46 protein-coding genes and 2 rRNA genes (1 of these 48 only partly in view) are annotated in these 57,396 nt (G+C 73.2%); 38 read left to right on the plus strand and 10 right to left on the minus strand.

Annotated features, from left to right (window positions below):
* The 6 genes from ACIF6L_RS05685 to ACIF6L_RS05710 all read left to right on the plus strand — a co-directional run.
* Positions 1–1,501 (plus strand): 23S ribosomal RNA (locus tag ACIF6L_RS05685); the annotation flags it as partial.
* An 85-nt stretch (positions 1,502–1,586) separates the two neighbouring features.
* Positions 1,587–1,703, plus strand: a 5S ribosomal RNA gene (gene rrf / locus ACIF6L_RS05690).
* Positions 1,704–2,009: 306 nt separating this feature from the next.
* A complete protein-coding gene (locus tag ACIF6L_RS05695; RefSeq protein ID WP_396487097.1) occupies positions 2,010–4,694 on the plus strand; it encodes an ATP-binding protein in 2,685 nt (894 codons plus the stop codon).
* 38 nt (positions 4,695–4,732) lie between these two features.
* The gene (locus tag ACIF6L_RS05700) at positions 4,733–5,413 is read left to right on the plus strand and encodes a response regulator (protein ID WP_329487688.1); all 681 of its coding nucleotides are present in this window, start codon (positions 4,733–4,735) and stop codon (positions 5,411–5,413) included.
* 74 nt (positions 5,414–5,487) lie between these two features.
* Entirely contained in the window at positions 5,488–5,895 is a 408-nt protein-coding gene (locus ACIF6L_RS05705; RefSeq protein ID WP_329487687.1) for an OB-fold nucleic acid binding domain-containing protein, read from the plus strand.
* Between the two features lie 2 nt (positions 5,896–5,897).
* Complete coding sequence (locus ACIF6L_RS05710) at positions 5,898–6,677, plus strand: DUF3159 domain-containing protein (protein ID WP_396487094.1); 780 nt, start codon at positions 5,898–5,900, stop codon at positions 6,675–6,677.
* A gap of 107 nt (positions 6,678–6,784) precedes the next feature.
* Here ACIF6L_RS05710 and ACIF6L_RS05715 read toward each other — a convergent pair whose 3' ends face one another.
* Both ACIF6L_RS05715 and ACIF6L_RS05720 read right to left on the minus strand, forming a co-directional pair.
* Entirely contained in the window at positions 6,785–7,456 is a 672-nt protein-coding gene (locus tag ACIF6L_RS05715) for a TrkA family potassium uptake protein (protein WP_329487685.1), read from the minus strand.
* Positions 7,456–8,124 (minus strand): TrkA family potassium uptake protein, encoded by a 669-nt coding sequence (locus ACIF6L_RS05720; RefSeq protein ID WP_329487684.1) that lies wholly within the window; start codon positions 8,122–8,124, stop codon positions 7,456–7,458. The genes ACIF6L_RS05715 and ACIF6L_RS05720 overlap by 1 nt, the downstream gene beginning before the upstream one ends.
* Before the next feature lie 229 nt (positions 8,125–8,353).
* Between ACIF6L_RS05720 and ACIF6L_RS05725 the strand changes: the two genes are divergently transcribed.
* Entirely contained in the window at positions 8,354–10,423 is a 2,070-nt protein-coding gene (locus tag ACIF6L_RS05725) for an APC family permease (protein ID WP_329487683.1), read from the plus strand.
* Between the two features lie 314 nt (positions 10,424–10,737).
* Positions 10,738–12,093, plus strand: a complete 1,356-nt coding sequence (locus tag ACIF6L_RS05730) for a class I SAM-dependent RNA methyltransferase (RefSeq protein WP_329492100.1) — start codon at positions 10,738–10,740, stop codon at positions 12,091–12,093.
* 150 nt (positions 12,094–12,243) lie between these two features.
* Here ACIF6L_RS05730 and ACIF6L_RS05735 read toward each other — a convergent pair whose 3' ends face one another.
* The gene (locus ACIF6L_RS05735) at positions 12,244–13,326 is read right to left on the minus strand and encodes a LysR substrate-binding domain-containing protein (protein ID WP_396487091.1); all 1,083 of its coding nucleotides are present in this window, start codon (positions 13,324–13,326) and stop codon (positions 12,244–12,246) included.
* A gap of 412 nt (positions 13,327–13,738) precedes the next feature.
* On the opposite strand from ACIF6L_RS05735, the gene ACIF6L_RS05740 reads away from it, so the two are divergent.
* The 13 genes from ACIF6L_RS05740 (at position 13,739) to ssuE (ending at position 28,122) form a co-directional block, all read left to right on the plus strand.
* Positions 13,739–14,755 (plus strand): isocyanide synthase family protein, encoded by a 1,017-nt coding sequence (locus ACIF6L_RS05740; protein WP_329487681.1) that lies wholly within the window; start codon positions 13,739–13,741, stop codon positions 14,753–14,755.
* A 34-nt stretch (positions 14,756–14,789) separates the two neighbouring features.
* Positions 14,790–15,599 carry a TauD/TfdA family dioxygenase gene (locus ACIF6L_RS05745; RefSeq protein WP_359809404.1) on the plus strand — a complete coding sequence of 270 codons (810 nt, stop codon included), beginning with the start codon at positions 14,790–14,792 and terminating at the stop codon, positions 15,597–15,599.
* Positions 15,600–15,730: 131 nt separating this feature from the next.
* Entirely contained in the window at positions 15,731–16,969 is a 1,239-nt protein-coding gene (locus ACIF6L_RS05750; RefSeq protein WP_396487090.1) for a styrene monooxygenase/indole monooxygenase family protein, read from the plus strand.
* Complete coding sequence (locus ACIF6L_RS05755) at positions 16,966–18,141, plus strand: LLM class flavin-dependent oxidoreductase (RefSeq protein ID WP_329487678.1); 1,176 nt, start codon at positions 16,966–16,968, stop codon at positions 18,139–18,141. Before ACIF6L_RS05750 ends, ACIF6L_RS05755 begins: the two co-directional genes overlap by 4 nt.
* Positions 18,138–19,409, plus strand: a complete 1,272-nt coding sequence (locus ACIF6L_RS05760) for a styrene monooxygenase/indole monooxygenase family protein (protein ID WP_396487088.1) — start codon at positions 18,138–18,140, stop codon at positions 19,407–19,409. The genes ACIF6L_RS05755 and ACIF6L_RS05760 overlap by 4 nt, the downstream gene beginning before the upstream one ends.
* Positions 19,406–19,927: a cupin domain-containing protein gene (locus tag ACIF6L_RS05765; RefSeq protein ID WP_329487676.1), complete on the plus strand. Its 522-nt coding sequence runs from the start codon at positions 19,406–19,408 to the stop codon at positions 19,925–19,927. Before ACIF6L_RS05760 ends, ACIF6L_RS05765 begins: the two co-directional genes overlap by 4 nt.
* Before the next feature lie 59 nt (positions 19,928–19,986).
* A complete protein-coding gene (locus ACIF6L_RS05770; RefSeq protein WP_329487675.1) occupies positions 19,987–21,183 on the plus strand; it encodes an MFS transporter in 1,197 nt (398 codons plus the stop codon).
* A gap of 126 nt (positions 21,184–21,309) precedes the next feature.
* The gene (locus ACIF6L_RS05775; RefSeq protein ID WP_396487086.1) at positions 21,310–22,170 is read left to right on the plus strand and encodes a sulfurtransferase; all 861 of its coding nucleotides are present in this window, start codon (positions 21,310–21,312) and stop codon (positions 22,168–22,170) included.
* Between the two features lie 117 nt (positions 22,171–22,287).
* A complete protein-coding gene (locus tag ACIF6L_RS05780) occupies positions 22,288–23,094 on the plus strand; it encodes an SDR family oxidoreductase (RefSeq protein WP_359809392.1) in 807 nt (268 codons plus the stop codon).
* Entirely contained in the window at positions 23,094–24,455 is a 1,362-nt protein-coding gene (locus ACIF6L_RS05785) for an aminotransferase class V-fold PLP-dependent enzyme (RefSeq protein WP_396487136.1), read from the plus strand. The genes ACIF6L_RS05780 and ACIF6L_RS05785 overlap by 1 nt, the downstream gene beginning before the upstream one ends.
* Positions 24,456–24,597: 142 nt before the next feature.
* Positions 24,598–25,446 carry an LLM class flavin-dependent oxidoreductase gene (locus ACIF6L_RS05790; RefSeq protein WP_396487083.1) on the plus strand — a complete coding sequence of 283 codons (849 nt, stop codon included), beginning with the start codon at positions 24,598–24,600 and terminating at the stop codon, positions 25,444–25,446.
* Between the two features lie 384 nt (positions 25,447–25,830).
* Entirely contained in the window at positions 25,831–27,363 is a 1,533-nt protein-coding gene (locus tag ACIF6L_RS05795; protein WP_396487081.1) for an FAD-binding oxidoreductase, read from the plus strand.
* Between the two features lie 168 nt (positions 27,364–27,531).
* Positions 27,532–28,122: an NADPH-dependent FMN reductase gene (gene ssuE / locus ACIF6L_RS05800; RefSeq protein ID WP_352289250.1), complete on the plus strand. Its 591-nt coding sequence runs from the start codon at positions 27,532–27,534 to the stop codon at positions 28,120–28,122.
* Between the two features lie 93 nt (positions 28,123–28,215).
* Here ssuE and ACIF6L_RS05805 read toward each other — a convergent pair whose 3' ends face one another.
* Positions 28,216–28,404, minus strand: coding sequence for a hypothetical protein (locus tag ACIF6L_RS05805; RefSeq protein WP_329487668.1), 189 nt, complete (start codon positions 28,402–28,404; stop codon positions 28,216–28,218).
* A gap of 233 nt (positions 28,405–28,637) precedes the next feature.
* On the opposite strand from ACIF6L_RS05805, the gene ACIF6L_RS05810 reads away from it, so the two are divergent.
* Both ACIF6L_RS05810 and ACIF6L_RS05815 read left to right on the plus strand, forming a co-directional pair.
* Entirely contained in the window at positions 28,638–28,874 is a 237-nt protein-coding gene (locus tag ACIF6L_RS05810) for a toxin-antitoxin system HicB family antitoxin (protein WP_329487667.1), read from the plus strand.
* A 29-nt stretch (positions 28,875–28,903) separates the two neighbouring features.
* On the plus strand, positions 28,904–29,293 hold the full coding sequence (locus ACIF6L_RS05815) for a fic family toxin-antitoxin system, toxin component (protein ID WP_359809388.1): 390 nt from the start codon (positions 28,904–28,906) through the stop codon (positions 29,291–29,293).
* Positions 29,294–29,396: 103 nt separating this feature from the next.
* Here ACIF6L_RS05815 and ACIF6L_RS05820 read toward each other — a convergent pair whose 3' ends face one another.
* The gene (locus ACIF6L_RS05820; RefSeq protein ID WP_396487078.1) at positions 29,397–30,308 is read right to left on the minus strand and encodes a GNAT family N-acetyltransferase; all 912 of its coding nucleotides are present in this window, start codon (positions 30,306–30,308) and stop codon (positions 29,397–29,399) included.
* A gap of 274 nt (positions 30,309–30,582) precedes the next feature.
* Between ACIF6L_RS05820 and ACIF6L_RS05825 the strand changes: the two genes are divergently transcribed.
* From ACIF6L_RS05825 to ACIF6L_RS05850, 6 genes are all read left to right on the plus strand, one after another.
* Positions 30,583–31,563: a hypothetical protein gene (locus tag ACIF6L_RS05825; RefSeq protein WP_329487664.1), complete on the plus strand. Its 981-nt coding sequence runs from the start codon at positions 30,583–30,585 to the stop codon at positions 31,561–31,563.
* A complete protein-coding gene (locus tag ACIF6L_RS05830; protein ID WP_396487076.1) occupies positions 31,560–32,420 on the plus strand; it encodes a RimK family alpha-L-glutamate ligase in 861 nt (286 codons plus the stop codon). Before ACIF6L_RS05825 ends, ACIF6L_RS05830 begins: the two co-directional genes overlap by 4 nt.
* A 52-nt stretch (positions 32,421–32,472) precedes the next feature.
* Entirely contained in the window at positions 32,473–33,303 is an 831-nt protein-coding gene (locus ACIF6L_RS05835; protein WP_329487662.1) for a putative RNA methyltransferase, read from the plus strand.
* Positions 33,304–33,578: 275 nt separating this feature from the next.
* On the plus strand, positions 33,579–34,910 hold the full coding sequence (locus tag ACIF6L_RS05840) for an AAA family ATPase (RefSeq protein ID WP_396487074.1): 1,332 nt from the start codon (positions 33,579–33,581) through the stop codon (positions 34,908–34,910).
* Positions 34,907–35,287, plus strand: coding sequence for a nucleotide pyrophosphohydrolase (locus ACIF6L_RS05845; protein ID WP_396487072.1), 381 nt, complete (start codon positions 34,907–34,909; stop codon positions 35,285–35,287). Before ACIF6L_RS05840 ends, ACIF6L_RS05845 begins: the two co-directional genes overlap by 4 nt.
* A 374-nt stretch (positions 35,288–35,661) precedes the next feature.
* Positions 35,662–36,333 carry a DUF6099 family protein gene (locus tag ACIF6L_RS05850; protein ID WP_359809378.1) on the plus strand — a complete coding sequence of 224 codons (672 nt, stop codon included), beginning with the start codon at positions 35,662–35,664 and terminating at the stop codon, positions 36,331–36,333.
* Here ACIF6L_RS05850 and ACIF6L_RS05855 read toward each other — a convergent pair.
* Both ACIF6L_RS05855 and dapD read right to left on the minus strand, forming a co-directional pair.
* Positions 36,279–36,527 (minus strand): hypothetical protein, encoded by a 249-nt coding sequence (locus tag ACIF6L_RS05855; protein ID WP_329487658.1) that lies wholly within the window; start codon positions 36,525–36,527, stop codon positions 36,279–36,281. The genes ACIF6L_RS05850 and ACIF6L_RS05855 overlap by 55 nt on opposite strands.
* 587 nt (positions 36,528–37,114) lie before the next feature.
* Complete coding sequence (gene dapD / locus ACIF6L_RS05860; protein ID WP_396487071.1) at positions 37,115–38,104, minus strand: 2,3,4,5-tetrahydropyridine-2,6-dicarboxylate N-succinyltransferase; 990 nt, start codon at positions 38,102–38,104, stop codon at positions 37,115–37,117.
* A gap of 258 nt (positions 38,105–38,362) precedes the next feature.
* On the opposite strand from dapD, the gene ACIF6L_RS05865 reads away from it, so the two are divergent.
* The 3 genes from ACIF6L_RS05865 to argF all read left to right on the plus strand — a co-directional run bounded on the left by ACIF6L_RS05865 (position 38,363) and on the right by argF (position 43,982).
* A complete protein-coding gene (locus ACIF6L_RS05865) occupies positions 38,363–40,018 on the plus strand; it encodes a 3' terminal RNA ribose 2'-O-methyltransferase Hen1 (RefSeq protein ID WP_396487069.1) in 1,656 nt (551 codons plus the stop codon).
* Positions 40,015–42,666 carry a polynucleotide kinase-phosphatase gene (locus tag ACIF6L_RS05870; protein WP_396487067.1) on the plus strand — a complete coding sequence of 884 codons (2,652 nt, stop codon included), beginning with the start codon at positions 40,015–40,017 and terminating at the stop codon, positions 42,664–42,666. The genes ACIF6L_RS05865 and ACIF6L_RS05870 overlap by 4 nt, the downstream gene beginning before the upstream one ends.
* Before the next feature lie 314 nt (positions 42,667–42,980).
* Complete coding sequence (gene argF / locus ACIF6L_RS05875; protein WP_396487065.1) at positions 42,981–43,982, plus strand: ornithine carbamoyltransferase; 1,002 nt, start codon at positions 42,981–42,983, stop codon at positions 43,980–43,982.
* A gap of 27 nt (positions 43,983–44,009) precedes the next feature.
* Here the strand turns inward: argF and ACIF6L_RS05880 are convergent, their stop codons facing one another.
* Positions 44,010–44,663: a superoxide dismutase family protein gene (locus ACIF6L_RS05880; protein ID WP_396487064.1), complete on the minus strand. Its 654-nt coding sequence runs from the start codon at positions 44,661–44,663 to the stop codon at positions 44,010–44,012.
* 477 nt (positions 44,664–45,140) lie between these two features.
* On the opposite strand from ACIF6L_RS05880, the gene acnA reads away from it, so the two are divergent.
* Both acnA and ACIF6L_RS05890 read left to right on the plus strand, forming a co-directional pair.
* On the plus strand, positions 45,141–47,801 hold the full coding sequence (gene acnA, locus ACIF6L_RS05885) for an aconitate hydratase AcnA (RefSeq protein ID WP_396487062.1): 2,661 nt from the start codon (positions 45,141–45,143) through the stop codon (positions 47,799–47,801).
* A 185-nt stretch (positions 47,802–47,986) separates the two neighbouring features.
* On the plus strand, positions 47,987–49,294 hold the full coding sequence (locus ACIF6L_RS05890) for a glycoside hydrolase family 18 protein (protein ID WP_396487060.1): 1,308 nt from the start codon (positions 47,987–47,989) through the stop codon (positions 49,292–49,294).
* Positions 49,295–49,480: 186 nt separating this feature from the next.
* On the opposite strand, the gene pepN is transcribed toward ACIF6L_RS05890, so the two are convergent.
* Entirely contained in the window at positions 49,481–52,054 is a 2,574-nt protein-coding gene (gene pepN / locus ACIF6L_RS05895; RefSeq protein WP_396487058.1) for an aminopeptidase N, read from the minus strand.
* Positions 52,055–52,274: 220 nt separating this feature from the next.
* On the opposite strand from pepN, the gene ACIF6L_RS05900 reads away from it, so the two are divergent.
* The gene (locus ACIF6L_RS05900) at positions 52,275–52,907 is read left to right on the plus strand and encodes a disulfide bond formation protein DsbA (protein ID WP_380393711.1); all 633 of its coding nucleotides are present in this window, start codon (positions 52,275–52,277) and stop codon (positions 52,905–52,907) included.
* A 103-nt stretch (positions 52,908–53,010) separates the two neighbouring features.
* Here ACIF6L_RS05900 and ACIF6L_RS05905 read toward each other — a convergent pair whose 3' ends face one another.
* On the minus strand, positions 53,011–54,426 hold the full coding sequence (locus tag ACIF6L_RS05905) for an amino acid permease (protein ID WP_359809360.1): 1,416 nt from the start codon (positions 54,424–54,426) through the stop codon (positions 53,011–53,013).
* A 292-nt stretch (positions 54,427–54,718) separates the two neighbouring features.
* Between ACIF6L_RS05905 and ACIF6L_RS05910 the strand changes: the two genes are divergently transcribed.
* The 3 genes from ACIF6L_RS05910 to ACIF6L_RS05920 all read left to right on the plus strand — a co-directional run.
* Entirely contained in the window at positions 54,719–55,333 is a 615-nt protein-coding gene (locus tag ACIF6L_RS05910) for a biotin transporter BioY (RefSeq protein ID WP_396487056.1), read from the plus strand.
* Positions 55,334–55,420: 87 nt separating this feature from the next.
* Complete coding sequence (locus tag ACIF6L_RS05915) at positions 55,421–55,906, plus strand: ribose-5-phosphate isomerase (protein ID WP_329487647.1); 486 nt, start codon at positions 55,421–55,423, stop codon at positions 55,904–55,906.
* Positions 55,907–56,220: 314 nt separating this feature from the next.
* Positions 56,221–57,396, plus strand: the 5' portion of a protein-coding gene (locus ACIF6L_RS05920) for a PP2C family protein-serine/threonine phosphatase (protein WP_352289197.1). Its footprint extends 54 nt past the window's final position; 1,176 of the gene's 1,230 nt are visible here — the first part of the coding sequence; its start codon is at positions 56,221–56,223; the stop codon falls past the right edge of the window.

Consider the following 57,396-nt stretch of genomic DNA (forward strand, 5'->3'; position numbering starts at 1 on the left):
GTAGTAGGTGAGCGATGGGGTGACGCAGGAAGGTAGTCCAGCCCGGGCGGTGGTTGTCCCGGGGTAAGGGTGTAGGCCGAGTGATAGGCAAATCCGTCACTCATTAAGGCTGAGACCTGATGCCGAGCCGATTGTGGTGAAGTGGATGATCCTATGCTGTCGAGAAAAGCCTCTAGCGAGTTTCATGGCGGCCCGTACCCCAAACCGACTCAGGTGGTCAGGTAGAGAATACCGAGGCGTTCGGGTGAACTATGGTTAAGGAACTCGGCAAAATGCCCCCGTAACTTCGGGAGAAGGGGGGCCATTCCTGGTGATGAGTCTTGCACTCTGAGCTGGGGGTGGCCGCAGAGACCAGCGAGAAGCGACTGTTTACTAAAAACACAGGTCCGTGCGAAGCCGTAAGGCGATGTATACGGACTGACGCCTGCCCGGTGCTGGAACGTTAAGGGGACCGGTTAGCTTGGATTCGTCCGGGCGAAGCTGAGAACTTAAGCGCCAGTAAACGGCGGTGGTAACTATAACCATCCTAAGGTAGCGAAATTCCTTGTCGGGTAAGTTCCGACCTGCACGAATGGCGTAACGACTTCTCGACTGTCTCAACCATAGGCCCGGTGAAATTGCATTACGAGTAAAGATGCTCGTTTCGCGCAGCAGGACGGAAAGACCCCGGGACCTTTACTATAGCTTGATATTGGTGTTCGGTTCGGCTTGTGTAGGATAGGTGGGAGACTTTGAAGCAGCAACGCCAGTTGTTGTGGAGTCGTCGTTGAAATACCACTCTGGTCGTGCTGGATGTCTAACCTGGGTCCGTGATCCGGATCAGGGACAGTGTCTGGTGGGTAGTTTAACTGGGGCGGTTGCCTCCTAAAGAGTAACGGAGGCGCCCAAAGGTTCCCTCAGCCTGGTTGGCAATCAGGTGTTGAGTGTAAGTGCACAAGGGAGCTTGACTGTGAGACTGACGGGTCGAGCAGGGACGAAAGTCGGGACTAGTGATCCGGCGGTGGCTTGTGGAAGCGCCGTCGCTCAACGGATAAAAGGTACCCCGGGGATAACAGGCTGATCTTCCCCAAGAGTCCATATCGACGGGATGGTTTGGCACCTCGATGTCGGCTCGTCGCATCCTGGGGCTGGAGTAGGTCCCAAGGGTTGGGCTGTTCGCCCATTAAAGCGGTACGCGAGCTGGGTTTAGAACGTCGTGAGACAGTTCGGTCCCTATCCGCTGTGCGCGTAGGAGTGTTGAGAAGGGCTGTCCCTAGTACGAGAGGACCGGGACGGACGAACCTCTGGTGTGCCAGTTGTCCTGCCAAGGGCATGGCTGGTTGGCTACGTTCGGGAGGGATAACCGCTGAAAGCATCTAAGCGGGAAGCCTGCTTCGAGATGAGCACTCCCACCTCCTTGAGAGGGTAAGGCTCCCAGTAGACGACTGGGTTGATAGGCCGGATATGGAAGCCTCGTAAGGGGTGGAGTTGACCGGTACTAATAGGCCGAGGGCTTGTCCTCAGTTGCTCGCGTCCACTGTGTTGTTCTGAAACAACGACCCCCATGACATGGCCTGTCGTGGGTGCGGTTGACAGTTTCATAGTGTTTCGGTGGTCATAGCGTGAGGGAAACGCCCGGTTACATTCCGAACCCGGAAGCTAAGCCTCACAGCGCCGATGGTACTGCAGGGGGGACCCTGTGGGAGAGTAGGACGCCGCCGAACAATCATTCCAAAGAACCCCCCGATCCGTACGGATCGGGGGGTTCTTTGCGTTTCCGGACAAGGCGATCCCGGTCAGCCCGAAGAAATCCGGAGAGGCCCGGAGACCACCGTGCGGCCGAGGGCACCCGGGCCGTGGGGCGGCCGGCGGTGCCCCGGCCGGGCCGTTCCCGCCGTCAAAATGCCGCTAAAACTGCCTGATCAGCGGCCGGATCGCTGGAGAATCGCAGGCCACGCCGTAGTCTCCAAGGTGAGGGGAACACGTGTCCGGGGTGGTCCCCGGAACCGGCCGGATCAAGAATGGTGCACATGGGACGCGGCAGGCTGCGGATCTACCTCGGAGCGGCGCCCGGGGTCGGCAAGACGTACGCCATGCTCTCCGAGGCGCACCGGCGGCGGGAGCGCGGCACGGACGTGGTGGTCGGCTTCGTCGAGGACCACGGGCGGCGGCACACCGCGGAGCTCGTGGACGGCCTGGAGGTCGTCCCGCGCCGCGAGCTGGACCACCGGGGCGCCGCGTTCACCGAGATGGACCTGGACGCCGTACTGGCCCGCCGTCCGCAGGTGGTGCTCGTCGACGAACTCGCGCACACCAATGTGCCGGGCTCCCGCACCGCCAAGCGGTGGCAGGACGTCGAGGAGCTGCTGGCGGCCGGCATCGACGTCATATCGGCCGTGAACATCCAGCACCTGGAGTCGCTGGGCGACGTCGTCGAGGGGATCACCGGGGTCCGGCAGCGGGAGACCGTGCCGGACGAGGTGGTGCGGCGGGCCGACCAGCTCGAACTGGTCGACATGTCGCCCCAGGCCCTGCGCCGGCGGCTGGCCCACGGCAACGTCTACGCGCCGGAGAAGGTCGACGCGGCCCTCGCCAACTACTTCCGCCCCGGGAACCTGACCGCACTGCGCGAACTGGCCCTGCTCTGGACGGCCGACCGGGTCGACGAGTACCTCCAGAAGTACCGGGCCGAGCAGGGCATCAAGGGCACCTGGCAGGCGCGCGAGCGGATCGTGGTCGGCCTGACCGGTGGGCCGGAGGGGGCGACCCTGATCCGCCGGGCGGCCCGGATCGCGGCCCGCGGCTCCGGCGGCGAACTGCTCGCCGTCCACATCTCCCGCTCGGACGGACTGGCCGGCTCGGGATCCGGCTCCTCCCAGACGCTGATCGAGCAGCGGGCGCTGGTGGAGAACCTCGGCGGCAGCTTCCACGCGGTGCTCGCCGACGACCCCGCCGCCGGGCTGCTGGACTTCGCCCGCGGGGTGAACGCCACCCAGATCGTGCTGGGCACCAGCCGCCGGCCCGCCTGGCAGTACCTCTACGGCCCCGGCGTGGGCACCACGGTGACCAGGGCCTCCGGCGACATCGACGTGCACATCGTCACGCACGAGCAGGCCGCCAAGGGCCTGGGCCGGGTGCCGGTCCGCCGGGTCACCGACCTCGGCCGGTCGCGGACCGTCGCCGGCTGGCTGATCGGCCTGGGCGGCCCGCCGCTGCTGGCCCTGCTGCTGACCCACGTCGACGGCCTGGGGCTCTCCACCGACATGCTGCTGTTCCTGTCCCTGACGGTCTGCGCGGCGCTGGTCGGCGGTCTCTTCCCGGCGATCGGCGCGGCGCTGGTCGGATCCTCGGCGCTGAACTACTACTTCGCCCCGCCGATCCACACCTTCACCATCGACGAGCCGCAGAACATCATGGCGGTGGCGATCTTCACCGCCGTCGGCATCGCCGTCGCGTCCGTGGTGGACCTCGCGGCCCGGCGGACCCACCAGGCGGCCCGTAGCCAGACCGAGGCACAGACGCTCAGCGCGCTGGCCGGCACGGTGCTGCGGGGCGCGCCGAGCGGGGACGGCGTCCTGACCGCGCTGCTGGAGCAGGTCCGGGAGACGTTCCAGCAGGACGCCGCCGCGTTGCTGGAGCGCCCCGATCCGCTCGGGCCGTGGCAGTCGGTCGCCGCGGCCGGTCCGCGGCCGCCGCTGCGACCGGAGACCGCCGACGTGGACGTCCCGGTCGGCGACACGCTGGCGCTGGTGCTGCGCGGCCGGGTGCTGCCCGCCGAGGACCGCCGGCTGCTCGGCGCCTTCGCCGCCCAGGCGGCCGTGCTGCTGGAACGGCGCCGGCTGGCGGGGGAGGCCGTCGCGGCCCGGCGGGAGGCCGAGGGCAACCGGATCCGCACGGCGCTGCTCGCCGCCGTCTCGCACGACCTGCGGACCCCGCTGGCGGGCATCAAGGCCTCGGTCAGCTCGCTCCGCTCGGCGGACGTCGAGTGGGACGAGGCGGACGAGGCGGAGCTGCTGGAGGGGATCGAGGCGGGCGCCGACCGGCTCGACCACCTGATCAACAACCTGCTCGACATGAGCCGGCTGCAGACCGGCACCGTCACGCCGCTGATCCAGGAGACCGACCTGGACGAGGTGGTGCCCTTCGCCCTCGGCGGCGTGCCGCCGGAGGCCGTCCGGCTGGACGTCCCCGAGACGCTGCCGATGATCCGGGCCGACGGCGGGCTGCTGGAGCGCTCGCTGGCCAACCTGGTCGAGAACGCCGTCAAGTACAGCCCGACGGGCGTGAAGGTGCTGGTCAAGGCTGATGCCCTGCACCCGGTGGGCGGCCGGGGCCGGGTCGAGCTGCGGATCGTCGACCGGGGGCCAGGGGTGCCCGAGGACGCCAAGGAACGGATCTTCGCGCCGTTCCAGCGGTACGGGGACGCGCCGCGCGGGGCCGGGGTGGGCCTCGGGCTCGCGGTGGCGCGCGGCTTCGTCGAGGCGATGGACGGGACGGTCGCCGCCGAGGACACCCCCGGCGGCGGTCTCACCATGGTCGTCACCCTGCCGGCCGTGGACCGGCCGCCGGAGCCGGCGGAGCGGGCCGACCCGGTCGAGCGGCCCGGCCGGGACGGGCCGGCCGAGCAGGCCGGGGCGCCCGAACGAGCCGAGCGCCCCGGGCCGTCCGGGCACCCCGCGACGGCCGGGCCGGCCGACCGCCCGTCCCCCGTATGACCACCACCCTTCCGACTGCTGTGAAAGGCGGAGCCCGTATGACCCGGGTCCTCGTCGTGGACGACGAACCGCAGATCGTCCGCGCGCTGGTGATCAACCTCAAGGCCCGCAAGTACGAGGTCGACGCGGCCCACGACGGGGCGGGCGCCCTGGAGCTGGCCGCCGCCCGCCACCCCGACGTGGTGGTCCTCGACCTCGGCCTGCCCGACATGGACGGCGTCGAGGTGATCAAGGGCCTGCGCGGCTGGACCAGGGTGCCGATCATCGTGCTCTCGGCCCGGCACGCCTCCGACGAGAAGGTCGAGGCGCTCGACGCGGGCGCCGACGACTACGTCACCAAGCCCTTCGGCATGGACGAGCTGCTCGCCCGGATGCGCGCCGCCGTCCGCCGGGCCGAGCCGGTGGCCGGTGAGGACGACTCGCTGGTGGTCACCGAGAGCTTCACCGTCGACCTGGCGGCGAAGAAGGTCAACCGGGACGGCGCCGACATCCGCCTGACCCCCACCGAGTGGCACCTGCTGGAGGTGCTGGTCCGCAACGCCGGCCGGCTGGTCAGCCAGACCCAGCTGCTCCAGGAGGTCTGGGGCCCGGCGTACCGGACCGAGACCAACTACCTGCGGGTCTACCTCGCCCAGCTGCGGCGCAAGCTGGAGCGGGACCCTTCGCACCCGCGCCACTTCATCACCGAGCCGGGCATGGGCTACCGCTTCGAGGGTTGACCCCGAGGGCGCCCGGCCCCCCGGCCGCCGCCGCGGCCTGCCGCCACGGCTCGCAAAACCGGTACCCTTCCGACATGAGTGGTGACAACAGCAGCGACCAGCCGCAGGGCCGCTTCCGCCGCATGCTCAGCCGGCTGACCTCCTCCACGGAGGAGCTCCAGGCGGAGGAGCTGCGCCAGGAGATCGCGGCGGAGTCGGGCTGCACCCCGATCGCCAGTTGCGGGGACCGTCAACTGGTCACCGTCGCCGGCACCCTGCGAACGGTGACCCTCCGCCCGCGGGCTGGTGTGCCCGCGCTGGAGGCCGAGCTCTTCGACGGCACCGAGGCGCTGGACGTGGTCTGGCTCGGCCGGCGCTCCATCGCCGGCATAGAGCCCGGCCGCCGCCTGGTGGCCAGCGGCCGGATCGGCCACGCACGCGGGCGCCGCGTGCTGTTCAACCCCCGCTACGAACTGCGTCCGGTCGGACACGGGAGCGAATGAGCGTGAGCAACCACTCCGGCGGCGAGCCCGCCGCCCAGCTCGACCTGGTCGAGGCGGCTCCCGGCGAGGAGGAGGCCAGGCAGGCGGCCTCCCGCGAGGCCGCCTCCCGCGAGGCGGCCTCCCGTGAGGCCGCCGACACCGTGATGCAGGCCTTCGGCGGTGTCCGCGGCATGGTCGACATGACGCTGCCCGGCCTGGTCTTCATCGTCACGTACAACATCACCCACCAGGTCCCCGCGGCCGCCTGGGCCGCGCTCGGCCTGAGCGGGCTGTTCGTGGTGGCGCGGCTGGCCCGGCGGGAGACCGTCCAGCACGCCTTCAGCGGTGTCTTCGGGGTCGCCATCGGCGCCTGGATCTCCATGAAGACCGGCAAGGCGGAGAACTTCTACCTGCCCGGTCTGCTCTGGAGCGTCGGCTACTGCATCGGCCTGGCCGTCTCGGCACTGGTCCGCTGGCCGATGATCGGGCTGATGCTCGGCCCGATCACCGGCGAGATGTTCACCTGGCGCAAGCAGAACCCGGGCCGGCTCGCGGCCTACACCAAGGCCACCTGGGCCTGGGTGGTGATCATGGGCATCAAGCCGGTGATCCTCTTCCCGCTGTACTTCACCCACAACGTCAACCTGCTCGGCTGGCTGAAGGTCGCCCTGGGCATCCCGCCGATGCTGCTGGCGATGTACGTCACCTGGCAGATCCTGCTGAAGGCGCCGCCGCCCATCAAGGCGCAGCTGGACGAGGAGCCGGCCGGGGACGGGGCCGAGGCGCCGCCGGGCGACCGGTAGCGGCGGGGGAGCCCGCCGCCGGGACAACAGCAGCGGGGCCCGCACTCGGATCCGAGTGCGGGCCCCGCCGCCGTGTCAGCCGTGGCGTCCGTCGTCGGCCGGAGCCGCTACTGCGCGCCGGAGGTCGCGGAGAGCAGGTCCTCCAGCTCCTCCTCGCGCTCCTGGGCGGCCACGAAGAGCAGCTCGTCGCCGCCCTCCAGGGTGTCGTCCTTGCCCGGGGTGAGGACCCGGCCCTCGCGGATGATGGTGACCAGCGAGGTGTCCGGCGGCCAGGCCACGTCGCCCACACGGGTGCCGACCAGCTCGGTGTCCTCCGCCAGGGTCAGCTCGACCAGGTTGGCGTTGCCCTGGCTGAAGCGCATCAGCCGGACCAGGTCGCCGACGCTGACCGCCTCCTCGACCAGGGCGGACATCAGGCGCGGGGTGGAGACGGCGACGTCCACGCCCCAGGACTCGTTGAAGAGCCACTCGTTCTTGGGGTTGTTCACCCGGGCGACCACCCGCGGCACGCCGTACTCGGTCTTGGCGAGCAGCGAGACGACCAGGTTGACCTTGTCGTCACCGGTGGCGGCGATCACCACGTGGCAGCGCTGCAGCGCCGCCTCGTCCAGCGAGGTGATCTCGCAGGCGTCGGCCAGCAGCCACTCCGCCATGGGCACCCGCTCCACCGAGATGGAGTTCGGGTTCTTGTCGATCAGCAGGACCTCGTGGCCGTTCTCCAGCAGCTCGCTCGCGATCGAGCGGCCGACGGCACCGGCCCCGGCAATGGCGACGCGCATCAGTGACCCTCTTCCTTCGGCCCCTGGGCGAACGCGGCCTCGACGGCCGGCAGGTCGGCCCGGCGCGCCATGACGTGCACCAGGTCGCCCTCCTGCACCACCATCTGCGGCGTGGGCAGCACGCCCTCGCCGAGCCGGGTGACGAACGCCACCCGGGTGCCGGAGGCCTCCTCCAGCCCGCTGATCCGGTGGCCGACCCAGTGCGGGTCGTAGGCGACCTCGGCGAGCTGCACGGTGCCGCTCGGGTCCTGCCAGAGCGGCTCGGCGCCGCTCGGCAGCAGCCGGCGCAGCATCTGGTCGGCGGTCCAGCGGACGGTGGCCACCGTCGGGATGCCCAGGCGCTGGTAGACCTCGGCGCGCCGGGGGTCGTAGATCCGGGCCGCGACGTTCTCCACGCCGAAGTTCTCCCGGGCCACCCGGGCCGCGATGATGTTGGAGTTGTCACCGCTGGAGACGGCGGCGAACGCGCCGGCCTCCTCGATGCCCGCCTCCTTCAGGGTGTCCTGGTCGAAGCCGACGCCGGTGACCCGCCGGCCGTTGAATCCGGCGCCGAGGCGGCGGAACGCGGTCGGGTCCTGGTCGACCACGGCGACCGAGTGCCCCTGTTTCTCGAGTGCTCTGGCGAGGGCGGACCCCACGCGGCCGCAGCCCATGATGACGATGTGCACCGGCGCTACCTCACCCGTCCCGTTGGGTTCTTGACCTGCGCAAACACCGTTCGTCTTCCTTTCCCGCCCGGTCGCCCGGGGCGAGCGTGTTCGTGGGGCTGGGTACGACAACCTGAGTGTTGCCCGCCTGCTCGTATCCGACACGCTAGCCGGTCCACCGAACACAGTCGCGACGAAGGGGGGGCCATAAGTCGGACCTCGGGCCTAAGAGCCCCTACGATTCCTTAACGTGCCTATGCCGACTGACCTTCCGAAACGCATCCTGATCGGGCGTGCGCTGCGCAGCGACAAGCTCGGGGAAACGCTGCTCCCCAAGCGCATCGCGCTGCCCGTCTTCGCCTCGGACGCGCTCTCCTCGGTCGCGTACGCGCCCGAGGAAATCCTGCTGACGCTCTCCCTGGCGGGTGCCTCGGCCATTCATTTCTCCTGGCAGATCGGCGTCGTCGTCGCCGTCGTGATGCTCGCCGTGGTGGCCTCGTACCGGCAGAACGTGCACGCGTACCCGAGCGGCGGTGGCGACTACGAGGTCGCCACCGTGAACCACGGTCCCAACTCCGGCCTGGTGGTCGCCAGCGCCCTGATGGTCGACTACATCCTCACCGTGGCGGTCTCGACCACCTCCGGGGTGGCCAACGTGGTGTCCGCGGTGCCCTCGCTGCGCGGCCACGAGCTGACCCTGTCCGTGGTCGTGGTCATCGTGCTGATGGGCATGAACCTGCGCGGTGTCCGCGAGTCCGGCAGCGCCTTCGCCGTCCCGACGTACGCCTTCATGGTCGGCGTGCTCGGCATGGTGGTGTACGGCGTGGTCCGGCACTTCGGCCTGGGGCAGGACATCCCCGCCGAGAGCTCCGGGTTCCACCTGCAGGCCACGCCCGGCAACGAGTCGCTGGCCGGCTTCGCGATGGTGTTCCTGCTGCTCAAGGCGTTCTCCTCGGGCTGTGCCGCGCTGACCGGCGTCGAGGCGATCTCCAACGGTGTGCCGGCCTTCCGCAAGCCGAAGAGCAAGAACGCGGCGACCACGCTGCTGATGATGGCGTCCATCGCCGTGGTGATGTTCATGGGCATCATCTGGCTGGCCCGCCTCACCCATGTCCAGATGGCCGAGAACCCCGCCGAGCAGCTGGTCGGCGCGGGCGACGGCTACCACCAGAAGACCGCGCTGGCCCAGATCAGCGAGGCCGTCTTCTCCAACTTCACGCCCGGCTTCTACTTCGTGGCCGCCGTCACCGGCCTGATCCTGGTGCTGGCCGCCAACACCGCCTTCAACGGCTTCCCGGTGCTCGGCTCGATCCTGGCCCAGGACCGCTACCTGCCGCGCCAGCTGCACACCCGCGGCGACCGGCTGGCCTTCTCCAACGGCATCATCCTGCTGGCGCTGGCCGCGATCCTGTTCATCATCGCCTTCGACGCCGACCCCACCCGGCTGATCCAGCTGTACATCGTCGGCGTCTTCGTCTCCTTCAACATGAGCCAGTCCGGCATGATCCGGCACTGGACCAGGCACCTGCGCACCGAGACCGACCCCGCCAAGCGCCGCCACATGCAGCGCAGCCGGGCGATCAACGCCTTCGGCCTGGTGATGACCATGGCCGTGCTGATCGTCGTGCTCGCCACCAAGATCAGCCACGCCTGGATCGCGATCGCCGCGATGGTCGTGCTGTTCGTGATGATGAAGGCGATCCGCCGGCACTACGACCGGGTCTCCGAGGAGCTGGTCGCCGCCGAGGAGCCGGACGACGTGGTGCTGCCCACCCGGGTGCACGCCATCGTGCTGGTCTCCAAGCTGCACAAGCCGGCCCTGCGGGCCCTGGCGTACGCGCGGCTGGCCCGCGCCCACACGCTGGAGGCCGTCACCGTCAACGTCGACCCGGTGGACACCGCGGCGCTGCGGGCGGAGTGGGACGAGCGCGGCATCGAGGTGCCGCTGAAGGTGCTGGACTCGCCGTTCCGCGAGGTCACCGGGCCGGTCCTGGACTACGTCAAGAACCTGCGCCGCAGCAGCCCGCGCGACGTGGTCTCGGTCTACATCCCCGAGTACGTGGTCGGGCACTGGTACGAGCACCTGCTGCACAACCAGAGCGCGCTGCGCCTCAAGGGACGTCTGCTGTTCAAGCCCGGAGTGATGGTGACCTCGGTACCCTGGCAGCTGGAGTCCTCCGAACGGCGCAAGCCGCAGAAGGCCTGGTCGGCTCCCGGCGCCGTTCGTCGTGGTGAGCCGCGGGCGCCGAAGGCCGTAAAGTCGAAGGCCTCCGCACAGCCCGACGACACCGCTGACAGCAGCAAGGACTCCTCCCAGTGACCCGCAACACCCCGCCCCGCTCCAACGGCTCCAAGGGCTCGTCCTCGAAGGGGTCCTCCGCGAAGGGTGCCCGCAAGGGCGGCGCCGGCAAGCCCGGGCAGGTCGCCCGGCCGCGCTGGGGCAAGCCCGTGCGCCCGGCCGCCACCGACCGCGACGGCTTCACCGCGCAGACCGCCCCGCTCGCGCCGGGCGAGCGCGCCCCGGAGCCCGAGCCCGAGCGCCCGGCCCCCGCGCAGGCGCGCAAGGAGAAGCCGGCCGACCGGCCCAAGGGCGGGGACCGCCCGCGCAAGCAGGCCGTCCGCCCGCCGAAGGTGCTGCGCACGCCGCGCGCGCCGCGGGTCGAGGCCGCCCCCAGGGGGCCCGGCGGCGACCCGCTGGTCGGCGAGCGCTACGAGGTCGAGATCGGCGCCGTCGCGCACGGCGGCGGCCACTGCGTGGCGCGCCACGAGGGCCGGGTGCTGTTCGTCCGGCACGCGCTGCCGGGCGAGAAGGTCATCGCCCAGGTCACCGAGGGCACCACGAAGTCGCGCTTCCTGCGCGCCGACGCGGTGGAGATCCTGGAGCCCGCCAAGGACCGGATCGCCCCGCCCTGCCCGTTCTCCGGGCCGGGCAAGTGCGGCGGCTGCGACTGGCAGCACGTCACCCCGGGCGGGCAGCGCAAGCTGAAGGTGCAGGTGCTCACCGAGCAGCTGGCCAAGCTGGCGGGCCTCACCCCGGCCGAGGCGGGCTGGGACGGCACCGTCGAGCCGATCGGCGGCAAGCTGCCGGCCGGGCAGGTGCCGGCCTGGCGCACCCGGGTGCAGTACGCGGTGGACCAGGAGAGCGGCAAGGTCGGGCTGCGCAAGCACCGCTCGCACGACATCCAGCCGATCGACCGCTGCCTGATCGCCGCCGAGGGCGTCACGGAGCTGGGCGTCGAGGCCCGCGACTGGCCGGGCATCACCACCGTCGAGGTGATCGCCGCCGCGGGCTCCTCGGACCGCCAGGTCGTCCTCACCCCGGCGCCGGGCGCCCAGCTGCCGCTGGTCGAGCTGGACAAGCCGGTGTCGATCGCCCGGATCGACGAGCACGACAACATCCACAAGGTGCACGGCCGCTCCTTCGTCCGCGAGCGTGCGGCCGGCCGGACCTGGCGGGTCAGCAACGGCGGCTTCTGGCAGATCCACCCCGAGGCGCCGGACACCCTGGTCGACGCCGTGCTGGCCGGCCTGGACCCGCAGTGGGGCGAGAGCGCGCTCGACCTGTACTGCGGCGTGGGGCTGTTCGCGGGTGCGCTGGCCGACCGGGTCGGCGAGGAGGGCGCGGTGCTCGGCATCGAGTCCTCCAAGCAGGCCGTGGTCGACGCCCGGCACAACCTGGCGGTGCTGGACAACGTCCGGATCGAGTGCGACCGGGTGGAGACGCTGCTGCCGCGCACCGGCATCACCGCCACCGACCTGATCGTCCTGGACCCGCCGCGCGCGGGTGCCGGGCGGGAGACGGTGGCGCACCTGGCCGGGCTGTCGGCCCGCCGGATCGCCTACGTGGCCTGTGACCCGGCCGCGCTGGCCCGGGACCTCGGGTACTTCCGCGAGGGCGGCTACCGGCCGGTCTCGCTGCGGGCCTTCGACCTGTTCCCGATGACCCACCACTTCGAGTGCGTGGCGATCCTGGAGCCGATCGCGGCCTAGTCGGGGCTTCGCGGCCCTGGCGGTTCTCGCGCTTTCGCAGTGACGCGCAGGCGGTGTCCGGACGCTCCGGGTGCCGCCTGCCGTCGTCTGCGGGGGCGCTTCGGGGCGAGCGGGTTTGTCGGAACCGGGTGGTCGGCGCCGGTCCCCGGGTCAGCCGAAGGACACGCCCAGGCCGCCGGCCGGCCCGGTGCCGGCGGCGCTCTCGGCGGCCGCGCTCTCGTCGCCCGCGCTCTCGACGGCGGCCGGGGGCGCGGCCGGGGCCGGCATCGTCCCGGCGGGCAGGCCCTGGTCCCGCAGCCGGCAGCAGACCTCCTGGAGGAGGGCGATGCCGGGCTTCTCCAGGTCGTCCGCGGGCCAGACCACGCCGAAGTCGCAGGGCACCAGGCCCTCCACCGGGCGGTAGCGGACGTCCGGGCGGGGGAAGAGCTCGGCCGCCACGGCGGGCAGGAAGGCCGTCGCCCCGTCGAAGGAGACCGCGGAGAGCAGCGACTCCACCCGGGTGACCTGGTGGCCGGTGTAGCGGACCCGGGTGCCGTCGGGCCGCGGGTCCATCGCCCAGAAGCTCCGCTCGGAGGGGGAGACCTCCGGGGCGAGGCCGACCATCGGCCGGTCGGCGAGGTCCGCGAGCCGGAGCACCGGCTGCCGGGCCAGCGGGTCGGAGGCGGCCACGCAGACCAGCCGGGGCTCGGTGGTGAGGGGCTCGGCGTGGAAGCCCTCGGGCGCCGGCAGGTAGACGAAGGCGGCGTCGATCTTGCCGATCGCGAGGGCGGTGGTCTGCTCGACCAGGTCCAGGACGTGGAAGTCCACGTTCAGACCCGGGTGCAGGGTGGTGAGCGTGGCGATCACCCGGCGGGTGGCGGCCAGGGCGGCGGCGCAGTCGGTGAGCCCGAGCCGCAGGGTGGGCCCGTCGCCGTCGTCGGGCGAGTGCCGGGCGGCGTCGCGCAGCTCGTCCGCGGCGTCCACCACGTTCCGGACGAGCGGAAGCAGGGCATGCCCTAGAGGCGTCAACGTCACTCTTCTGCTCGTCCGGGTGAACAGCTGCACCCCCAGCCGGCGTTCGAGGGTGCGGATCTGCTGGCTGAGGGCGGGCTGGGTCAGGTAGAGCCGTGCGGCGGCGCGGCCGAAATGCAGCTCCTCGGCCAGCGTCAGCAGTGATCGCAGTTGGTGAACCGCCGGGTCGTCCACGCCGACCATCGCCGTTGCCTCCCATCGCCCCGGAGCTGGCTCCGCCATCCATCAATCATGCTAATCGATGGAGGATTGCGCGGAGCCTTGCGCGCGAGGGAAGCTGACAACGCCTCAGCGAGATCGCGGGAGAATCCGGTACGGCGTGGTCGGGGTGGCCGAAAACCGGCCGGCCGCTTCTTTCGGCGGGCCCTGATCCACCCGCGCACGCGGAGGCGCAGTCGTCGTTTCGGCGAGAACGGCCGTCGGGGGCCGGGCGTCCACTGGGCACGACCGATCCCGAGGCTCCCGCCGGGAACCACCGAGCACCATCCCAGAAGCGGTTCCGTGCCGCCCGGCGCGGACACGAATTCAGGAGCGGTGAAATGAGTGTGCAGACAGGAATTCCACCCGAGTCCGCCACGTGCGGAGTGCATGATTCCGGCTTCGCGCCCGAACGGGAATGTTGTCTGGAGGAGTGTTGAACCACAACACCACGGGGGAGCCGTCCGCCCGGACGGCATCGGCGCGAGTACTCGAACTGCTCTACCGGTACCAGCGGATCGACGAGGCGCTGGCGGCCGAACCGACCGGACCGGCCGGACCGGAGGAGCCCGGCGGGACGTCGGGGAACGCGCGCTGCGACGCGTGTTCCGAGGTCCACCGGGCCAAGATGGAGCGCTTCACCGCGCGCGACGAGCCCATCCACTTCGTCGTGCCGGCGTTTCCGGCGAAGTCCCCGAACCAGGGCAAGGTGCTCGGCGCGCTGCCGGACCTCGGTGAGCACCTGGCGGTCGGCTTCCTGCAGTCGCTCTGCGACTACGTGCGGCACTTCTACGCGCCCGGCGCCCGGGTCACGATCTGTTCGGACGGCCATGTCTTCGGCGACGTCGTCGGGGTGACCGACGGGGCGGTGACCGCCTACCGGCAGGCCCTCGCGGACATGATCGGCGCCTCGCACTGGTCGGCGCTGGACCTCTACGGCCTGGACGACGCGTTCGGCAGCCTCGACTACCCGAAGATGCGGCGCGTGCTGGAGGAGAACTACTCCGCGACGCTGGACGAGCTCAAGGAGAACGTCCGCACCGACCGGAACACGCGTGCGCTGTTCAACGGGATCCACCGCTTCATGTTCGAGGACGCGGTGGCGCGCCAGGGCGGCGGGACGACCCGGAACCAGCTCCGGAAGAACTCCAAGGACGCCGCCTACCAGACCATTCTCCGCAGCAACGCGTGGAGCCGGCTGGTCGCCGAGAAGTTCCCCGACGCGATACGCCTCTCGATACACCCGCAGCCGCCGCACTCGGAGAAGTTCGGGCTCCAGCTCATGCCGACCAGGGACGGCTGGCTGACCCCGTGGCACGGCGTGGTGCTCGACGACGGCGTCAGCCGGTACCTGGTCAAGCGGTGGGACGCGGAGAACCTCCAGGCCTCCGTCGTCTGGCGGGACGGCCGGCCGAGCCATTTCGTCGCCCCGCACCTCGCCGCCCGCCCGTAGGGAAAGCCCGTCCCAGAAAGGAGGACAACGCGCCATGACGACTTCCATTCCCTCGGCCGCGGAGCTGCGCCACATTCCGCTCCGGCCGTTCGGCCGCGTGGTCGAGGCTCCCGGCGGAAATGCCCGGATCGGCGACATTCCGGTGGACACGCTCGCCCGCTGGACCGAGGAATCGCGGGTCCTGGTGCTCCGCGGATTCTCGTTGCTCGGAAAGCAGGAATTCGCCGACTACTGCCGGCGATGGGGTGAGGTCCTGAAGTGGGAGCCGGGCGAGGTCATCGACCTGGTGGTCGAGGAAAATCCCCGGAACTACCTGTTCGCCAGCGGCGACGTGCCGTTCCACTGGGACGGTGCCTTCGTCGAGGCCGATCCGCGGTACTTCTTCTTCCAGTGCCTGGACGCGACCGCGGGGGCCGGCGGGGAGACCGTCTTCTCCGACACCACCGCCGTCTACCGGGACGCCGACCCCGAACTGCGCGACCTCTGGGCGCGGATCAGCGTCACCTACACCACCGAGAAGATGGTGCACTACGGCGGCGAGGTCACCGAGCGGCTGGTCGCCCAGCACCCCGGGACCGGGGTGCCCGTGCTGCGCTTCGCCGAGCCGCTGGACCCGGCGGTCTACAAGAACCCGGTGTCCGTCCACGTCGACGGCGTCGACGGCGCGCAGGCCGAGGAGTTCATCGCCTCGATGGCGGAGCGGCTGCACCGGCCCGCCTACTGCTACGCGCACGACTGGCGCCGGGGCGACATCGTGATCGCCGACAACATCGCGCTGGTGCACGGGCGCAACGCCTTCACCGGGCCGACCTCCCGCCATCTGCAGCGGGTCGAGGTCATCTGAGGCGTCCCGGGCCGGCTCCCGCCCGCGGGGCCGAACCCGCCGACGGCTTCCGTCACCCGTCACCCGTCATCACCCGTCATCACCCGTCAACGCCGGGAGGCCGGCACTTCCGGCACAGGTGGAGCGAGAACATGAGTATCGGCATTGTGGGAACCGGGATCTCCGGTCTTCATCTGGCGTTGAGGCTACGGCAGTTCGGCATCCACGCCACCCTGTACACGGCCCAGGGGCCCGACGACATCCGCAGCGGTCCGCCGCTGAACTTCGTCACTCGATTCGACTCCACCCGGGAACGGGAATCCGCGCTCGGCGTCACCGAATGGTCGTCGCCGGCGTACGACAACGCGTGGATGCACCTCCACCTGGAAGGCCCGGACGGGTTCTCGTTCCGCGGCCGGCTGCCGAAGCCGGCCAGCTCCGTCGACTTCCGGATGTACCTCGCCGCGCTGCTGGAGGAGTTCCAGCGGCGCGGCGGGGACCCGGTCCACCTCAGGGTGGCCGACCGGGCCGGACTGGACCGGCTGGCCGAACGCCACGAGCTGGTGGTCGTGGCGGCCGGCCGGGGCGCGCTCACCGACGTCTTCCCCCGGGACGAGGCCCGCTCGCCCTACCGCTCGGCGCCGCGCCGGCTGGCCGGCGGCCTGTTCCACGGGGTCCGTCCGCCGGAGCCGGCCGGTATGACGATGCACATGGTCCCGGGGGCCGGGGAGATCCACGCCCCCACCTACCACTCCTTCGCCGGGCAGGTGACGGCCGTGCTCGTCGAGGCCGTTCCGGACGGCCCGTTCGCGGAGCTGACCGGCCGGGACCACCGCGGTGACCCGGACGGGTTCGCCAAGGAGGTCCTCGCCCTGGTCACCGCCCACGCGCCCGCCCTGCGGGAGCGCGTGGACGAGCAGGACTTCGCGCTGGCCCGGCCGGTGGACCTGCTCCAGGGCGCCGTCGTCCCGGTGGTCCGCCGGGGCTGGGCCGCGCTGGCCGGCGGCCGGTACGCGCTGGCCGTCGGCGACGCCTGGATCGCCAACGACCCGCTCACCGCCCAGGGCGCCAACCTCGGCTCCGAGCTGGCCTTCCTCCTCGCCGACGTGCTGCGCGACCACACCGGCCGCTACGACGAGGCGTTCTGCCGCGCCGCCTCCGAGCGGATGTGGCAGCGCGCCCAACCCGTCGTCGACTTCACCAACCTCTTCATCGGCCCGCCGCCGGCGCACCTGGGCACCCTGCTCGGCGCCGCCGCGGCCGACCAGCGGGTGGCCGACGCCTTCGTCGCCCACCTCGACCGGCCGGCCGCCATGTGGCGCGGCCTCGCCAGCCCCGGAGGCACCGACGCGTTCATCGCCCGGGCCCAGACCGTGAGGAGCGCAGCATGAGTGTCGAGGTCGGCCTGGTCTGGGACGCGGTCGGGCGGGTCGAGGACGGACGGGGGCTGCTGCACCTCGCCCGGCAGGCCGGGCTGGACACCTTCCTGGTCTTCGACCACCTGATGAACGTCTTCCCCCGGCAGGCCTGGGACACCGACTTCAGCCACGTCGCGGCGGGCCTGCCGACCCCGGACCGCTGCCTGGACTTCGCGACCGTGCTGGGCAACTTCGCCCCGCAGGCCGGCCCGGTCCGGCTCGCCATCGGCGTGACCGACCCGCACCGGCGCCACCCCGCGGTGCTCGCGCAGACCGCGCTGACCCTCGCCCAGCTCACCGACCGGGCACCCGTCCTCGGCATCGGCGCGGGAGCGCTGGAGAACCTCGTGCCGTACGGCGTGCCGCACGACCACCAGGTGGACCGGGTCGAGGAGGCGCTGCGCGTGCTGCGCCTGCTCTTCTCCGGGGAGGGCCCGCACGACTTCCGCGGCCACCACTTCACCCTCGACCGGGCGCTCATCACCCCCGCCCCCGAGGGCCGCACGCCCCGGATCTGGCTCGGCGCCAACCGCCCGCGGATGCTCACCCTGGCCGGCCGCTACGCCGACGGCTGGCTCCCGTCCGAGCTGATGGCCCCCGACGAGTACGCCCGGCGGCTCGACACGGTGCGCGCCGCCGCCGTCGACGCCGACCGCGACCCCGACACCATCGTCGCCGCGGGCGGCGTCCCGATCGTGGTGGCGGAGACCGACGCTGCCGCGCAGGAACTGCTGCGGGCCACCCCGATCCGCTTCCTCGCGCTGCACGCGGGCGCTCGGGCCTGGCGGCGGCACGGCGCCGCCCACCCCTTCGGCGAGGACTACCGCGGCCTGGTCGAACTGCTGCCGCACCTGCTCACCCGCGCCGAGGTGGAGCGGGCGCTCGCGGTGGTGCCCGACGAGGTGGTGGCCGACCAGGTCATCGCCGGCAGCCGGGAGACGGTGCTCAAGCGGATCGGCGAACTGCTCGACGCCGGTATGCGCCACCCCATGCTGATCCCCGCCTCGGCGCTGGCCTCGCCGGAGGCGGCCGGCTACACGATCGAGTCGATCGGCTGGCTCGCCGCCCGGCTGCGCTCCGACGCCGGCCCGGGTGGCGGTCCCGGCTCCGGCTCCGGCCCGGCCACCGCGGCGGTGTCCTCGTGACCGGCGTGGGCATCGTCGGGTCCGGCATCTCCGGCCTGCAACTGGCGCTGCGCCTCCAGCAGTCCGGCGTCCCGGCGACGGTGTACTCGGAGCACGGCATCGAGGGGCTCAAGGGCGGACCGCCGCGCAACTTCCCCGCCCGGTTCGGGCCGACCCAGCAACGGGAGCGGGAACTCGGCGTCCACGAATGGGAGTTCGCCGACGCGCAGGTGCGGCACTGGGCGGTCACCATGCACACCGGCGAGCCGCGGCCGCTGGAGTTCCTGGCCGCCCTGCGGCCGCCGTCCAGCGTGGTCGACTTCCGGATCTACCTGCCCCGGCTGCTCGGCGCCTTCGTCGACCGCGGCGGCGAACTGGTGACCGGCGACCACCCGGTCGAGGAACTCGCCCGGCACCACGACCTGTTGGTCGTCGCCAACGGCAACCGGTCGGTGCGCCGGCTCTTCCCGGCCGACCCGGCCCGCTCGCCGTACAGCACGCCGCAGCGGGTGATCTGCGCCGGGATCTACGTCGGGATCGACGAGGAGGTGCCGCACTCGCTCGACATCCACTTCCTGCCCGGCGCCGGCGAGATCCTGCGACTGCCCTTCTACTCCCCGGCCGGCCGGGCCGACGTCCTCGCCTTCGAGGCCGTCCCCGGCGGCCCGCTGGAGTCCGCCGGCCACGTCGACGCCGACGCCGACCCGGCGGGCTTCCACCGGCACGTGCTGGACCTGGTCGCCGCGCACGCCCCGGGTCTGCGCGAGCGGATCGACACCGCCGGCTTCGCGCTGACCGCGCCGGGCGAGCTCGCCCGGGGCGCCATCACCCCGGTGGTCCGCCGGGGCTGGGCCCGGCTCGACGACGGCACCTGCGCGCTGGCGGTCGGCGACGCCTGGATCACCAACGACCCGCTCACCGCCCAGGGCGCCAACCTCGGCTCGCACACCGCCTTCGCGCTGGCCGAGCTGATCAGCCGGCACCGGGGGCGCTACGACGAGGAGTTCTGCCGCGACGCGTCCGCGCGCCTGTGGGAGCACGCGCGCCACGTCGTGGAGTGGAGCAACGCCTTCCTCGCCGGACCCCCGCCGCACGTCGGCGCGCTGTTCGGGCGGGCCGCGGTCGACCGGCGGGTCGCCGACGCCTTCGTCGGCAACTTCAACGACCCGGTCGCGATGTGGCGGGCGCTGTCCACCCCGGACGGCGTGAGCGCCTTCCTCGCCGACTGCGAACGGACCGCGCCGGCCGCCGCCGCGAGCGGTACCACGACCACCGAAGGAGCGCGATGACCTTCCCCGACATGGCCCGGGACGAGAAGGGCCGGCTGATCCCCGAGTCCGAACAGACCGCGGTGTGGCTGCTCGGCGGCCTGGCCCAGATACGGGTGCCCGGCGAGGCGACGGGCAACGCCTTCACCGTCGTGCAGCACACCGGCAACCGCGGCTACAACACGCCGCTGCACATCCACGACTACGAGGACGAGGTCTTCATGGTCCTGGACGGCACGCTGCGCATGATCTGCGACGGGCAGGAGCTCGTCGCCGAGGCCGGCAGCACGATGATCGTGCCGCGGACCGTTCCGCACGGCTTCGTGACGACCTCGCCGAACGCCCGCTTCCTCACCATCCACTCCACGCCCCAGCCGGACCGCAGGCCGCAGTTCGACCTGTTCCTGAAGGCGGAGATCCCGCACGCCCGGGCCCTGACGCTGCCCACCGAGGACGTGGGCGGCCCCGACCTCGACCACATCATCGCGCTGGGCACCACGTACGCGTACCGCTACGCGGGCCCGCCGCCCGCCCCCTGACGGCCGCTCCGGCCCCTCGGCCGGCCGGCCAACGCTCCCGTTCCGACAGAAGAGACACCATGTCGTTGAAGCTCCTTTCCCTGATGCTGTGCGTGTTCGGCATCACCACCGGCGAGTTCGTCATCGCCGGCATCCTGCCGGACGTCGCCTCCGACCTCGACGTGTCGATCCCCGCGGCCGGGCTCCTGGTCACGGCGTACGCCATCGGAATGATCATCGGCGGTCCGGTGCTCACCGCGCTGACCGCCCGGTACCCGCGCAAGCCGCTCATCGTCGGCCTGCTCGTCATCGTGATCGTCGGCAACGTCGCCTCGGCGCTGGCACCCGCGTACGCGGTGCTGTTCGTCGCGCGCGTCGTCACCGCGCTGGTGACCGCCACGTTCTTCGCGAACGCGATCGTGATCGCCGCGTCCACGGCCCCGGAGGGCAAGCAGGCCTCGACCGTGTCCAAGCTGGTCTTCGGGATGAACCTCTCGATGATGCTCGGCGCGCCCATCGGCACCTTCATCGGCGACCACTTCGGCTGGCGCGCCACCTTCGCGGTGATCGCCGCGGTCTGCCTGGTCGGCCTGGTCCTGGTGCTGCCGCTGGTGCCGGACGTGGCGGCCTCCACCACCAGCGCGGTGGCGGAGCTGCGGGTGTTCCGCAACCGCAACGTCCAGCTGGCGATCGGCATCACCGCCGTCGCCAACATGGGCCTGCTGATGGTGTTCACCTACTTCTCGCCGCTGCTCACCGACCTGACCGGCTTCGCCGACGGGGCCGTCCCGCTGCTGCTGCTGGCGTACGGGGTGGGCGCGGCGGCCGGCAACTTCGTCGGCGGCTGGCTCTCCGACCGCTCCCTGATGGCCTCCCAGGTCGGCCTGCTGGGCCTGCTCACCGGGGGCCTGCTGGTGATGTGGGCGGTCAGCGGCGGCACCGTGCTCACCGCGGTGATGGTCTTCGTGATCGGGGCGCTGGGCTTCTCCGTGATCCCCGGCATGCAGACCCGGGTGCTGACCACCGCCAGCTCGGCGCCGACCCTGGCGATCGCGGTGAACGCCTCCGGCTACCAGCTCGCGGCCGCCCTGGCCGGCTGGCTGGGCGGCCGGGTCATCGACGGCCCGGGCCTGCGCTCGGTCTACCTCGCGGCCGCCGGGGTCACCGTCCTCGGCATCCTGCTCAGCGCCTACGCCTGGCACCGGGACCGCACCGGTGGCGGCAAGGCGGTCGGGGCCGGTGCCGAGGAGCGGACGGCCGAGACCTCGCCGGCCTGACACCTCCGCCCGGCGGGGCCGCGGCCGGTGCGCCGGCCGGCCCCGCCCGGTCCGCTTCGCCCGGCCCCGTGCGGGGGCCGGGAGTCCCGCCGGGGCCACCCGGCCGTCACTTCACGAGGGGCAACCATGGGTCGTGATTCCGTCCTGGTCACCGGCGACTGGGCCGAGCGCCGGCTCGGCACCGCCGGAGTGGTCTTCGTCGAGACCGGCAACGAGGACACCGAGTACCGCAAGGGCCATCTGCCGGGCGCCGTCTGGATCAACTGGAGCGAGTTCCAGGACCACCTGCGGCTCGGCGTCGTCGGCCGGGCCGGATTCGAGCGGCTGATGCGGGCCAAGGGCATCGGCGAGGAGGACACCGTGGTGGTGTACTCGGCCAACGCCAACCTGCTGGCCACCCAGGTCTACTGGTACCTCACCCTCTACGGCCACCGGTCCGTGCGGCTGCTGGACGGCGGCCGCCGCAAGTGGGAGCTGGACGGTCGCCCGCTGACCACCGCGTCGCCCGGCCGCCCGCCCACCGGTTACCTGGTCACCGACCCCGACCCGTCCGTCCGGGCGACCCGGGACGACGTCCTGGCCGGCATCGGGCAGCGCAACATCATCGACGTCCGGAGCCCGGAGGAGTACTCCGGACTGGTCTTCGCGCCCGGCTTCGCCGGGGAGGCCTTCGCGACCGGCCACAACCCGCACGAGGTGGCCCAGCGCTCCGGCCACGTCCCGGGCGCGGTCCACCTGCCCTGGCAGGAGGTCGTCGGCGAGGACGACACCTTCCGCTCCGACGAGGAGCTCGGCCGGCGGTTCGCCGCGCTGGAACCCGCCCGCGGCACCATCACCTACTGCTGGGTCGGGGCCCGCTCCGCGCACTCCTGGTTCGTCCTGCGCGAACTGCTGGGCTGGCCGGACGTCCGCAACTACGACGGCTCCTGGGCCGAGTACGGGTCGCTGATCGGCGCGCCGGTCGAACGCGGCACCCCCGGCGACTGAGCCACCCCCGCCCCTCTCCTCCCCGACCCACCGCACGCCCCTGCCCGATTCACCGCACGCCGATCCTCCGAGTCTGAAGGGAGCGGGGCCGGCCTCGGACGGCCCCCACCACCAGCCATGAACGAACGCAACACGACGCAGCCCCCGCTCGGCGCGCCCGCCCGGGACCGGCTGGCGGGCAAGGTCGCCCTGGTGACGGGCGCCAGCTCCGGCATCGGCGAGGCGGCCGCCAAGGCACTGGCCGCACAGGGCGCGAGCGTGGTGCTGGCGGCCCGGCGGCGGAGCGAACTGGACCGGGTCGCCGGGGAGATCACCGCCGCCGGCGGCGCCGCGATCGCCGTCACCGCCGACGTCACGGTCGACGAGGACGTCGCGGCCGCCGTCCGCACGGCCGAGCGGCACTACGGCGGTCTGGACATCGCCTTCAACAACGCCGGGACGCTGGGCACCCCGGGCCTGGTCGCCGACCAGAAGCCGGAGGCCTGGACGGACGACCTCGGCCGGGTGCTCACCAGCGTCTTCCTGTCGATGCGGCACGAGATCCCGGCCCTGCAGCGGCGCGGCGGCGGAGTGATCGTCAACAACGCCTCGCAGCTGGGCGTGGTCGGGTTCGGCGCCGGGATCAGCGCCTACGTGGCCGGGAAGCACGGCGTGGTGGGCCTGACCAAGGCCGCCGCGCTGGAGTACGCCGGGGAGAACATCCGGGTCAACGCCCTGGCGCTGGCGACCGTGGACACGCCGATGTACCGCTCCTCGGTGGGCGGCAGCCAGGAGATGGCCGACATGTTCACCGCCCTGCACCCGCTCGGCCGGATCGCCAGCGCGCAGGAGGCGGCCTCGGCGGTCGTCTACCTGGCCGGCGACGAGGCGGGCTTCTTCACCGGCTCGGTGCTGGTCATGGACGGTGGATGGACGGCCCGGTGATGCCCGCCACCGCCACCGGGCCGGAACGGGCCACCCGCGGCGTACCGGAGGTCGTCGGCGGAGACCTCAAGGTGCCGCTGGTGACCGGCTCGTGGGTGCCGTACGCCAACCTCGACTACGCGGCGAGCACTCCGAGCCTCGCGGCCGTGCAGCACGCGGTGGACCGCATGCTGCCCTGGTACAGCAGCGTGCACCGGGGCGCCGGGTTCGCCTCCGCGGTCTCCACCCGGGCGTACGAGCGGGCCCGGGAGACGGTGCGCCGCTTCGTCGGCGCGGCCCCGGACGCCCAGGTGGTGTTCACCCGCAACACCACCGACGCGCTCAACCTGCTCGGACGCGCGCTGCCCGCCGGCACGGCGGTCTTCCGGTTCTCCACCGACCACCACGCCGCCCTGCTCGCCTGGCGCGGCTCCCCGGTGTACCGGCTGGCCCGGCCGGCCACCGCGGCGGACGCCGTGACCGCGCTGGCGAAGGCGCTCGCCGGCGCCCCCAGGGGGCCGAAGCTGGTGGTGATCACCGGCGCGTCCAACGTGACCGGGGAGCTGTGGCCGGTCGCCGAGCTGGCGGAGGTGGCCGCCACCCACGGCGCGCGCACCGTCCTGGACGCCGCCCAACTGGCCGGGCACCGGCCGCTGGACCTCGCCGGCTGGGGCGTGGACTGGGCCGCGCTCTCCGGGCACAAGCTGTACGCGCCGTTCGGCGCCGGCGCCCTGGTGGGCTCCGCCGACTGGCTGGACACCGCCGACCCCTACCTGGCGGGCGGCGGGGCCACCGCCCGGGTCGCCGAGGAGGACGGCCGGGAGAACATCCGCTGGACCGGGCTGCCGCACCGGCACGAGGGCGGCTCGCCGAACGTGGTGGGCACCCACGCGATGGCGGTCGCCTGCCGGACGCTGACGGCCACCGGCTGGGACGCCGTCGCCGCGCACGAGCAGGCGCTGACCGCCCGGCTCCGCGGCGGGCTGGCGGCCGTCCCCGGAGTCCGCCTGCTGGACCTGTGGCCGGGCGGACACCCGCGGCTCGGTGTGGTCTCCTTCAGCGTCGCCCGCTGCGGCGACGCGCCCGCCGACCAGCGGCTGGTCGCCACGGCGCTCTCCGCGGAGCACGGGATCGGCGTCCGGGACGGCGCGTTCTGCGCCCACCAGGCGGTCCACGCCCTGCTGAGCGACGCACCCGGGCACCAGGGCGACCGCGCGCTGCGCGCCAGCATCGGCCTGGGCACCACCGCCGAGCACGTCGACCGGCTGGTGGCGGCGCTGGGCGAACTGGTCCGGCGCGGGCCGCGCTGGTCCTACGACCACCCGGAGGACGGCTGGCGGCCGGTGCCGGATCCGCGGCCGGTACCGGAATTCCTCCGATGAGCGGGAATTCCCCGGGTGACCCGTTTCGGGTGACCGCGGCTCAGTAGGCTCCGACACCGGAAGGAGAGTGCCCGACATGACCGGAACACGCACGACCGAACAATTGGACCATTCCCGATCGCCCGCCCACCGATTCGGCGTCATGCTCTATCCGGACCAGCCCTTTCCGGTGCTCGCGCAGCGGCTGGGGTGGCTGGAGGAACTCGGTTTCGACCAGGTGTTCGTACCCGATCACAGCGCGGACCTGCGCAATCCGAGCGGCCTCTGGTTCGACAGCTGGTCGGTGCTGGCCATGGCGGCCGTGACCACCCGGCGGATCCGGATCGGCACCATGGTGGCCAACCAGATCCTGCGCCCGCCGGCCCAGCTGGCCAAGCAGGCGATCGCCCTCGACCACCTCTCCGGCGGCCGGTTCGGCCTGGGCATCGGGGCCGGGCTGTTTCCCTGGGACCACCACAGCGTGGGGCAGGTCCCGTGGTCGCCCAAGGAGCGCGCCGAGCGCTTCGCGGACTACCTGGCGATCGTCGACGGGGTGCTGCGCGGCGGGATGTTCAGCCACCAGGGGGCCCAGCTGTGGGTCAAGGACGTGGTGACCGTACCCGGTTCGCTGCAGTCGCCGCGGCTGCCGCTGATCGTCGGCGGCCAGTCGCCGACGCTGATCCGGGTGGCCGCCGCGTGCGCCGACGCCTGGAACACCCACGGCCCGCCGGGCGCGAGCGCCCAGGAGGTGCTCGGCATCACCGCCGAGCAGAACCGCCGGCTGGACCGGCTCGCCAGCGAGGCCGGCCGCGACCCCGCGGCCGTCCGGCGCGGGTACACGATCTTCGGGCCCTGGGACCCGAGAAGGGGGCGGCACGGCTACGAGGAGATCTTCGAGCGCTTCACCGGGGCCGGTGTCGCGGATTTCGTCCTGGACTGGCCGGGGGAGGCCCATCGGGAGGAATTCGAAAGAGTCGCCCGTGAGGTGATTCCGCCGCTGCGCGACAGCTGACGGAAACATCGCACACCACGGGGGATCTCACGACGCGATCCTGTCCCGCGTATCGGCCGGGAGGGTCCGGCCGGTACGCGAATGCCGTACGGGGGATCACAGGAATTCGGCAGTTCGTCGCAGACGGGCGGTTGGCCCGGGATTCGCGTGAAGAGAAGGTGTGACAGAGATGATCGAAGACGTGGCCGGCACGGCCACCACGGGGGCTTCGGACAACGGGGGTGCTCTGGACGACGGGGGTGCTCTGGACAACGGGGGTGCTTCGGACCACGGGAATGCTCTGCGCGACGGGGGTGCGGCGGACGGCGGTGGCGGGGCCGTCGGTGGCGGGGTGGCCGACGGCGGGACGGCGGCGGACCCCTGCGGGGCCGCGGCGGGATCACCGTGACCAAGGCCGACCGCCAGTACGAGGACCTGGTCAGCGGCCTCAACCAGCGCTACGTCGCGGCGCCCGACTCGGTCCGGCTGGTGAGCACCACCGAGGAGGTCGTCGCCGTCGATCAGGAGGCGGTCGACCGGGGCAAGCGGCTCGCCGTGCGCTCCAGCGGGCACTGCTACGAGGACTTCGTCCACAACCCGGAGGTCCGGATCATCCTGGACATGTCCGGCATGCACGCGGTGGGCTACGACCCCCGGCTCAACGCGATAGCCGTCGAGTCGGGCGCCACCAACCTGCGCACCTACCAGACCCTCTACCCGGAGTGGGGCGTCGTCGTCCCCGCCGGGTTCTGCTACTCCGTCGCCATGGGCGGCCACGTCAGCGGCGGCGCGTGGGGTCCGCTCTGCCGGCTGCACGGCCTGGTCGTCGACCACCTGTACGCGGTCGAGGTGGTCGTGGTCGACGCGGCCGGCCGGGCCCGCGCGGTGATCGGCACCCGCGACCCGGACGACCCGAACCACGACCTCTGGTGGGCCCACACGGGCGGCGGAGGCGGCAACTTCGGCGTCGTCACCCGCTACTGGTTCCGTTCGCCGGGCGCCACGGGGCGGGACCCGCGCGCCCTGCTGCCGAAGCCGCCCGAGGAGCTCCTGGTCAGCGCCGTCAGCTGGCCGTGGGACGAGCTGAGCCGGGACGAGTTCGTCCGCCTGGTCCGCAACTACGCCGACTGGCACGTGGCCCACCTGGGGCCCGACGACCCGGCGCGGGCGCTGATCAGCCAGCTGGTGCTCAACCACCGCAGCGCCGGCCAGATCGGCATGCTCGTCCTGGTGGACGCCTCGGCGCGGGGCGCCGAGCGGCTGCTCGCCGGCTACCTGGAGCGGATCGGCGAGGGCGTCACCGTGGAGCGCGGCGCGCTGACCCGGCACATGGGCGAACTGCCCGCGATGCCCCAGTTCGCCGCCCCGCGCCGGCTGCCCTGGCTCCAGGCGGTCCGGATGCTCGGCACCACCAACGCGGTGCTCAACGACCCGACGCTGCGCGCCGAGTACAAGTCCTCCTTCATGCGCGCCGGCTTTCCCGAGGGCCAGCTCGACGCACTCCACGCGCACCTCACCCGCGAGGACGTGACCAACCCGAACATCAGCGTGCAGCTGACCTCCTACGGCGGCCGGATCAACGCGGTCCACCCGGCGGCGACCGCGGCGCCGCACCGGGACGCGGCCTTCAAGATGCTCTGGCAGGTGTTCTGGAACGACCCGGCCGACGACGACCGCAACATCGGCTGGGCCCGCGACTGCTACCGCGCGGTCTACGCCGAGACCGGCGGGGTGCCGGTGCCGAACGGGGTCACCGACGGCTGCTACGTGAACTACCCCGACATCGACCTCAACGACCCGGGCCTCAACACCTCGGGGGTGCCCTGGCACGACCTCTACTACAAGGGGAACTACCCGCGCCTGCAGCGGATCAAGGCGGCGTGGGACCCGCTCGACGTCTTCCGGCACGGCCAGTCCGTCGAGCTGCCCACGGCCTGAGCGGCGGCCAGGGCGGCGGCTCGAAAGGCGCCCCCGGCGGCGGCTCGGATCGCGTCCCGGACGGGTGCTCGGCGGGGGCCCGGACGGGTGCCCGGTGGGGCCCGCTCCGCGGCCGGGCCGCCCGCCGCCGTGCCCCGCCGCCGCCGTGACCCTCGAAGGAGCCTTCCGATGACCTCCCTGCTCGCGATATCCGCCAGCCCCTCGGCCGGCTCGCGCACCGCCGCGCTGACGGCCCACCTGGTCCAGCTCCTGGCCGAGGCCGGCTTCCGGACCGGGCACGTCCGGGTCCGCGACCTGCCGGCGGCCGAGCTGCTCGCCGGGCGGGCCGACAGCGCCGTGCTGCGCGACGCCCTGGCCGCGGTGGCCGCCGCGGACGGGCTCGTGGTGGCGTCGCCCGTCTACAACGCGGCCTACAGCGGTCTGCTGAAGGCCTTCCTGGACGCACTGCCCCGCTCCGGGCTGGCGGGCAAGACGGTGCTGCCGGTGATGACCGGCGGGAGCCTCGCCCACGCGCTGGCCCCCGACTACGCGCTGCGGCCGGTGCTGACGGCGCTCGGCGCGCGGTACGTCGTCCGCGGCGCGTTCGTCCTCGACGCGGCGGTCGAGCCGCGGGACGGCGGGCCGCCGCGGCTGGCGCCGGAGGCCGCTCCCCGGCTGGAGCAGGCGGTGGCGGACTTCCTGGCCGCGCTGCCGCCGGACGTGCCCGGTGGACTGCCCGCGGCCGGGCGGTCCGGGCCGGGCGCCCTGGCGCGGAGATGACGACGGCGGTCCCCGGAGCCTCCGGGGACCGCCGTCGCCGTCCTGGGGGGTGTGCGCAAAGTCCCGTCAGGTCCGCGACGTTGCGCAGACCCCCTAGCCCTGGGCCTCGTCGGCGGTGTGCGGAAGGGTGATCCCGTGCTGGGCGGCGAGCCGCAGCAGTCCGGCGATCCGGCCCTCGTAGGCCTGGACGCCGTCGGCGTCCTGGTCGGTCCGGGCTGCCGCGAGTTCCTCGCGGGCCCGGGCGAGCTGCTCGCGCAGCTCCTGGTCGAACATCGCTGTCATTGCCGGCCTCCAAAAGGTCGGTGCCGCTCCGGGGAATGCGCGGGGCAGTTCAGAGTCTACGAAGGTGAAGAACTCTTCAAGTCCCGCCCGCCGCGTCGCCCGGGGTGGCGTTTTCCTGGCGCACGTGCCGGCGGGTCGGTCCGCCGGCAGGCGGACGGCGGGCGCCGCCGGGGCGCGCGGGCCGGGCACGTGCGCCCTTGTTGTGCTAGCACTTCGGCGCTAGCTTGAATTTCATGGGTAAGAAACAGCTGAACGTCCGGGTGGACGCCACCACCGCGGAGATGGCCCGGGAGCGGGCGGAGCAGCAGGGGATCAGCATGAACCAGTACATCGAGCGCCTGGTCCAGCAGGACATGGGCGAGGCCGGGCGGGCGTTCGTCGACGCCGCCGCGCAGTTCATGAAGGAGTACGAGACGGCCTTCCTCGCCGAGTTCGGCGAGCACGGAGACCTCCAGGACGTGCGCCGTTGAACCTGGAGGTCGACCTCTCATGGCTGCTCATGACAGCCGAGCAGTACACACCCGGTGACCCGCAGGTCACCGACTACGGATCGCTGCTCGCGGCGGTCACCCGCCACCAGGCCGAGATCTTCGACATCGCCGTCTACCCCGAACCGCAGGACCGCGCCGCCGCCCTGATGCACCAGCTCATCCGGGTGCCGGCCCTGGAGAAGACCAACGAACTGTTCGCCACCGCCGTCGCCTACGCCTACCTGGTGGCCAGCGGGTGCACCGTGGCGACCACCGCCCGTGAGGTGCGCAGCCTCGCCCGGGCCATCCGGGAGGGGCGGCTCGGGGTGTCCGGCGTCGCCGAGCGGCTGGCTGCCTGGGTGGTGGACGAGGCCGAGGGCGAGGACGTCAGCGGCGAGGACAGCGAGGACGAGGAGTAGGCGCGGGCGCCCGGGTCTGGCGCCGGCCCGGCCGGGGCGCCGGTGGGTCGGGGCTCGGCCGGGTGGGCCCGCCGGTGCCGGCGGGCCCCTCGCTCGCCGTCGGCTACGCCGTGGCGGGCTCGGTCGTGGCGGGTTCGCTCGCGGCGGGCTCGGTCGCGGCGGGCTCGGCGATCAGGGCCGTCGCGAACGGGCGGAAACCCGCCCGGCGGTAGATCCGCGCGACGTCCTCGTCGGCGGCGGACAGGAAGACCGTCCGCACGCCGTTCGCCCGCGCGTGCGCGACCAGCGCCGCCGTCACCGCCAGGCCGAGGCCGCGGCGGCGGGCCGTCGGCAGGGTGCCGACGCCGGCCACCTCGGTGACCGGGCCGACCGGGTTGTGCTGGCCGGCGCAGAGCGCCGTACCGTCCTGGACGGCCGCGGCGAGCACGGTACGGCCGGCGGCGATCCGCTCGGCGATCCGCGCGACCGTGCCGTCGGAGGCCAACTGCTGGGCGGCTGCCGCCAGTTCGTCGGGGCCGGCCAGGCCGGTGGCGGTGCCCGGCTCGCCGAACGCGAGGTGCGGGACGGCCACCGCGCTCGCGAGGTCCGGGTCCTCGGCGGCCAGCACCCGCACCGACACTCCCGCGGGCGGCGCGGCCTCCGGCACGGTGGGCTCCTGGTCCTGGCCCAGCACCAGCAGCGGGTGCTCGTGCACCGTCAGCCCGGCCTCCTCGACCGCCGCGCGCAGCCGCGGATCGTGCTCGGCCACCCACTCGAAGGCCTGCGGCGCGCCCAGCTCGCGCTGGCGGGCCAGCACGCGCAGGACGTCCTCGGCGGTGACCGCCGGGCCGGTGTGGCCGAGCGCCGGGCGGGCGTAGTACGGCCAGCCCTCGCCCTCGCGGACGAACAGGCTCAGCGGCCCGAAGTCCTCGACGCGGGCTGCGCTGCGCGGTACGGCGTCGTAGTAGCGCTCGATCTCGTCGAGGAGGGGGCGGAGGGCGGGATCAAGAGCGGCGGCAGAAGTCACGCGGTGCATCCAAGCAGGCCGGTCGGGTTCCTGCCAGCGATTTGCGGTCGGCCCGCCGTGCGCGGGGTCGGCGCGCGGACGGCCGGTCCGTGTGCGGACGGCCGGGTTTCCCGGGCCGCTGCCGCCCACTCCGGGGGCCGGGCATATCGGACCGATTGTTGCCGAATGCTTACAGGCCGGGCGATCTTGTGTGCGGGCCGCGTGGCATCCTGGGGCCTTTACAGCTCCGCCGGACCGGACGGCGGGCGTCGGCACGGGGAGAGGCGAGGGGGATGACAGGCTCATGAGGCTCTGCTTTCTGGTCGAGGAGCACTACCGGCACGACGGCATGCCGCTCGACGTGGTGCGTCAACTCACCGCCTGGGGCCACCGGGTGGACGTGCTGCGGCCCGGGAACTCGCTGATGGCGATCTCCGAGGCGGTGCGGGCCGGCAGCCATGACGCCTGGGTGCTCAAGACCGTCTCCGGCGGACCCGGCCTGACCCTCCTGGAGGCGGCCGCCGCCGTCGGCCTCACCACCGTGAACGACGTCCGTTCCATCCGCGGCGTCCGGGACAAGGCGCTCGCCGCCGTGATCGCGCGCACCCGGGGCCTGCCGGTCCCGGTGACCTACGCCGCCGCCCGCTGGGAGTGGCTGGCCGAGATCCCGGCCGCCGAGTACCCGCTGGTGGTCAAGCCCGCCGACGGCAGCTCCGGTCGGGCCGTGCGGCTCGTCCCCACCCCCGACCACCTGGTCGAACTCGGTCCCGAGCTGGCCGGCGAGGGCCTGCTGATCGCCCAGCCGTACGTGCCCAACTCCGGTACCGACCTCAAGGTGTACTGCGTCGACGGCGAGCTCTACGCGACCGAGCGCTGCTCCCCGCTCCACCCCGGCCAGGGGGTGCGCGAGCGGCAGGTGCCGCTCGGCGGCGACGTCGCGCGGATCGCCGCGCAGGTCGGGGAGGTGTTCGGCCTCGACCTCTACGGCGTCGACGTGCTGCTCGGCCCGGACGGACCGGTGGTCGTCGACATCAACGACTTCCCCAGCTTCCGCCAGGTGCCGGACGCGGTCGCCCGGGTCTCCCGCGCCGTGCTGCGGCTGGCCCGCACCGGCACGGCCGTCTCCGCCCCGGCGCCCGCGCTCGCGCAGGAGCCGTCCGGGCCGATCGCCGAGCCGGTCCGGCTGCCCGTCCAGGGCGCGGCCGTGGCCGTGGGCGGCGCGGGCCCGTTCGACGGCCTCGGACGCGCCGACCTCGTCAACGGCGCGGTGGGCGGAACGCTGTGAGGATCGGCCTGCTCACCCCCGACCCCGGTCACCCGCTGCTCGCCGCCACCGCCGCGCTGCTGGCCCCCGACCACCGGGTCGAGAGCCTCGACGCCAACCGCGACGACCTCCCGCCCGCCGAACTCCTCGGCCCCGGCCCGCTCGCCGACGTGTACCTGCTCAAGGCCCGCACCCCGCAGGCCCTGGCGCTCGCCCGCCACCTGGAGGAGCGAGGCGCCCCCGTCGTCAACTCGGCCGCCGCGACGGCGTTCTGCCAGGACCGCACGGCCATGGCCGACCTCGCCCGGCGGTGCGGCCTGCCGTTCGCCGCCACCCGCACCGCCGCCGCCCTCACCGAACTGCCCGATCCCGACTACCCGTTGGTGATCAAGAGCCGGCACAGCCGCCGGGGCGACCTGGTCGCCCGGGTCGACGACGCCGCCCGGCTGCGCGCCCTCGCCGAGGAGTGGCCCGACGAGCCCGTGGTGGCCCAGCCCTACCTCGCCGGCACCGGCTGGGACCAGAAGCTCTGGGTCGTCGACGGGCAGGTGTTCTGCGCCCGCCGGCGCTCCGAACTCGCCGAACCCGCCGGCGAACCCGCCGACGGCGGGACGTTCGGCCCCCGCGAGCTGCCCGCCGACCGCGCCGGGCTGGCCCGCCGGGTCGGCGAGGTGTTCGGCCTCGACGTCTACGGCGTCGACCTGCTCGACGGCCCCGCCGAGCCGGTCATCGTCGACATCAACGCCTTCCCCGGCATCCGCGGCCAGGCCGGCGCCCCCGAGGCCCTCGCCGCCCTCGCCCTCCGGGTGGCCCGGCAGGGCGGCGGCCACCGCGTCCCGGCACCACGGGATGCGCGGCGGGACACCGCCGGTCGTTAGGCTTGAGCTCTCCGGCCGGACCGCACGACCGGACGGCGAGAGAAGACGGACGTTGCTGCAGGACATCCAGCCCTACCTGGCCTGCCCGCACTGCGCGCAGGCCCTCACCCCCGACGGACGCGCGCTGCGCTGCCCGACCGGGCACAGTTTCGACGTCGCCAAGCAGGGCTACGTCAGCCTGCTCGCCGGTGACGCGCACACCGGCACCGGTGACACCGCCGACATGGTCGCCGCCCGCAGCGACTTCCTCGCCGCCGGCCACTACCGCCCGATCGCCGACGCACTCGCCGAAGCCGCCGCCGCCGTCGCGCCGGACGGCCTGGTCGCCGACCTCGGCGCCGGCACGGGCCACTACCTCGCCCACGTCCTGGACGCCCTGCCCGACCGGCCCGGCGCCGCCCTCGACATCTCCAAGTACGCGCTGCGCCGGGCCGCCAGGGCCCACCCCCGGATCGGCGCCGTGGTCTGCGACGCCTGGCGGCCGCTGCCGCTGCTGGACGGCGCCGCCGGGCTCGTCCTCAATGTCTTCGCGCCGCGCAACGGCCCCGAGATCCGTCGTGTGCTGCGCCCCGGCGCCACCCTGCTGCTGGTCTCGCCCACGCCGCGCCACCTGCGCGAACTCGTCGGCGCGCTCGGGCTGCTCTCGGTCGACGAGGAGAAGCAGCGCCGGATCGACGAGAAGCTCGGCCCCCATCTGACACCGGCCGGGCGCCAGGAGGTCGAGTTCGGGCTGCGGCTGTCCGCCGCCGACGTCCGCACGGTCGTCGGCATGGGGCCGAGCGCCTGGCACACCGACCGGGAGCGGCTGGCCGCCCGGCTCGCCGACCTGCCGGACCCGGTCGAGGTCACCGCCTCCGTGACGGTCGCCGCCTACCGGCGCTGAGCGGGCGGGGAGCCGGGGGAGCCGGGGGTGCCGGGGGAGCCGGGGGTGCTCGGCGGTGTGGGGGCCGTAGTCCCGGGTCGGTCCACGGCATAGGCCCTGGTCGGGCTGCGGCCGCCTCGTTGGGATGAAGGTGCCTCATTGGGATGAATCTGCCGGGCAGGCACGTTTCTGCCGCCCGAGCGGGGGCTAACGTCCGACGGGTGAACCGCGACGCCACCCGGCCCGCAGCGCCGGCCCACCCCCATCAGCGGACCCCGGACCCAGGCCCGCCGCCCGTGCAGCGCCCCACCGTCGAGGAGATCCGGCTCACCTCGTTCAAGTCCTACCGGCGCGCGGTCCTGCCGCTCGCGCCCCTCACCGTGCTGTACGGGCCCGCCGGCGTCGGCAAGTCCAACGCCCTCGACGCCCTCGCCGTCCTCTCCCGGCTCGCCCTCGGCGAGGAGATCGCCGACTCCCTCGACGGCCTGCCCGGCCGCGGCGGCCCCCTCGGCACGGCCATCCGCGGCGGCCTCGACGGCTGCGTCCCGCACGGCCGCGACGCCGTCATCCTGGGCTGCACCGTCCGCTCGGACCAGGGGCCGATCCGGCTGGAGCTGGTCATCCGCACCGACGGCCCGGTCCGGATCGCCCGCGAGCAGCTCACCCTCGACGGCCGGACCCTCGTCCAGACCGGTGAGCAGGACCTCCGCCGCCGCCGCGTCAACGTCGGCTGGCACAACGACACCCGGCAGGGCGACATCCACGCCCCCTTCCCGAACACCACCCTGATCACCGCCCAGATCCCGCTGCGGGTCGCCGGGTCCTCGCCCGGCGAACGGACGGTGCTGGCCGCCACCGAACAGGTGCTCACCGCCCTGCGCGAGGTCTTCCCCGTCCACCCCGTGCCCGGGCTGATGCGCGACTGGGCCCGCCCCGACCCGCAGGCCCGCCTGCTCGGCAGCGCCGCCAACATCTCCGCCGTGATCGCCCGGCTCAGCAACGAATGCGCCCGCCGGTACGGCCAGCTGCTGCGCGTCGTCCAGTCCGCCGCCCCGCACCCGCTGCTCGGGATCGACCTCGCCCACCGCGGCGCCGGCGCCGACGAACGGGTCCTCGCCGTCTTCGACGAGGGCGTCCTCGGCCGCACCGGCGCCGACCAGGCCTCCGACGGCATGCTGCGCCACCTCGCGTTCGCCGCCGTGCTGCTCACCGGCGCCGGGGTGCTCGACCTCGACGTGGCCACCGAGGTGCCCTGGGCGCACCGGCAGCTCACCGTGCTCGCCGAGGACCTCGGGGCGGGGCTCGGCACCGAGCAGGCGGCCTCGTTGCTGCGGCTCGCCCGGGAGATGGCCGGCCGCAACCAGCTGCGGGTGCTGGCCGCGCTCCAGGAACCGGCCGCGGTGCGGGAGGCGTTCGGCGGGCCGGGTGAACTGCCGCCCGGAGTCGCCCTGGTGGAGTGCCGGCGGGACCCCGGCTCCGGGCGCACCGTGCTGCGCACGGAGACCGCGCGGGTACCGGCCCAGGCCGCGCGCGGGGAGGCGGCGGGGCCGGTTCCGGGAGCGCCAGGGGTGGTCGGGCCACCGCGGCGGGCGGCCGCGGCCCGGGATGCGGTAGACCTGGACGGGTGAGCGAACGAGAGACGGAACCCGTCGGCCCCACCCTGGAGGGCCTGCGACAGCGGCTGACGGAGTTCGCCGCGGCGCGCAGCTGGGAGCCCTTCCACACGCCGAAGAACCTGGCCGCGGCGCTGACCGTGGAGGCCGGCGAGCTGCTGGAGATCTTCCAGTGGCTCACCCCCGAGCAGGCCGCCTCGGTGATGTCCGAGCCGGACACGGCGCACCGGGTGCGGGACGAGGTCGCCGACGTCCTCGCGTACCTGCTGCAGTTCTGCACGGTGGTGGGCGTGGACCCGCTGACCGCCCTGGCGGCCAAGATCGAGCGCAATGAGCTGCGCTTCCCGGCGCCGGGGTCCGGGACGGGACCGGGGGCGGGGTCCGCGCACTGAGGGTCGGTCCGGGCCGGGGGCGGACCGCCGGGGGCGGACCGCCGGGGGCGGACCGTCGGGGCCGGGCCGGGGCCGGGTCGTGGGCGGGTCGTGAGCGGAACCGTCGGGTTCCGGCTGTGGGCGGAACCGTCGGCCGGGCCCCGGCTGCGCCCCGTGCTGCGGTCGGCGTCAACCGGGCGTGGGCGAACAACCCCTGGGAGGGACAAGAGTTGTCCACAGCCCCGGGGTTGTCCACAGGTTCCGGGCAGGTGGCTGCGCCGATCCCTTCGCCGCTGCACGCTTTCGCCGTGACCAGGTGTCCACCGGTCGTACGGGCCCTACGGGCCGTACAGCCGGGCGGGCACGGCGAGAACGGGTGGAAGGGGTGGCGGCCGATGGAGGCGCTGCGACTGATCAAGACGGCCCGGCACGCCCTGGCGGAGGCCAGGAACGTGTCCGACGTGCTGCTGGAGGCGCGGCAGGCCGCGCTGCTCACCGAGGCGGTGGGTGCCCGGCTGGCGGAGCTGGAGGATCCCGGACCGGACGACCTCGGGCTGGCGGGCCTCGGCCAGCAGCTGGCCGAGGCGGGTGCGCACGCGGCCGGCTGCCTGGACCAGTCCGCGGGCGACTCGTCCGCCCTGCTGGGCCTGGGCATCGGCGGCCGCGCCGGGCGGCTGACCGGGCTCGGTGAGATCGGCCCGGCCCTGGAGGGGCTGCTCGGGCTGCTCCAGGAGGTCGGCGAGACGCTGGTGGTGCTGGCCTGCGGGGCCGACACCGAGAGCCTCTACTGGACGTGCATCGACGGGGTCGACGCCGGCGCCGACTGCAAGGAGGTGGTGGGCCGGCTGCGGGAGGCCGTCCGACGGGCCGAGGGTGATCGGGAGACGACGGGCGACGAGGTCGATCCACCGCCGGTCCCGCTCCCGGCGGCCGGACAGGGGTCGCCGTTACTGGTGCTCCGGCTCGGCCCGCCGGGTGACGGCGAGCCGGGACAGGAGGCTCCGCGGCCGGACTACCGGGTGCCGGGCCCGGCGGGTGCGCCGGAGGTGTCCGTGCCGGTGGGGTAGCCGCTCGGGGAGGTGCGCCGGGCGCCCGACGACTGCAGGTCGGCGAGGTCCGCGGTGACCGAGGCGAGCAGCTCCTGCATCTGCTCCAGCAGGCTCTTCGGGGTGGCGGCGCCGGTCGGCCGTGCGGCGGCCGACCCGGACGGGTCGCTCGGGGACTGTGGCGCGGCAGGTGCCTCGGACCAGGGTTCGGACATGAGGGGACCTCTTCGGATCGGTGGTGCGGCGTCAGGCGGGCGGCGGCGGGCCGGCCGGTGGCGCGGGGTGGCCCGCCGCCTCGTCGACGGCTCCGACGCCCCGCCCCAGCAACCAACGAATCTCCGCGCGGCCGGGTCACCGGGCACCACCCGATGCGGTCCAACTCCCGTCGACCGTAAGCCTCCCGGGTGAGCCCGGGTTGCCGCCGGTGAGCCGCCTCGGCTAGGCACCGGGCAGGCAGGCAGGCAGGCAGGCGGGCAGGCGGGCAGGCGGGCAGGCGGGCAGGCGGGCACGCGGGCACGCGGGCAGGCGGGCAGGCGGGCACGCGGCTGGGCCGAGTGGGGCCGAGTGGGGCCAGTGCGGCCGGTGTCGGCACGGCCGTGCCCGTGCCCAGACCCGGCGACCGTCCGGCTCGTCGTCCGGGCTGTCACCGGCCCGGACGACGAGTGCCTCAGGAGGGGAGCGGTGGGAGGGGTGGGGGTGGGCCCCGAAGACGGGCAGACGCCACCCCGGGCAACCGCCCCGGAAAGCCGAAGCCCCGGCGCCGCCGAAGCGGCGCCGGGGCCCGAGACCTCGAAGGAGGCGATCAGTTGTGCGCGTGCAGCTCGGCGTTCAGACCGCCCCAGGAGCCGGCGCGGGCGATGACCTCGACCGCACCGGTCTGCGAGTTGCGACGGAAGAGGAGGTTGTCCTGGCCGGACAGCTCCACCGCCTTCGCCACCTTGCCGTCCGGGGTGGTCACCCGGGTGCCGGCGGTGACGTACAGACCGGCCTCGACCACGCAGTCGTTGCCGAGCGAGATGCCGATACCGGCGTTGGCGCCGAGCAGGCAGCGCTCGCCGACCGAGACGACCTGCTTGCCGCCGCCCGACAGGGTGCCCATGATCGAGGAGCCGCCGCCGATGTCGCTGTGGTCGCCGACCACGACGCCCGCGCTGATCCGGCCCTCGACCATGGAGGTGCCCAGGGTGCCGGCGTTGAAGTTGACGAAGCCCTCGTGCATCACGGTGGTGCCGGCGGCCAGGTGCGCGCCGAGCCGGACACGGTCCGCGTGCGCGATCCGCACCCCGGAGGGGGCGACGTAGTCGGTCATCCGCGGGAACTTGTCGATCCCGTAGACGGCGAGCTGGCCGCCCTGGGCGCGGACCGCCAGCCGGGCCTGCTCGACCTTGTCCACCTGCACCGGGCCGATGCTGGTCCAGGCCACGTTGGCGAGCAGCCCGAACAGGCCGTCCAGGCTCTGGCCGTGCGGCTTCACCAGACGGTGGCTCAGCAGGTGCAGGCGCAGGTAGGCGTCGTGCGCGTCGATCGGCTTCTCGTCGAGCGAGGCGATCGTGGTGCGCACCGCGACCACCTCGACGCCGCGGCGCGCGTCGGCGCGCAGCGCTTCGGCGGCGCCGGCGCCCAGCTCGGTCTCGGCCTGCTCGGCGGTCAGGCGGACGGTGCCGGCCGGGCCGGGCTCGGCGGCCAGGGCGGGGGCGGGGTACCAGGTGTCGAGGACGGTGCCGTCGGCGGCGATGGTGGCCAGACCGGCGGCGACGGCGCCGCTTGCGAGGGAGGTGGATTCAGCAGTCACATCGTGCACGTTAACGAATGCGGGCCGTCGGTGCCGAACACGCTCACCGTGCGGACGGGGCCGCAGGGCGCTCCGGGCCGCGGCACGGCAGGGTCCGGAGCCGTCGTGGAAGGCCCCGGAAGCGCCGTGCGCAATGTCCCCGGCGGGCCGTCGCGGGGACTCCCCGGGAGACCACGCCACGCCCGGGCGCGCGGAACCCGGTGCCCGGCGCGCAAAACCCGGTGCTCGGCGGGCGGGAGCTGGGCAATACTCGGGCCGGTGTTCATGTCGATCTCCACCACCGGTACTGCCGAGAGCCCGGCCACCGACCTCGGCTTCCTGCTGCACAAACACCCCGGCAAGGTCCAGCGGTTCGGGACGTCGCACGGCGAGGCCCACGTCTTCTACCCGGAGGCGGGCGACGAGCTCTGCACGGCCGCGCTGCTGCTCGACATCGACCCGATCGCACTGGTCCGCCGCGGCCGGGGCAAGGGGCGGGGCGGCTCGCCGGACTTCGCGCTCGCGCAGTACGTCAACGACCGCCCCTACGCCGCGTCCTCGCTGCTCGCGGTGGCCCTGCGGACGGTATTCCGTTCGGCGATGAAGGGTGTCTGCGAGGCCCGCCCCGGGCTGGCCGAGCGTCCCCGCCCGCTGCGGATCGCGCTGCCCGCCGTGCCCGCCAACGGTTCGGGCGAGGGCGGCGGCCCGGCCATGGTGGCCCGGCTCTTCGAGCCGCTGGGCTGGCAGGTCGAGGCGGTGGCGATCCCGCTGGACGAGGAGTTCCCCGAGTGGGGCGAGTCGCGCTACGTGCGGGTCGAGCTGTCCTGCGCGGCCGTCCGCCTCGCGGACGCGCTCCAGCAGCTCTACGTCCTGCTGCCGGTGCTCGACGGTGCCAAGCACTACTGGGTCGCCCCGGACGAGGTCGACAAGCTGCTCGCCGCCGGCGAGGGCTGGCTGGCCGACCACCCGGAGCGGGCCCTGATCGCCCGTCGGTACCTCTCCCGGCGCTGGTCGCTCACCCGGACCGCGATGGAACGCCTGGAGCTGGCCCGGCTCGCCGAGGCCGACGACCGCGAGGTCGAGGAGATCGACAACGCGGTGGACGACACCGACGGCTCCGAGCCCGGCGCCGCGCACCCCGTAGGCGCCGAGCCCGCCGACCCCACCGAGGCGGCGGCGCCGGAGGCCGCGCCGAAGCAGCCCCCGCTCGCCGAGCAGCGCCGGACGGCGATCCTGGCCGCCCTGCGTGAGGTCGGGGCGGCCCGGGTGGCCGACCTCGGCTGCGGGCAGGGCGAGCTGATCGGCGCCCTGCTCAAGGACGCCCGGATCACCGAGGTGCTCGGGGTCGACGTGTCCGCCCGGGCGCTGGCAGCGGCGGCCCGCAAGCTGCGGCTGGAGCGGATGCCGGAGCGTCAGGCGGCCCGGGTCAAGCTGGTCCAGGGCGCGCTGACGTACACGGACGCCCGGCTGAAGGGCTTCGACGCGGCCGTGCTCTGCGAGGTGATCGAGCACCTGGACGTGCCCCGGCTGCCCGCCCTGGAGTACGCGGTGCTCGGGGCGGCCCGCCCGTCGTCGGTCGTCGTCACCACGCCGAACGCCGAGTACAACGTCCGCTGGGAGAGTCTGCCGGCCGGCCACGTCCGGCACGCCGACCACCGCTTCGAGTGGGACCGCGCGCAGTTCCGTGCCTGGGCCGAGCGGGTGGCGCGGACGTACGGCTACACCGTCGTGATCCGCCCGGTCGGGCCGGAGGACCCCGAGGTGGGGCCGCCGACCCAGCTCGCGCTGTTCCGCGTCGGCACCCCGGCCGAGCCCACGGTCCCCACGGCCGGCTCCACCGTCTCCACCGACCCGGCGGCCGCCGGTGGCGGCACCGCCGCCGTCGGCACCACCGCACCCGTCCGCACGACGCCCGAAGGGGGCGAGCCCCGATGACGACCGACGACGACGCACAGTCGCCGAGCCCCACCGGGCCCACGCCCACCACCGCGGAGACCCCCGGCACCCCCGGGGCGCGCCGCCTCCCGGTCACCGACGTCTCCCTCGTCGTCCTGATCGGCACCAGTGGCGCGGGCAAGTCCAGCTTCGCCCGCAAGCACTTCCTGCCCACCCAGGTGATCTCCTCCGACTTCTGCCGCGGCCTGGTGGCCGACGACGAGAACGACCAGTCCGCCTCCGCCGAGGCCTTCGACGTGCTGCACTACATCGTCGGCAAGCGCCTCGCGGCCGGCCGGCTGACCGTCGTGGACGCCACCAACGTCCAGTCGGAGGCCCGCAAGCAGCTGATCCGGATCGCCCGCGACCACGACGTGCTGCCGATCGCGATCGTGCTGGACGTCCCCCCGGGCGTCTGCGCCGAGCGCAACCGCTCCCGCCCGGACCGCCAGCTGCCCGCGCACGTGGTCCCGCGCCAGCACCGCGAACTGCGCCGTTCGGTGCGGGGCCTGGAGCGCGAGGGCTTCCGCAAGGTGCACGTCCTGCGCGGCGAGGCCGAGGTCGAGGCCGCCGAGATCGTGCCCGAGAAGCGCTTCAACGACCTGCGCCACCTCACCGGTCCGTTCGACATCGTCGGGGACGTCCACGGCTGCCGCTCCGAGCTGGAGACGCTGCTCATCCGCCTCGGCTACGCCCTCGCGCGGGACGACGGCGGCCGCGCGGTGGACGCCGTCCACCCCGAGGGCCGCACCGCCGTCTTCGTCGGCGACCTCGTCGACCGCGGCCCGGACACGCCGGGCGTGCTGCGCCTGGTGATGGGCATGGTCGCGGCCGGGCACGCGGTCTGCGTCCCGGGCAACCACGAGAACAAGCTCGGCCGGGCCATGGACGGCAAGAAGGTCACCGTCTCGCACGGCCTCCAGGAGTCGCTGGACCAGCTGGCGGGGGAGTCGGAGGAGTTCCGCGCCGAGGTCCGGGCGTTCATGCGCGGCCTGGTCAGCCACTACCTGCTGGACGGCGGCGCCCTGGTGGTCTGCCACGCCGGCCTGCCGGAGAAGTACCACGGCCGGGCCTCCGGCCGGGTGCGCTCGCACGCGCTCTACGGGGACACCACCGGCGAGACCGACGAGTACGGCCTGCCGGTGCGCTACCCGTGGGCGGAGGAGTACCGGGGCAGGGCCCTGGTGGTCTACGGCCACACGCCGGTGCCGGTGGCGAGCTTCCTCAACAACACCATCTGCCTGGACACCGGCTGCGTCTTCGGCGGCAGCCTGACCGCGCTGCGCTACCCGGAGCGCGAGCTGGTGAGCGTCGAGGCGGAGCAGGAGTGGTACGCGCCGGTCCGGCCGATGATCACGGACGCGCCCGGCTCGCGCGAGGGCCGTCCGCTGGACCTCGCGGACGTGGCCGGCCGCCGGGTGGTCGAGACCGCGCTGCACGGCCGGATCGCCGTCCGGGAGGAGAACGCGGCGGCCGCGCTGGAGGTGATGAGCCGCTTCGCGATCGACCCCCGGCTGCTCGCCTACCTGCCGCCGACCATGGCCCCGAGCGCGACCTCGCGCCGCCCCGGCTACCTCGAACACCCGGAGGAGGCCTTCCTCGCCTACCGCGAGGACGGCGTCCGGCAGGTGATCTGCGAGGAGAAGCACATGGGCTCCCGCGCGGTCGTGCTGGTGGCCCGGGACGACACGGCGCTGGAGAAGCGGTTCGGGCTGGCCGGCCCGGGGGCGATCTGGACCCGGACCGGCAGGGCGTTCCTCGGCGACGACGGCCTGACCGCCGCCGTCCTGGGCCGGCTGCGGGCCGCGGCCGAGAGCTCCGGGCTCTTCGACCGGCTGGGCACCGGCTGGCTGCTGCTGGACACTGAGCTGATGCCGTGGTCCCTCAAGGCCACCGAGCTGCTGCGCCGCCAGTACGCGGCGGTCGGCGCGGCGGCGCGCGCGGCGCTGCCGCAGGTGCTCACCGCGCTGGACCAGGCGGCCGGCCGCGGGCTCGACCTCTCCGCGCTGACGGCCCGCCAGCGGCAGCGCGCCGCCGACGCGCGGGCCTTCACCGAGGCGTACCGGCGGTACTGCTGGCCGACCGAGGGCCTGTCCGGCATCCGGCTGGCGCCGTTCCAGGTGCTGGCCGCCGAGGGGGCGAACCTCGCGGTGCGCCCGCACGACGACCACCTCGCCTGGATCGACGGCCTGGTCGACGCCGACCGCGCGGCCGAGCCGGACGCCCCGGTCCTGCACCGGACGGCCCGGCTGCTGGTGGACACCGGTGACGAGGCGTCCGTCGCCGCGGCCGTCGCCTGGTGGGAGGAGCTCACCGGGGCGGGCGGCGAGGGCATGGTGGTCAAGCCGCTGGTCTCGCCGGCCCGGGGCAGGGCCGGGGAGGGCCGCCCGGGCGGGCTGGTCCAGCCCGGGGTCAAGGTCCGCGGCCGCGAGTACCTGCGGATCATCTACGGGCCCGACTACACCCAGTACCTGGACCAGCTGCGGCAGCGCTTCCTCGGGCACAAGCGCTCGCTGGCGCTGCGCGAGTACGCGCTGGGCCTGGAGGCGCTGGACCGGCTGGCGGCGGGCGAGCCGCTCTGGCGGGTGCACGAGCCGGTGTTCGCCGTCCTCGCGCTGGAGTCCGAGCCGGTCGACCCCCGGCTGTAGGGCGGGACCGCGGTGGCCGGCCTGCGCCGCCCGCCGCGCCCGGTCCACCCGTCGGCGGGCCCCGTCCAGGAGCCGCGTCACCGGGGCGGGCCGGGCCCCCGCGGGCACCCCGCGGTGCCCGGCCCGCCCCGCGCCCGGTACCGTCGCCCGTCTCGGCGGGCCCGGCCGCGCCCCGGTTCGCCCGGTTCGCCCGAGCGGCCGGGGGTGCCGAAGCCCCGGCCGGCCGGACTGCCGCGAAGGCTTTGCATACAAATTCCAACCGTCGTATACAATTGCCGCTTCGCCGTTCGTCCACGTCACCCCAGGAGCCCGGCATGGCCTTCAACCTCCGGAACAGGCACTTCCTCAAGGAGCTCGACTTCACTCCCCAGGAGTTCCGTTTCCTGGTGGACCTCGCCGCTCAGCTCAAGGCGGCGAAGTACGCGGGCACCGAGCGGCCCCGACTGCGGGGCAAGAACATCGCGCTGATCTTCGAGAAGACCTCCACCCGGACGCGCTGCGCCTTCGAGGTCGCCGCCCACGACCAGGGCGCCACCACCACGTACCTGGACCCGTCCGGCTCGCAGATCGGCCACAAGGAGTCGATCAAGGACACCGCGCGGGTGCTCGGCCGGATGTTCGACGGCATCGAGTACCGGGGCCACGGCCAGGAGGTCGTCGAGGAGCTGGCCGCCCACGCGGGCGTCCCGGTCTGGAACGGTCTGACCGACGAGTGGCACCCCACCCAGCTGCTCGCCGACGTGCTGACCATCCAGGAGCACACCGCCAAGCCGCTGCCCGAGGTGACCCTCGCCTACCTCGGCGACGCCCGCTCCAACATGGGCAACTCGCTGCTGGTCACCGGCGCGCTGCTCGGCATGGACGTCCGGATCGTCGCGCCCCGGGCGCTCTGGCCCACCGAGGACGTCCGCAAGGCGGCCGAGGTGCTCGCCGGGTCGACCGGCGCCCGGATCACCCTCACCGAGGACGTCGCCGCCGGGGTGGCCGGCGCCGACTTCCTCTACACCGACGTCTGGGTCTCGATGGGCGAGCCCAAGGAGGTCTGGGCCGAGCGGATCGAGCTGCTCAGGCCCTACCAGGTGTCGATGGACACCGTCCGGGCGACCGGCAACCCGGCCGTGAAGTTCCTGCACTGCCTGCCCGCCTTCCACGACCTGGGCACCGTGGTCGCGCGGCAGCTGCACGAGCTGACCGGGATGGCCGAGCTGGAGTGCACCGACGAGCTGTTCGAGTCGGATCACTCCATCGTCTTCGACCAGGCGGAGAACCGCCTGCACACCATCAAGGCCGTCCTGGTCGCCACCCTCGGGTCATAGGGATCGCCGGACGGGCCCTGGCGGCGGTCAGAGCTTCAGCTTGACGCAGGCGGCCCGGTCGCCCGCGTCGTGCCGTCCGGCCGGGGTGCCCGCGTGCAGGACCAGCGAGCGCGCCTCGCCCGGCCGGGGGTGCCAGGCCACCGAGCCGGCCGCCGAGCCGGCGCCCCGGCCGTCGGTGCGCAGCGTCAGCCGCAGCTCGTTGCGGTCGTTGGCGTAGGCGGGGTCGGTGGACGGCTGCACCGGGTCCACCGCGTGCTGGTAGTGCGGGCCGGAGGCGGCCGGGTCGGCCCCGCAGGAACCGGTGTGCAGGTGCGCCGGGAACTCGTGGTCCGGAGCGAGCCCGGACACCGTCATGGTCAGCAGGGTCTGCCCCGGCACCGAGCGGTCCACCACCACGCGGACGTGCGAGCCGTACGGCACCAGGTCGGCGGCGTGGCTGATCGCGGTCGGCGGGACGAAGGCGGACGCCGGGTCGAAGTCCGCCTCGATCACCGAGACCACCCGGGCCCCGGCGCCATCGGTGTCAGCGGCTTCACCGGAGGTCCCGGCGCCGCCGGACCCCTCGGAGAGCGGGGACGCCGGCGCGGCCTGGGCGGCCCGGGCGGGGGGAGCGGTCGCGGCGGTGGCCGCGGGCGCCAGCAGGGCGAGCGGGAGCAGGGCGGCGGCGATCGGACTGGGCATCGGCGGGCCTTCCGGGGAGCGGGCGAGCGGTACGGCGGACGCCGTGCTCAACGGCGGTCGCCACCGAACGGACACCCCCCGGCACGCGCCCGGTCTCCCCGGGCCGCCCGCACCGGCTCGGCCGCTCCCCTGCGCCCGGTCCCCACCCCGGTCCCCGCGCCGCCGTCGCCTCGCCTGAGCCCCGGTCCCGTCCCGCGAACACCGCTGGACACCCGGCCTTGGGGGCCCCGTCACGAGGGGTTCGGGAGAGATGTGCCGGGCGCGGGCAGCGTGGAGGTGGTGCCGACGTGGCGGACGCGCCGCCATGCACTATGGTTTATCTCGACATCGAGATAACTGCCCATTACTCTATATCTCGACATCAAGATACTTGCCGAGAGGCGCTCACCGGCGGTGCGGGCAAGGTCAGCCTAAGTAAGGCTGACCTTACCACCGTGGCGGCCGGATACCGCACGAAGCACCTAGAAGGAGTCAGTCGTGTCCGCGAACAGCTTCGACGCCCGCAGCTCGCTGCAGGTGGGCGACGAGTCGTACGAGATCTTCAAGCTCTCCGCCGTCGAGGGTTCCGAGCGGCTGCCCTACAGCCTCAAGGTGCTGCTGGAGAACCTGCTCCGCACGGAGGACGGCGCGAACATCACCGCCGACCACATCCGCGCGCTCGGCAACTGGGACGCCGACGCCCAGCCGAGCCAGGAGATCCAGTTCACTCCGGCCCGAGTGATCATGCAGGACTTCACCGGCGTGCCGTGCGTGGTCGACCTCGCCACCATGCGTGAGGCCGTCAAGGAGCTGGGCGGCGACCCGGCCAAGATCAACCCGCTGGCCCCGGCCGAGCTGGTCATCGACCACTCCGTCATCGCCGACAAGTTCGGCACCCCGGACGCCTTCGTCCAGAACGTCGAGATCGAGTACGGCCGCAACAAGGAGCGCTACCAGTTCCTGCGCTGGGGCCAGACCGCGTTCGACGAGTTCAAGGTCGTCCCGCCCGGCACCGGCATCGTCCACCAGGTGAACATCGAGCACCTGGCCCGCACCATCATGGTCCGGGGCGGCCAGGCCTACCCCGACACCTGCGTCGGCACCGACTCGCACACCACCATGGTCAACGGCCTGGGCGTGCTGGGCTGGGGCGTCGGCGGCATCGAGGCCGAGGCCGCGATGCTCGGCCAGCCGGTCTCCATGCTGATCCCGCGCGTGGTCGGCTTCAAGCTCAACGGCCAGCTGCCGGCCGGCACCACCGCCACCGACCTGGTGCTCACCATCACCGAGATGCTGCGCAAGCACGGTGTGGTCGGCAAGTTCGTCGAGTTCTACGGCGAGGGCGTCACCGCGATCCCGCTGGCCAACCGCGCCACCATCGGCAACATGTCGCCGGAGTTCGGCTCGACCTGCGCGATCTTCCCGATCGACGCCGAGACCATCAACTACCTCAAGCTCACCGGCCGCAGCGAGCAGCAGCTCGCCCTGGTCGAGGCGTACGCCAAGGAGCAGGGCCTCTGGCACGACCCGTCGGTCGAGCCGGTCTACTCCGAGTACCTGGAGCTGGACGTCTCCACCGTCGTCCCGTCGATCTCCGGCCCGAAGCGCCCGCAGGACCGCGTGATCCTGGCCGAGGCCGCCGACAAGTTCGCCGAGGCGCTGCCGACCTACTCGGCCGAGGCCTCGAAGCCGACCGCGGTGACCGCCCCCGACGGTTCGACCTACGAGATCGACAACGGCGCGGTCGTGATCGCCTCGATCACCTCCTGCACCAACACCTCCAACCCCTCCGTCATGCTGGGCGCCGCCCTGCTGGCGAAGAAGGCCGTGGAGCGTGGCCTGACGGTCAAGCCGTGGGTCAAGACCACCCTGGCCCCCGGGTCCAAGGTCGTCATGGACTACTACGAGAAGGCCGGCCTGCTCCCGTACATGGAGAAGCTGGGCTTCAACCTGGTCGGCTACGGCTGCGTCACCTGCATCGGCAACTCGGGCCCGCTGCCCGAGGAGGTCTCGGCCGCGGTCAACGAGTCCGACCTGGCCGTCGTCTCGGTGCTCTCCGGCAACCGCAACTTCGAGGGCCGGATCAACCCCGACGTCAAGATGAACTACCTGGCCTCCCCGCCGCTGGTGGTCGCGTACGCCCTCGCGGGCAACATGAACGTCGACATCACCCGCGACGCGCTGGGCCAGGACGCCGACGGCAACGACGTCTTCCTCGCCGACATCTGGCCGTCGGAGCAGGAGGTCGCCGACACCGTCGCCGGCTCCATCGACGAGGCCATGTTCGACAAGGGCTACCAGGACGTCTTCGCCGGTGACCACCGCTGGCAGTCGCTCCCGGTCCCGACCGGCAACACCTTCGAGTGGGACGCCGAGTCCACCTACGTCCGCAAGCCCCCGTACTTCGAGGGCATGGCCAAGACCCCGAGCCCGGTGACCGACATCGCCGGCGCCCGCGTCCTGGCCAAGCTGGGCGACTCGGTCACCACCGACCACATCTCCCCGGCCGGCAACATCAAGCCGGGCACCCCGGCGGCGCAGTACCTGACCGCCAACGGTGTGGAGAAGCGCGACTTCAACTCGTACGGCTCGCGCCGCGGCAACCACGAGGTGATGATCCGCGGCACCTTCGCCAACATCCGCCTGCGCAACCAGATCGCGCCGGGCACCGAGGGCGGCTACACCCGCGACTTCACCCAGGCCGACGCGCCGGTGTCGTTCATCTACGACGCCTCGCAGAACTACCAGGCCGCCGGCATCCCGCTGGTCGTCCTGGCCGGCAAGGAGTACGGCTCGGGCTCGTCCCGTGACTGGGCCGCCAAGGGCACCGCGCTGCTGGGCGTGAAGGCCGTCATCGCCGAGTCCTACGAGCGCATCCACCGCTCCAACCTGATCGGCATGGGCGTCCTGCCGCTGCAGTTCCCGGAGGGCCAGAACGCCGAGTCCCTCGGTCTGACCGGCGAGGAGACCTTCTCCTTCACCGGCGTGACCGAGCTCAACGAGGGCCGCACCCCGGCCACCGTCAAGGTCAAGGCCGTCGGCGCGGACGGGAGCAGCAAGGAGTTCGACGCGGTCGTGCGCATCGACACCCCCGGCGAGGCGGACTACTACCGCAACGGCGGCATCCTGCAGTACGTGCTGCGCAGCCTGATCGGCTGAGCACCGCACGGGCGGCGGGGCTGAGCGAGGAAGAACGGCTCCGCCGGTAAAGAGGCAGTCAGGAGGCCGGATCGCGTCAACGCGGTCCGGCCTCTTGTATGTCCGGCCCGAATGGACTAAACCTCTGTTTCAGCTTGGTCCAGACCATTTGACGCTGAATCAGAGAAAGCCGCAGGTCTTCTCCCATGCGCATGATCAGTCGCACCGCCGCCCTCATCGCCGCCGCCACGGTGGCCGCCGCCCTCGCGGCCCCCACGGCCCAGGCCCACGACCGTGACCACGGCCCGAAGCTGAAGGGGCAGCGGGTCGGCTACTTCACCCAGTGGGGCGCCGACAGCTCCGCGAAGCGGGTGCAGGAGTCCGGTCAGGCCGAGAAGCTCACCGTCATCAACTACGCCTTCGGCAACGTCTCCGCCGAGGGCACCTGCTTCGAGTCCAACGAGGCCGGCCAGGGCGACGCCCTGAACGATTACCAGCGCCCCTTCTCCGCCGCCGACTCGGTGGACGGCGTCGCCGACCGCCCGGGCCAGAAGCTCAAGGGCCACTTCAACCAGCTGCGCAAGCTCAAGGCCGAGAACCCGCAGCTCAAGACGGTGATCTCGCTCGGCGGGTGGAGCTGGTCCAAGTACTTCTCGGACGCCGCCGCCACCGAGGAGTCCCGCCGGAAGTTCGTCTCCTCCTGCGTCGACCTGTACATCAAGGGCAACCTGCCCCAGCTCGGCACCGCCGAGGGCGGCAAGGGCGTCGCGGCCGGCGTCTTCGACGGCATCGACCTCGACTGGGAGTACCCGGGCGGCGGCGGTGACGCCGGCAACGTGGTGCGCCCCGAGGACGGCCGCAACTTCACCCTGCTGGTGCAGGAGTTCCGTCGCCAGCTGGACCAGCTCAGCGGCCGCAGGGGGCCGCACTACCTGCTGACCGCGGCGGTGGCCGCCAACGAGACCGTCGCCGCCCGGCTGGACCTGCCGGCGCTCTCGCGCTCGATGGACTGGCTCAACCTGATGACCTACGACCTGCACGGCCCGTGGGAGGGCACCGGCCCGGCCGCCCACCACGCCAACCTGTACTCCGACCCCAAGGACCCGTCGCCGCTGCAGCGCAGTGCGGACAAGGCGGTCGACTACTACACCCAGCACGGCCTGCCGGGCTCCCAGACCGTGCTCGGCGTGCCGTTCTACGCCCACGGCTGGACCGGGGTGGCGGCCGGCAAGCAGGGCGGCCTGTACCAGCCGGCCACCGCGGCCACCGCCGACTTCACCTACAACGAGGTCTCCCGGCTGCCCGGCAAGGTCTACACCGACCGTGACCACGGCGCGTCCTGGAAGTACGACGGCACCAACTTCTACAGCTACGACAACGCCGAGGTGCTCACCCAGAAGGCCCGCTACACCCGGTGGAACGACCTGGCCGGGGTGATGGTCTGGTCGCTGGACGGCGACGACGCCGACGGCAGCGCGCTCGCCGCCCTGGACCGCGGCCTCCAGCGCGGCTGACCGCTCCCGACGCGGAGCCCCTGCCCGCCGGCCTCCGACGCGGAACCCCCGACGCGGGAGCCCCCGACGCGGAACCCCCGTACACCGGCCCCGGACGCAGGAGCCCCCGTACACCGGCCCCCCGACGCGGGAGCCCCCGCCGCGCGTGCGCGCGGCGGGGGCTCCCGGGGGACGGACCACCGTGCCTCAGACGCCGTCGCAGGCCCGCGCCCGCAGGGCCCGGGCCAGGTCGTCCCGGCGCTCCAGCACCAGCCGGCGCAGCGCCGGCGCCGCCTCCGGGTGGCCGGCCAGCCAGGCGTCCGCCTCGGCCAGCGTCTCCTCGCCGACCTGGGCGTGCGGGAAGAAGCCGCCGACGATCCGCATCGCGATCTCGATGGTCCGCTCCGACCAGATCCGCTCCAGCAGCTTGAAGTACGGCGCCGCGTAGAGCGCGGTCAGGTCGCGGTGCGCGGGCAGCGCGAAGCCGGCGATGTTGGCCTCGACCAGCGCGTTGGGCAGCTCCTCCGAGTCGATCACGGCGGACCAGGCGGCGGCCTTGGCCTCCGGGGTCGGCCGGGCGGCCAGGCACTGGGTGTACTGGCGCTTGCCGCTCGCGGTGTTGTCGGTCGTCAGCTCCCCGGCCAGCTCCTCGTCCGAGGCCTGGCCGGCCGCGGCCAGCGCCAGCCAGAGCGCCCAGCGCAGCTCCTGGTCGACGTCCAGGCCGTCGATCCGGGCGGTGCCGGCCAGCAGGCCGCGGACCAGGCCCAGGTGCTCGGAGCCGTTCGCGGTCTGCGCCAGGAAGCGCGCCCAGGCCAGCTGGTGGTCGCTGCCGGGGGCCGCGGCGCGCAGCTCGCGCAGCGCGCCGTCGGCCAGCAGCCGGCCGCCCTCGCCGCGCCAGGCCGGGTCGGCGTAGAGGTCGACGGCGCCCTTGGCCTGGAGGTGCAGCGACTGCAGCACGCCGATGTTGGCCTCCCGCCCGGCGAAGCGCAGCACCAGGGCGATGTAGTCGCGGGCCGGCATCAGGCCGTCCCGGGTCAGGTTCCACACGGCGGACCAGGCGAGCGCCCGGGCCAGGTCGTCGTCGAGGTCGCCGAGGCCGGTGCGCAGCGTCTCCAGCGACTCGGCGTCGAAGCGGATCTTGCAGTAGGTCAGGTCGTCGTCGTTCAGCAGCACCAGGGCGGGCCGGGGCCGGCCGGCGGCCTCGGTGACGACGGTGCGGGCGCCGGTGACGTCCAGCTCGATCCGGTCGGTGCGCACCAGCGCGCCCTCGGCGTCCCGGTCGTAGAGGCCGACGGCGATCCGGTGCGGGCGCAGGGTGCTGCCGTTGCCGGCGTCCTGGAGGACGGCGAGCTCGGTGATCCGGCCCTCGGCGTCCACGGTGACCTGCGGGGTCAGCGAGTTGACGCCGGCGGTCTGCAGCCAGGCGGCGGCCCAGGACTTGAGGTCGCGGCCGCTGGTCTCCTCCAGGATGTCCAGCAGGTCGGCGAGTTCGGTGTTGCCGAAGGCGTGCCGCTTGAAGTAGCGGCGGGCGCCCTCGAAGAAGGCCTCCGAACCGACGTACGCCACCAGCTGCTTGAGCACCGAGGCGCCCTTGGCGTAGGTGATGCCGTCGAAGTTGAGCTTGGCGTCCTCCAGGTCCCGGATGTCCGCGGTGATCGGGTGCGTGGTCGGGAACTGGTCCTGGCGGTAGGCCCAGGCCTTGCGCTGGTTGGCGAAGGTGATCCAGGCGGAGGAGTACCGGGTGCGGGCGCCGATCAGCGCGTAGGAGCCCATGAAGTCGGCGAAGGACTCCTTCAGCCACAGGTCGTCCCACCAGCGCATGGTGACCAGGTCGCCGAACCACATGTGCGCCATCTCGTGCAGGATGACGTTGGCCCGGCCCTCGTAGGCGGCGTCGGTGACCTTCGAGCGGAAGATGAACTCCTCGCGGAAGGTGACGCAGCCCGGGTTCTCCATCGCGCCGATGTTGTACTCGGGGACGAAGGACTGGTCGTACTTGCCGAAGGGGTACGGGTAGTCGAACTCCTCGTGGAAGAAGTCGAGTCCGAGCTTGGTGACGCCGAGGATCTCGTCGGAGTCGAAGTAGGGCGCGAGCGACTTGCGGCACAGCGCGGCGAGCGGGATCTCCAGGGCGGTGCCGTCGGCCAGCGTGCGGCTGTAGTGGTCGGTGGCCACGTGGTACGGGCCGGCCACGACGGCGGTGAGGTAGGTGGAGATCGGCTGCGTCGGCGCGAACCGCCAGGTGCGGGCGGCGCCGTCGTCGGTCACCTGCTCGTGCACGGCGTTGGACCGGACGTCCCAGGCGGCGGGCGCGGTGACGGTGAAGGAGAACGGGGCCTTCAGGTCGGGCTGCTCGAAGGTGGCGAACACCCGGCGGGCGTCGGCCGGCTCGTAGTGGGTGTAGAGGTAGGTCTCGCCGTCCACCGGGTCGGTGAAGCGGTGCAGGCCCTCGCCGGTGCGGCTGTACGCGCAGTCGGCGTCCACCACCAGGAGGTTCTCCGCGGCGAGGCCGTCGACGTGCACCCGGGCGCCGTCGAAGGCGGTGGCCGGGTCGAGCGCGCGGCCGTTCAGGGTGACCGCGCGGACGGCGCTCGCCAGCAGGTCGAGGAAGGTCGAGGCGCCCGGCTCGTCGCACCGGAAGGCGATCGTGGTGGTGGAGCGGAAGGTGGCGGCCGCCGGGTCGGGGGCCGAGGTCACGTCCAGCCGGACCTGGTAGCTGTCCACGGCCAGGATGCTGGCCCGCTGCTGGGCTTCGTCGCGGCTCAGGTTCTTGCCCGGCACGGCGGTACTCCTTTGTCCGGCTCGCACGGTGGTGCGGTCTCAACTGGTGCGGTGGGTGCTGCGCGTCGTGGTGCTGCGGGGCATCCTTTCACGCCGCCCGCGCCGGTACCATTGCACAAACCGGGGCGCCGGTACGGAATCAGCGGCGCCGCGCGGGCGTTCGGGATCGGGTGGGCCCCGTGCCGGGGACCGCCCCGCATCTCACCGAAGGACGACAGCCGTGACGACTGCCGCTGAGCGCAAGACCGCCGACTTCTGGTTCGACCCGGCCTGCCCGTGGGCCTGGATGACGTCCCGCTGGCTGATCGAGGTCCAGCAGCTGCGCCCGGTGGACGTGAACTGGCACGTGATGAGCCTGTCCGTGCTGAACGAGCACCGTGACCTCCCGCAGGACTACCGCGAGCTGCTGGACAGCGCCTGGGGTCCGGTCCGGGTCTGCATCGCCGCCGCCCAGCAGCACGGCGACGAGGTGCTCGGCCGGCTCTACACCGAGCTGGGCACCCGCTTCCACAACCAGGGCCTGCCCCGGACCCGCGAGACCGTCGAGGCGGCGCTGGTCGCGGCGGGCCTGCCGGCCGGGCTGGCGGACGCCGCCGACACGGACGCGTACGACGAGGCCCTGCGCGCCTCGCACAAGGAGGGCATCACCCTGGTCGGCGAGGACGTCGGCACCCCGGTGATCGCGGTCGAGGGCGCGGACGGCGAGCGGGTGGCCTTCTTCGGCCCGGTGGTCACCCCGGCCCCGCGGGGCGAGGCCGCCGCCCGGCTCTGGGACGGCACCCTGCTGGTCGCGTCGACCCCGGGCTTCTACGAGATCAAGCGCACCCGCACCGCGGGTCCGTCCTTCGAGTAGCGGACGGCCCGCCCGCACCGGCGGGCGCCACGCGCGAGGGCCCGGTACCGCCGAGGAGCGGTACCGGGCCCTCGCGCGCGCGGCGGGACCTGTCGGACAATCCCTAGCGGGCCGCTGCGGCGTCCCGGCGCTGCTTGAGCAGGCCGGCCCCGATCAGCAGTGCGACGAGCACGCCGGCCGCGTACAGCTGCTGCCGGTTGCCCTCGGTGGTGGTCATCAGCGCCAGGATGCCGACCACGGCGGCCATCGCCACCCAGGTCAGGTACGGGAAGCCCCACATCCGGACGGTGAGCAGCTCGGGCGCCTCGCGCTCCAGCCGGCGGCGCATCCGCAGCTGGACGACGCAGATGAAGAACCAGACCACCAGGATGGCGACGCCGGTGGTGTTCATCAGCCAGGTGAAGACGGTGTCGGGCCAGAACTTGGAGGCCAGCACGGCGCCGAAGCCGAACAGGCAGGAGGCGACCACGGCCAGTCGCGGCACCCCGCCGCTGACCCTGGCCAGCGCCTTCGGGCCCTGGCCGCGGGAGACCAGCGAGTACGCCATCCGGGAGGAGCCGTAGATGTTGGCGTTCATCGCGGAGAGCAGGGCGATCAGCACCACGGCCTCCATGATGGTGCCGGCGCCGGGCACGCCCAGGTGCTGCAGGACGGTCACGTAGGGGCCGTTCTCGACGACCGACGGGTCCTTCCAGGAGACCAGCGTGACGACCAGGGCCATCGAGCCGATGTAGAAGATCGCGATGCGCCAGACCGCCGTGCGCACCGCGTTGGCGACGTTGCGCTTGGGGTCGTCGGACTCGGCGGCGGCGATGGTGACGGTCTCCAGGCCTCCGTAGGCGAAGACCGAGGCGAGCAGGCCGACGATCAGGCCGCTGACGCCGGTGGGCAGGAAGCCGCCCTGGCCGGTGAGGTTCGTGGCGCCGGGAGCGCCGGGGCCGAGCACCCCGGTGACGCCCAGCGTGCCGATCACCAGGAAGGCGACGATCGCGGCGACCTTGATGGTGGCGAACCAGAACTCGAACTCGCCGAAGTTCTTCACCGCGGTGAGGTTGCTGGCGCAGAAGAAGACCATGAAGAGGCCGACCCAGACCCAGGCGGAGACGCCGGGGACCCAGCCGTTGACGATCTTGCCGGCGGCGGTGGCCTCGGCCGCGACGCCGCAGCAGAGCATCACCCAGTACATCCAGCCGGCGGTGATCCCGGCCCACGGACCGATCTCCTTCTCGGCGTGCACCGAGAACGAGCCGGAGGCCGGGCGGGCCGCCGACATCTCGCCGAGCATCCGCATGATCAGCATGACCAGCAGGCCGGAGAGGGTGAACGCCAGGATGATGGCGGGTCCGGCCGCCGCGATGCCCGCCCCGGAACCGACGAAGAGGCCGGCGCCGATGACCCCGCCGAGCGCGATCATCGAGAGGTGGCGCTGCTTCAGACCGTGCGAGAGCTGCTGCCCGCCGGCCGGTGCTTCGGCGGTGGAGGTCGTCCCGGGCGCCGTGGGCGCGGAGGTACGGGCCATGAGGTGGGAATCCAGACTGTTCGGAATGCGGTGCGAATTGCCCAATATCCGGGGGCACCGCTGTCCATGCCAAGAATGACGCGCCCGGGCTCACGATACGGACCGGATCGTGACGGTATTCGGCCGGATCGCTCACGGTCCGTGGCCGCGAGGGGGACGGATCCGACAATCACGGCCGCCGGGGCTTTGTCCGGTTCCCTGACGGTGCCGGCGGCGATCACCACGTAGGTTCACAGGTGTTCACTCACCTGATCATCCGATCGCCGACCGTCCCCGTGCGGAGGAAACCCCGATGGCCACTGCCACCACCCCGACTGCCACCACGTCGATACTGAGCCGCGGCGTCCTCGCCGACCTGCTGCCCGCCGCGTCCGGCCGGTTCGGCGCCCAGGCCCGCGACCTCGTCCTGGTGACCGGCGGCGCCGCCTTCACCGGTCTGGCCGCCCAGTTCTCGGTGACCGTCCACGGCTCCCCGGTGCCGGTCACCGGCCAGACCTTCGCCGCGCTGCTGGTCGGCACCGCGCTCGGCGCCCGCCGCGGGATCGCCTCGCTCGGCCTCTACCTGCTGGCCGGCATGGCGGGCCTGCCCTGGTTCGCCGAGGGCGCCTCCGGCTGGTCGATCCCCACCCTCGGCTACATGATCGGCTTCGTCCTGGCCGCCGCCCTCACCGGCGCGCTGGCCCGCCGCGGCGCCGACCGCACCCCGCTGAACACCGCCGCCACGATGGCGCTCGGCACCCTCGCCATCTACGCCGTCGGCGTGCCGTACCTCGCCTTCTCGCTGGGTGTCCCGCTGTCCCGCGCCGCCGAGCTCGGCCTCTACCCGTACCTGGTCGGCGACGCGCTGAAGGCCGTCCTCGCGGCCGGCGTCCTGCCGCTCGCCTGGAAGCTGCTCGGCAGGCGCTGACCGGTCCGCTCCCCGGCCGGGCGCCCCGCGGGCCCGCTCGGCCGCCCCCTGCGCGGCCCGGGTGCACGCACGTGCCACACTCATGGCATGCGCGTGTACCTGGGCTCGGACCATGCCGGATACGAACTGAAGAACCACCTCGTGGAGTGGCTCAAGGAGGCCGGCCACGAGCCGGTCGACTGCGGGCCGCACATCTACGACGCGGCCGACGACTACCCCCCGTTCTGCCTGCGCGCCGCCGAGCGCACCGCGGCGGACCCGGAGGCGCTGGGCGTCGTGATCGGCGGTTCGGGCAACGGCGAGGCGATCGCCGCCAACAAGGTCAAGGGCGTCCGCGCGGCGCTGGCCTGGAGCGAGCAGACCGCCTCCCTCGGCCGCGAGCACAACAACGCCAACGTGATCTCCGTCGGCGGCCGGATGCACACCCAGGAGGAGGCGACCCGCTTCGTCGAGGTCTTCCTCAACACCCCGTACAGCGGCGACGCCCGGCACACCCGCCGGATCACGATGCTGAGCGAGTACGAGGTCACCGGCGAGCTCCCGCCGATCCCGGCCCACCACCCGCAGGGCTGATCCACCCCGTCGACCACCTCCGCCGGCCGGCCGCGCTCCCCAGCGAGGCCGGCCGGCGCGTCCGCGGGCCCGCGCGCCGTCCTGTGTGATCGGCCACAGCGCCCGCCCCGCCCGTCCGGCGCGCCGACGGCGCCGCGCCCGGCGCGCGGGTGCGGCCCGCACGGTTCGTCCGCCCAACCGGCGTACGCCTCCTGACGCAGCGGCCGACGCCCGCCGTGATCGGCCGAAACCCACTGACGCGCCCGCGCCACGGCGGCGCCGCCCGCGCCCGGGCCGTCGACGCCGACCCGTACCGGTGGATATGGTCGGTCCCCATGGCTGGCAGACCGCCGGGCGAAACGCCCCAGACGACTGCGACGAGGCCCGGCGCCGCCACGGCGCCCGACCCCGTGACGGCCCGGTTGCGCAAGAAGCTCCGCCGGGTCCGCCGAAGGCTGCGCACCGCCGGTGTCGACTACTTCCGCGGCGGCGCCGCCGACTGGCCGGTGCTCTGCGTGCTGGCCCTGCTCGTCCCGCTGCTGATCCTGCTCAACATCTGGATCCCCGCCTGGGTCCCGCCCACCTCACTGGTCCTGCCGATCCTGGCCGCCGCCCTGCTGCTGCGCCCCGGCAGCCTGGTGGTGCTCTACGCGCTGGCCGCGCTCGGCCTCTCCGCCGAGTCCGTGATCCACACCGGCCAGCGGGTCGCCAGCGCCGATCCGGACGCCTACACCTACGGCGTCACCCCCGGCGCCGCCCTGGTGGTCGGCGCGGCCGGGGTCGGCGGCCTGCTGCTGGCCCAGTTCCGCAGCCGGGTCGGCGTCCCCTGGTGGGGCGGTTCCACGATGCTCTTCGACCTGCGCGAGCGGCTGCGGGTGCAGAGCCGCGTCCCGGAGCTGCCGGACGGCTGGCACGCCGACATGGCGCTGCGCCCGGCCGGCGGGCAGTCCTTCTCCGGGGACTTCGTGGTCGCCGCCCGGACCGGCCCCGCCCAGCGGGTGCTGGAGGTGGTCCTGGCGGACGTCTCGGGCAAGGGCATGGACGCCGGTTCGCGGGCCCTGCTGCTCTCCGGCGCCTTCGGCGGCCTGGTCGGCTCGCTGCCCGCGCACGACTTCCTGCCCGCCGCCAACGGCTACCTGCTCCGCCAGTCCTGGGAGGAGGGCTTCGCCACCGCCGTCCACCTGGTCCTCGACCTGGACACGGGGGAGTACGAGCTCCTGTCGGCGGGCCACCTGCCCGGGATGCAGCGGCTCGCGGGCGCCGGGCGCTGGGAGATCAAGGAGACCACCGAGGGTCCGCTGCTCGGCATCTACGACGGTGCCAAGTTCGAGGGCGTGCGGGGCCGGCTCAACCGCGGCGACGTCCTGATGCTCTGCACCGACGGCATGGTCGAGGCGCCCGGCCGGGACCTCTCGGACGGGATGGACCGGCTGATGGGCGAGGCCGACCGGCTGGTCCCCGGCGGCGGTCCGGGCGCCGGCGCGGGCGCCGCCGCCCGGCTGATCGAGACG

The organism is Kitasatospora sp. NPDC086009, from assembly GCF_044540385.1.
Taxonomy (GTDB): domain Bacteria; phylum Actinomycetota; class Actinomycetes; order Streptomycetales; family Streptomycetaceae; genus Kitasatospora.

Bases quoted from the DNA above. Each gene is read 5' to 3' on its own strand.
- ACIF6L_RS05805 (WP_329487668.1), bottom strand. From the start codon at position 28,404: ATGACAGCGATGTTCGACCAGGAGCTGCGCGAGCAGCTCGCCCGGGCC.
- ACIF6L_RS05775 (WP_396487086.1), top strand. From the start codon at position 21,310: ATGGGTCGTGATTCCGTCCTGGTCACCGGCGACTGGGCCGAGCGCCGG.
- ACIF6L_RS05910 (WP_396487056.1), top strand. From the start codon at position 54,719: ATGGCCACTGCCACCACCCCGACTGCCACCACGTCGATACTGAGCCGC.
- ACIF6L_RS05770 (WP_329487675.1), top strand. From the start codon at position 19,987: ATGTCGTTGAAGCTCCTTTCCCTGATGCTGTGCGTGTTCGGCATCACC.
- ACIF6L_RS05785 (WP_396487136.1), top strand. From the start codon at position 23,094: ATGCCCGCCACCGCCACCGGGCCGGAACGGGCCACCCGCGGCGTACCG.
- ACIF6L_RS05915 (WP_329487647.1), top strand. From the start codon at position 55,421: ATGCGCGTGTACCTGGGCTCGGACCATGCCGGATACGAACTGAAGAAC.
- ACIF6L_RS05750 (WP_396487090.1), top strand. From the start codon at position 15,731: ATGAGTATCGGCATTGTGGGAACCGGGATCTCCGGTCTTCATCTGGCG.
- ACIF6L_RS05735 (WP_396487091.1), bottom strand. From the start codon at position 13,326: ATGGCGGAGCCAGCTCCGGGGCGATGGGAGGCAACGGCGATGGTCGGC.
- ACIF6L_RS05890 (WP_396487060.1), top strand. From the start codon at position 47,987: ATGCGCATGATCAGTCGCACCGCCGCCCTCATCGCCGCCGCCACGGTG.
- ACIF6L_RS05700 (WP_329487688.1), top strand. From the start codon at position 4,733: ATGACCCGGGTCCTCGTCGTGGACGACGAACCGCAGATCGTCCGCGCG.
- ACIF6L_RS05765 (WP_329487676.1), top strand. From the start codon at position 19,406: ATGACCTTCCCCGACATGGCCCGGGACGAGAAGGGCCGGCTGATCCCC.
- ACIF6L_RS05745 (WP_359809404.1), top strand. From the start codon at position 14,790: ATGACGACTTCCATTCCCTCGGCCGCGGAGCTGCGCCACATTCCGCTC.
- ACIF6L_RS05790 (WP_396487083.1), top strand. From the start codon at position 24,598: ATGCTCTATCCGGACCAGCCCTTTCCGGTGCTCGCGCAGCGGCTGGGG.
- ACIF6L_RS05695 (WP_396487097.1), top strand. From the start codon at position 2,010: ATGGGACGCGGCAGGCTGCGGATCTACCTCGGAGCGGCGCCCGGGGTC.
- ACIF6L_RS05850 (WP_359809378.1), top strand. From the start codon at position 35,662: ATGGAGGCGCTGCGACTGATCAAGACGGCCCGGCACGCCCTGGCGGAG.
- argF (WP_396487065.1), top strand. From the start codon at position 42,981: ATGGCCTTCAACCTCCGGAACAGGCACTTCCTCAAGGAGCTCGACTTC.
- ACIF6L_RS05810 (WP_329487667.1), top strand. From the start codon at position 28,638: ATGGGTAAGAAACAGCTGAACGTCCGGGTGGACGCCACCACCGCGGAG.
- ACIF6L_RS05715 (WP_329487685.1), bottom strand. From the start codon at position 7,456: ATGCGCGTCGCCATTGCCGGGGCCGGTGCCGTCGGCCGCTCGATCGCG.
- ACIF6L_RS05855 (WP_329487658.1), bottom strand. From the start codon at position 36,527: ATGTCCGAACCCTGGTCCGAGGCACCTGCCGCGCCACAGTCCCCGAGC.
- ACIF6L_RS05905 (WP_359809360.1), bottom strand. From the start codon at position 54,426: ATGGCCCGTACCTCCGCGCCCACGGCGCCCGGGACGACCTCCACCGCC.
- ACIF6L_RS05780 (WP_359809392.1), top strand. From the start codon at position 22,288: ATGAACGAACGCAACACGACGCAGCCCCCGCTCGGCGCGCCCGCCCGG.
- ACIF6L_RS05820 (WP_396487078.1), bottom strand. From the start codon at position 30,308: ATGCACCGCGTGACTTCTGCCGCCGCTCTTGATCCCGCCCTCCGCCCC.
- ACIF6L_RS05870 (WP_396487067.1), top strand. From the start codon at position 40,015: ATGACGACCGACGACGACGCACAGTCGCCGAGCCCCACCGGGCCCACG.
- ACIF6L_RS05825 (WP_329487664.1), top strand. From the start codon at position 30,583: ATGAGGCTCTGCTTTCTGGTCGAGGAGCACTACCGGCACGACGGCATG.
- ssuE (WP_352289250.1), top strand. From the start codon at position 27,532: ATGACCTCCCTGCTCGCGATATCCGCCAGCCCCTCGGCCGGCTCGCGC.
- ACIF6L_RS05705 (WP_329487687.1), top strand. From the start codon at position 5,488: ATGAGTGGTGACAACAGCAGCGACCAGCCGCAGGGCCGCTTCCGCCGC.
- ACIF6L_RS05815 (WP_359809388.1), top strand. From the start codon at position 28,904: ATGACAGCCGAGCAGTACACACCCGGTGACCCGCAGGTCACCGACTAC.
- ACIF6L_RS05880 (WP_396487064.1), bottom strand. From the start codon at position 44,663: ATGCCCAGTCCGATCGCCGCCGCCCTGCTCCCGCTCGCCCTGCTGGCG.
- ACIF6L_RS05755 (WP_329487678.1), top strand. From the start codon at position 16,966: ATGAGTGTCGAGGTCGGCCTGGTCTGGGACGCGGTCGGGCGGGTCGAG.